The sequence below is a fragment of the Sphingobium sp. genome (assembly GCF_032153725.1).
Lineage (GTDB): Bacteria > Pseudomonadota > Alphaproteobacteria > Sphingomonadales > Sphingomonadaceae > Sphingobium.
Window position 1 is genome coordinate 1 of the sequence record NZ_JALDYQ010000026.1, and the last position, 57,671, is coordinate 57,671.

51 protein-coding genes (1 of these 51 running past the window's edge) are annotated in these 57,671 nt (G+C 61.8%); 11 read left to right on the forward strand and 40 right to left on the reverse strand.

All coding sequences use genetic code 11. The annotated features are described in order from the left end of the window. Positions 1-113: 113 nt before the first annotated feature. Genes RUH75_RS10430 through RUH75_RS10440 form a run of 3 tightly spaced genes read right to left on the reverse strand, consistent with a single transcriptional unit; the run spans position 114 to position 4,563 of the window. Complete coding sequence (locus RUH75_RS10430; protein ID WP_313805528.1) at positions 114-1,835, reverse strand: FAD-binding oxidoreductase; 1,722 nt, start codon at positions 1,833-1,835, stop codon at positions 114-116. A gap of 3 nt (positions 1,836-1,838) precedes the next feature. Next, a complete protein-coding gene (locus RUH75_RS10435) occupies positions 1,839-3,149 on the reverse strand; it encodes a (Fe-S)-binding protein (protein ID WP_313805530.1) in 1,311 nt (436 codons plus the stop codon). Between the two features lie 16 nt (positions 3,150-3,165). After that, on the reverse strand, positions 3,166-4,563 hold the full coding sequence (locus RUH75_RS10440) for an FAD-binding oxidoreductase (protein ID WP_313805532.1): 1,398 nt from the start codon (positions 4,561-4,563) through the stop codon (positions 3,166-3,168). A 393-nt stretch (positions 4,564-4,956) separates the two neighbouring features. Here RUH75_RS10440 and RUH75_RS10445 point away from each other — a divergent pair, with 393 nt between their 5' ends. After that, positions 4,957-5,907, forward strand: coding sequence for a helix-turn-helix domain-containing protein (locus RUH75_RS10445; RefSeq protein WP_313805534.1), 951 nt, complete (start codon positions 4,957-4,959; stop codon positions 5,905-5,907). A gap of 7 nt (positions 5,908-5,914) precedes the next feature. Here RUH75_RS10445 and RUH75_RS10450 read toward each other — a convergent pair whose 3' ends face one another. The 4 genes from RUH75_RS10450 to RUH75_RS10465 all read right to left on the reverse strand — a co-directional run bounded on the left by RUH75_RS10450 (position 5,915) and on the right by RUH75_RS10465 (position 11,208). After that, positions 5,915-6,385, reverse strand: coding sequence for a cupin domain-containing protein (locus tag RUH75_RS10450; RefSeq protein WP_313805536.1), 471 nt, complete (start codon positions 6,383-6,385; stop codon positions 5,915-5,917). A gap of 115 nt (positions 6,386-6,500) precedes the next feature. Further along, positions 6,501-7,625 carry an alcohol dehydrogenase catalytic domain-containing protein gene (locus RUH75_RS10455; RefSeq protein WP_313805538.1) on the reverse strand — a complete coding sequence of 375 codons (1,125 nt, stop codon included), beginning with the start codon at positions 7,623-7,625 and terminating at the stop codon, positions 6,501-6,503. A gap of 179 nt (positions 7,626-7,804) precedes the next feature. Continuing rightward, a complete protein-coding gene (locus RUH75_RS10460; RefSeq protein WP_313805540.1) occupies positions 7,805-10,153 on the reverse strand; it encodes a TonB-dependent receptor in 2,349 nt (782 codons plus the stop codon). A 152-nt stretch (positions 10,154-10,305) separates the two neighbouring features. Continuing rightward, positions 10,306-11,208, reverse strand: a complete 903-nt coding sequence (locus tag RUH75_RS10465; protein WP_313805542.1) for a LysR substrate-binding domain-containing protein — start codon at positions 11,206-11,208, stop codon at positions 10,306-10,308. A gap of 97 nt (positions 11,209-11,305) precedes the next feature. Between RUH75_RS10465 and RUH75_RS10470 the strand changes: the two genes are divergently transcribed. Continuing rightward, positions 11,306-12,490 (forward strand): acyl-CoA dehydrogenase, encoded by a 1,185-nt coding sequence (locus tag RUH75_RS10470; protein ID WP_313805544.1) that lies wholly within the window; start codon positions 11,306-11,308, stop codon positions 12,488-12,490. Next, positions 12,490-13,608 carry a CaiB/BaiF CoA-transferase family protein gene (locus RUH75_RS10475; RefSeq protein WP_313805546.1) on the forward strand — a complete coding sequence of 373 codons (1,119 nt, stop codon included), beginning with the start codon at positions 12,490-12,492 and terminating at the stop codon, positions 13,606-13,608. The genes RUH75_RS10470 and RUH75_RS10475 overlap by 1 nt, the downstream gene beginning before the upstream one ends. On the opposite strand, the gene RUH75_RS10480 is transcribed toward RUH75_RS10475, so the two are convergent. The 10 genes from RUH75_RS10480 to RUH75_RS10525 all read right to left on the reverse strand — a co-directional run bounded on the left by RUH75_RS10480 (position 13,609) and on the right by RUH75_RS10525 (position 23,418). Next, positions 13,609-13,980, reverse strand: a complete 372-nt coding sequence (locus RUH75_RS10480) for a nuclear transport factor 2 family protein (protein WP_313805548.1) — start codon at positions 13,978-13,980, stop codon at positions 13,609-13,611. It lies immediately after the preceding gene. A 47-nt stretch (positions 13,981-14,027) separates the two neighbouring features. Then, entirely contained in the window at positions 14,028-15,464 is a 1,437-nt protein-coding gene (locus tag RUH75_RS10485; RefSeq protein WP_313805550.1) for an aldehyde dehydrogenase family protein, read from the reverse strand. Positions 15,465-15,504: 40 nt separating this feature from the next. After that, entirely contained in the window at positions 15,505-16,047 is a 543-nt protein-coding gene (locus RUH75_RS10490) for a VOC family protein (protein ID WP_313805552.1), read from the reverse strand. 87 nt (positions 16,048-16,134) lie between these two features. Next, a complete protein-coding gene (locus RUH75_RS10495; protein ID WP_313805554.1) occupies positions 16,135-17,172 on the reverse strand; it encodes an Ldh family oxidoreductase in 1,038 nt (345 codons plus the stop codon). A 26-nt stretch (positions 17,173-17,198) separates the two neighbouring features. Next, positions 17,199-18,077 (reverse strand): alpha/beta hydrolase, encoded by an 879-nt coding sequence (locus RUH75_RS10500; protein WP_313805556.1) that lies wholly within the window; start codon positions 18,075-18,077, stop codon positions 17,199-17,201. A gap of 77 nt (positions 18,078-18,154) precedes the next feature. After that, positions 18,155-18,991: a fumarylacetoacetate hydrolase family protein gene (locus RUH75_RS10505; RefSeq protein WP_313805558.1), complete on the reverse strand. Its 837-nt coding sequence runs from the start codon at positions 18,989-18,991 to the stop codon at positions 18,155-18,157. Between the two features lie 270 nt (positions 18,992-19,261). Continuing rightward, positions 19,262-20,902 carry a bifunctional 3-(3-hydroxy-phenyl)propionate/3-hydroxycinnamic acid hydroxylase gene (locus tag RUH75_RS10510; RefSeq protein WP_313805560.1) on the reverse strand — a complete coding sequence of 547 codons (1,641 nt, stop codon included), beginning with the start codon at positions 20,900-20,902 and terminating at the stop codon, positions 19,262-19,264. 411 nt (positions 20,903-21,313) lie between these two features. After that, positions 21,314-22,066: a GntR family transcriptional regulator gene (locus RUH75_RS10515; protein WP_313805562.1), complete on the reverse strand. Its 753-nt coding sequence runs from the start codon at positions 22,064-22,066 to the stop codon at positions 21,314-21,316. Position 22,067: 1 nt separating this feature from the next. Then, on the reverse strand, positions 22,068-22,217 hold the full coding sequence (locus RUH75_RS10520; protein ID WP_313805564.1) for a hypothetical protein: 150 nt from the start codon (positions 22,215-22,217) through the stop codon (positions 22,068-22,070). A 142-nt stretch (positions 22,218-22,359) separates the two neighbouring features. Beyond that, positions 22,360-23,418, reverse strand: coding sequence for an aromatic ring-hydroxylating dioxygenase subunit alpha (locus RUH75_RS10525; RefSeq protein WP_313805566.1), 1,059 nt, complete (start codon positions 23,416-23,418; stop codon positions 22,360-22,362). A gap of 388 nt (positions 23,419-23,806) precedes the next feature. Here RUH75_RS10525 and RUH75_RS10530 point away from each other — a divergent pair, with 388 nt between their 5' ends. After that, positions 23,807-25,000, forward strand: a complete 1,194-nt coding sequence (locus RUH75_RS10530) for a cytochrome P450 (RefSeq protein WP_313805568.1) — start codon at positions 23,807-23,809, stop codon at positions 24,998-25,000. A 253-nt stretch (positions 25,001-25,253) separates the two neighbouring features. Here RUH75_RS10530 and ligK read toward each other — a convergent pair whose 3' ends face one another. From ligK to RUH75_RS10610, 16 genes are all read right to left on the reverse strand, one after another. Further along, on the reverse strand, positions 25,254-25,928 hold the full coding sequence (gene ligK, locus RUH75_RS10535; protein ID WP_313805570.1) for a 4-carboxy-4-hydroxy-2-oxoadipate aldolase/oxaloacetate decarboxylase: 675 nt from the start codon (positions 25,926-25,928) through the stop codon (positions 25,254-25,256). 49 nt (positions 25,929-25,977) lie between these two features. Continuing rightward, positions 25,978-27,093 carry an alcohol dehydrogenase catalytic domain-containing protein gene (locus tag RUH75_RS10540; protein ID WP_313805572.1) on the reverse strand — a complete coding sequence of 372 codons (1,116 nt, stop codon included), beginning with the start codon at positions 27,091-27,093 and terminating at the stop codon, positions 25,978-25,980. A 129-nt stretch (positions 27,094-27,222) separates the two neighbouring features. Then, positions 27,223-27,993: a glucose 1-dehydrogenase gene (locus RUH75_RS10545; RefSeq protein WP_313805574.1), complete on the reverse strand. Its 771-nt coding sequence runs from the start codon at positions 27,991-27,993 to the stop codon at positions 27,223-27,225. 103 nt (positions 27,994-28,096) lie between these two features. Next, the gene (locus RUH75_RS10550) at positions 28,097-28,546 is read right to left on the reverse strand and encodes a MarR family winged helix-turn-helix transcriptional regulator (RefSeq protein ID WP_313805575.1); all 450 of its coding nucleotides are present in this window, start codon (positions 28,544-28,546) and stop codon (positions 28,097-28,099) included. Between the two features lie 25 nt (positions 28,547-28,571). After that, entirely contained in the window at positions 28,572-29,288 is a 717-nt protein-coding gene (locus RUH75_RS10555) for a dienelactone hydrolase family protein (protein WP_313805577.1), read from the reverse strand. A 37-nt stretch (positions 29,289-29,325) separates the two neighbouring features. After that, entirely contained in the window at positions 29,326-30,495 is a 1,170-nt protein-coding gene (locus tag RUH75_RS10560) for a CaiB/BaiF CoA-transferase family protein (RefSeq protein WP_313805579.1), read from the reverse strand. Next, on the reverse strand, positions 30,492-30,953 hold the full coding sequence (locus tag RUH75_RS10565; RefSeq protein ID WP_313805581.1) for a Zn-ribbon domain-containing OB-fold protein: 462 nt from the start codon (positions 30,951-30,953) through the stop codon (positions 30,492-30,494). Before RUH75_RS10565 ends, RUH75_RS10560 begins: the two co-directional genes overlap by 4 nt. Positions 30,954-30,958: 5 nt before the next feature. Continuing rightward, the gene (locus RUH75_RS10570; protein ID WP_313805583.1) at positions 30,959-32,131 is read right to left on the reverse strand and encodes a thiolase family protein; all 1,173 of its coding nucleotides are present in this window, start codon (positions 32,129-32,131) and stop codon (positions 30,959-30,961) included. Between the two features lie 10 nt (positions 32,132-32,141). After that, positions 32,142-32,954, reverse strand: coding sequence for a crotonase/enoyl-CoA hydratase family protein (locus RUH75_RS10575; RefSeq protein WP_313805585.1), 813 nt, complete (start codon positions 32,952-32,954; stop codon positions 32,142-32,144). A 45-nt stretch (positions 32,955-32,999) separates the two neighbouring features. Next, complete coding sequence (locus RUH75_RS10580) at positions 33,000-34,196, reverse strand: acyl-CoA dehydrogenase family protein (RefSeq protein WP_313805587.1); 1,197 nt, start codon at positions 34,194-34,196, stop codon at positions 33,000-33,002. An 11-nt stretch (positions 34,197-34,207) separates the two neighbouring features. Next, complete coding sequence (locus tag RUH75_RS10585; RefSeq protein ID WP_313805589.1) at positions 34,208-35,272, reverse strand: acyl-CoA dehydrogenase family protein; 1,065 nt, start codon at positions 35,270-35,272, stop codon at positions 34,208-34,210. A gap of 228 nt (positions 35,273-35,500) precedes the next feature. Further along, positions 35,501-36,385: an alpha/beta hydrolase gene (locus tag RUH75_RS10590; RefSeq protein WP_313805591.1), complete on the reverse strand. Its 885-nt coding sequence runs from the start codon at positions 36,383-36,385 to the stop codon at positions 35,501-35,503. Beyond that, a complete protein-coding gene (locus RUH75_RS10595; RefSeq protein WP_313805593.1) occupies positions 36,382-37,197 on the reverse strand; it encodes an SDR family oxidoreductase in 816 nt (271 codons plus the stop codon). The genes RUH75_RS10590 and RUH75_RS10595 overlap by 4 nt, the downstream gene beginning before the upstream one ends. Beyond that, positions 37,178-38,062, reverse strand: a complete 885-nt coding sequence (locus RUH75_RS10600; protein WP_313805595.1) for a TIM barrel protein — start codon at positions 38,060-38,062, stop codon at positions 37,178-37,180. Before RUH75_RS10600 ends, RUH75_RS10595 begins: the two co-directional genes overlap by 20 nt. Positions 38,063-38,098: 36 nt before the next feature. Then, the gene (locus RUH75_RS10605) at positions 38,099-39,595 is read right to left on the reverse strand and encodes an aldehyde dehydrogenase (RefSeq protein WP_313805597.1); all 1,497 of its coding nucleotides are present in this window, start codon (positions 39,593-39,595) and stop codon (positions 38,099-38,101) included. A 90-nt stretch (positions 39,596-39,685) separates the two neighbouring features. Further along, positions 39,686-40,858: an alpha-hydroxy acid oxidase gene (locus RUH75_RS10610; RefSeq protein WP_313805599.1), complete on the reverse strand. Its 1,173-nt coding sequence runs from the start codon at positions 40,856-40,858 to the stop codon at positions 39,686-39,688. A 250-nt stretch (positions 40,859-41,108) separates the two neighbouring features. On the opposite strand from RUH75_RS10610, the gene RUH75_RS10615 reads away from it, so the two are divergent. From RUH75_RS10615 to RUH75_RS10630, 4 genes are all read left to right on the forward strand, one after another. Next, complete coding sequence (locus tag RUH75_RS10615) at positions 41,109-42,353, forward strand: MFS transporter (RefSeq protein ID WP_313805601.1); 1,245 nt, start codon at positions 41,109-41,111, stop codon at positions 42,351-42,353. 106 nt (positions 42,354-42,459) lie between these two features. Further along, positions 42,460-44,649 (forward strand): TonB-dependent receptor, encoded by a 2,190-nt coding sequence (locus tag RUH75_RS10620; RefSeq protein WP_313805603.1) that lies wholly within the window; start codon positions 42,460-42,462, stop codon positions 44,647-44,649. Positions 44,650-44,769: 120 nt separating this feature from the next. After that, positions 44,770-45,069 carry a DUF1330 domain-containing protein gene (locus RUH75_RS10625; RefSeq protein ID WP_313805605.1) on the forward strand — a complete coding sequence of 100 codons (300 nt, stop codon included), beginning with the start codon at positions 44,770-44,772 and terminating at the stop codon, positions 45,067-45,069. 39 nt (positions 45,070-45,108) lie between these two features. Continuing rightward, on the forward strand, positions 45,109-45,855 hold the full coding sequence (locus RUH75_RS10630) for an SDR family oxidoreductase (RefSeq protein ID WP_313805607.1): 747 nt from the start codon (positions 45,109-45,111) through the stop codon (positions 45,853-45,855). An 84-nt stretch (positions 45,856-45,939) separates the two neighbouring features. Here the strand turns inward: RUH75_RS10630 and RUH75_RS10635 are convergent, their stop codons facing one another. The 5 genes from RUH75_RS10635 to gtdA all read right to left on the reverse strand — a co-directional run bounded on the left by RUH75_RS10635 (position 45,940) and on the right by gtdA (position 51,233). After that, positions 45,940-47,214, reverse strand: a complete 1,275-nt coding sequence (locus RUH75_RS10635) for a Rieske 2Fe-2S domain-containing protein (protein WP_313805609.1) — start codon at positions 47,212-47,214, stop codon at positions 45,940-45,942. A 32-nt stretch (positions 47,215-47,246) separates the two neighbouring features. Next, positions 47,247-48,533 (reverse strand): Rieske 2Fe-2S domain-containing protein, encoded by a 1,287-nt coding sequence (locus RUH75_RS10640; RefSeq protein WP_313805611.1) that lies wholly within the window; start codon positions 48,531-48,533, stop codon positions 47,247-47,249. Positions 48,534-48,813: 280 nt separating this feature from the next. Continuing rightward, positions 48,814-49,350 (reverse strand): MarR family winged helix-turn-helix transcriptional regulator, encoded by a 537-nt coding sequence (locus tag RUH75_RS10645; protein WP_313805613.1) that lies wholly within the window; start codon positions 49,348-49,350, stop codon positions 48,814-48,816. A 124-nt stretch (positions 49,351-49,474) separates the two neighbouring features. Beyond that, positions 49,475-50,173 (reverse strand): fumarylacetoacetate hydrolase family protein, encoded by a 699-nt coding sequence (locus RUH75_RS10650; RefSeq protein ID WP_313805615.1) that lies wholly within the window; start codon positions 50,171-50,173, stop codon positions 49,475-49,477. Then, positions 50,166-51,233 carry a gentisate 1,2-dioxygenase gene (gene gtdA / locus RUH75_RS10655; RefSeq protein WP_313805617.1) on the reverse strand — a complete coding sequence of 356 codons (1,068 nt, stop codon included), beginning with the start codon at positions 51,231-51,233 and terminating at the stop codon, positions 50,166-50,168. The genes RUH75_RS10650 and gtdA overlap by 8 nt, the downstream gene beginning before the upstream one ends. 193 nt (positions 51,234-51,426) lie before the next feature. Here gtdA and RUH75_RS10660 point away from each other — a divergent pair, with 193 nt between their 5' ends. Continuing rightward, positions 51,427-52,176: a sulfite exporter TauE/SafE family protein gene (locus RUH75_RS10660; RefSeq protein ID WP_313805619.1), complete on the forward strand. Its 750-nt coding sequence runs from the start codon at positions 51,427-51,429 to the stop codon at positions 52,174-52,176. Positions 52,177-52,194: 18 nt separating this feature from the next. Here the strand turns inward: RUH75_RS10660 and RUH75_RS10665 are convergent, their stop codons facing one another. Continuing rightward, the gene (locus RUH75_RS10665; protein ID WP_313805621.1) at positions 52,195-53,118 is read right to left on the reverse strand and encodes an NAD(P)-dependent oxidoreductase; all 924 of its coding nucleotides are present in this window, start codon (positions 53,116-53,118) and stop codon (positions 52,195-52,197) included. Positions 53,119-53,346: 228 nt separating this feature from the next. On the opposite strand from RUH75_RS10665, the gene RUH75_RS10670 reads away from it, so the two are divergent. Next, the gene (locus tag RUH75_RS10670; RefSeq protein ID WP_313805623.1) at positions 53,347-54,309 is read left to right on the forward strand and encodes a PDR/VanB family oxidoreductase; all 963 of its coding nucleotides are present in this window, start codon (positions 53,347-53,349) and stop codon (positions 54,307-54,309) included. 118 nt (positions 54,310-54,427) lie between these two features. Here the strand turns inward: RUH75_RS10670 and RUH75_RS10675 are convergent, their stop codons facing one another. After that, positions 54,428-55,459 (reverse strand): amidohydrolase family protein, encoded by a 1,032-nt coding sequence (locus RUH75_RS10675; RefSeq protein ID WP_313805625.1) that lies wholly within the window; start codon positions 55,457-55,459, stop codon positions 54,428-54,430. Positions 55,460-55,999: 540 nt separating this feature from the next. On the opposite strand from RUH75_RS10675, the gene RUH75_RS10680 reads away from it, so the two are divergent. Beyond that, on the forward strand, positions 56,000-57,671 hold the 5' portion of the coding sequence (locus tag RUH75_RS10680; protein ID WP_313805627.1) for a TonB-dependent receptor. 554 nt of this gene lie beyond the right edge of the window; the window shows 1,672 of its 2,226 coding nt (coding positions 1-1,672); its start codon is at positions 56,000-56,002; the stop codon falls past the right edge of the window.

Genomic DNA, 57,671 nt, shown 5'->3' on the forward strand with positions numbered 1-57,671 from the left:
CCAGCAAGAAGAGGCGTGAGGAACCAAATTGCCTATCAGACTATGCATCGCTCAGCATGCCTCCGCGCTGATCATCTTACCCTCTCTTCTCTATCTTCCACGCCATCGGCAGTTCAGCTGTGGCCGCGCCATTTTCGGCGCTTCTTCAACATGACCCCCACCCCCACAACAGCGAGGAATTGCGTAACCTGCCGGAACACCGGCCTGAACGGGCGGAAAAACAGGATGCGCCGCAGGAAGGGCCAGTATTTCGCCACCCAGGGCTCATCGCGCGCAATATAGAAAGCGCCTTCATTCACGGTCTTCGGGTCGAAGCGGAACTTGATCCTGCGCATCCAGTCGGACGCACCATTATTTGCGGGGCCATAAAAATCGGCCAGCGGACCAATCGCACCGAAACCGTCAAAGCCAAGATCGCTGCGGGAATCGATCATATTCCCCTGGTCGAGCGCGACGCGGATCGCGGCCCCGCGCGACTTGACGGAGTTGACGTCGTAGGAGAAGGCATTTTCCGCCCACATCTGCCGCCGCTCATTCGGCCAGGTCCAGAATTCCTCCCGCTCGCCCTGCGCCAGCCCGCCGCCCGGACGGATATCGTCCTTCAATATCCGCTCGCCCGCTTCCATCGTCTTGGGCAGCTGGGAAAAGGGCACGAACCCGCCGAAGCTCGACGCCATGGAGGATGACGGCCGCAACACGCGCGGTACGGTCATGGACGTGACCAGCAGATGCGCGATCAGTTCTTCATGCACAGGATCGAGCGCGGCCTCACGGCCGCCCGTCTGTTCCAATATGCTCTTCACCACCCGCGCCTTGTAAGCGGCCTCGGCCTCCGACGTCGCGGCGGTGAGCATCGTCCAGCTATGCCGGTGCGCATCGCTGTCCTTCACGATATCAGGCGCATTGTCGCCCGCGATCAGTTCATGAAATTCATTGTTGGTGGCGGTGAGCAACGCCCCGAACGTGTTGGGAGGAAGCCGCAGGAGGATATAGGCGACACCCGATTTGTTGAAGTCATAGGACGCCTTGGCAACATCTTCCCAATTGTCCCAGACCATGTGATGAAGCCGGAAATGTTCCGGCAGCCTGAGGCCGATCTGCGGATGCGTGCCGGTCCGCTGCAAGGTCTTCGGCCCCGGCCAGGGATAGAGCTTGTAGCCGATTCGGGTGAAAACGCCGAGTTCGCCGATAGTACCCACAAACCCCCGGATCATGCCGCGAAAGCCCGGCCCCGGCCCTTCGTCGCTGAACCAGCCGCAACCCGAAGCCGCCGATCCGATCCGGACGATCTCGCCCTCCGGCGTTACCCATTCCAGGCTCAGCAGGTTGCGGGCATTGTTGCCCGTGGTGGTGCCGGTGATGCCGATGCCGATGAAGGCGGCGGCCGATGCCAGCGGGGAATGGGTCAGCCCCGCGCCGACGATATGGCAGTTGAGCCCCTTCTTCATGGCTTCGGCCTGAAGCTGCCCGGCCGTGACATAGGGCTGGATCACGGCCATCTGATTGCGTTCGTCGATCAGTTCGATCCCGTTCATCCGCCGCAGATCGACCGAGATGGTGTTGGGCGAGGCGACCGATGCGAAGGAACCCCAGCCCGTGCTGTGCGACTTGAACTTGATGCCATGCCTCAGGCACGCGCGGACGATCGCCTGCACTTCTTCCGTGCTGCCGGGCAGGACGATCCCGGCTGGCGGAATGTCGGCCAGCCGGTTGGGCTTGGGTAGCCCGCCCAGGCCGGCATTCCAGCCATAGCTGTAGAGGGTGCTGGCATCGTCGGAGACATTGCCCTTGCCGACAATCTGCTCGAATTCCCTGAAGGCTTCGCGCTTCAGCATGACTTATTCTCCCGCCTCTTGCGCGGCGGCCGGCGTCATGGCCGTTTCCGCCAACAAGCCAAGCAGGCTCTTCACTTCCAGCGCGGAGCCGCAGCGCTGCGCGGCATCGCGTAAATGCCCGACACAGCCGGAACAGCTTGTCACAAGGACCGATGCGCCGGTGGCTTCCGCTTCGGTCAGCCGGTCGCGCGCGGTCTGCTGGGCAAAGTCCGGATAGGCTTCCTTCGCCCCTCCCCCAGCACCGCAACAGTAGGAAATCTCATGGGTCCGCTCCATCTCGGCAAGCGAAACGCCCTCGATCGTCCGGATCAGGCGGCGCGGCGCATCATAATTGCCCTGCGTGCCGAACAGGACATTGCGGGCCGGCTCCGCGACATTGACGACATTGAGAACCTGGGTCCATGTCCCCGACCAGGGCTTATAAGGTTCACTCAGCCGCCCAAGCTTGCAGGGATCATGATAGGTGACGACGGCATCCCCCTTCGCGCGCATCTCGATGCGCCCTTCCCGCAGCAGTTCCGTCAGATATTCGGAAATGTGCAGGATACGCACATCGCCCAGCGAAACGCCGAGACGCGGATAGATGTTGCGGAACGCCGCATAGGAATCCGCGCAGAAGGTGACGAGCGTGTCCACCTTCGTCCGTGCGATCAGTTCGGCATTCGCTCTGGCCAATTGCAACGCCTCGTCCTGAAAGCCGATATCATAGGCCAGACCGCCGCTATTGGGTTCGGCATTGCCGGCAATGCCGAAATCCACGCCCGCCCGCCGCAGCAGTTCGATGCCGAAGCGCAGGTCAGGCCACTGGCTTTCATCATAAGCCGCCGCGCAGCCGATGTGGAGGAACAGGTCGGCCCTTTCGGCGACGATGTCCTTGAGGCCAAGGCCGACGGCAAAGGCATCCCGATCTCCCCTGGGCTTGCCATGGGGATTTCCCTCGCGCCGGAGGTTTTCGATGATATTCTGATGCGCGGGCAACGCATGACCCGCCTCGACAATCTGTCCGCGCAAAGCATAAAGCGTGTCCAGCGGCTCGACATTGTCCCCGAAATTGGTCTTGCAGGCGGTGTCGCACGCACCGCACATCGTGCAGGCATAGACGCTCCTCAACATCTCCTCGCTATATTGGACACGCCCTTCGGCCAGGGCATAGGCGGTCACGCCCTTCCCACCCGCGCTGAAGCTGTGGAAATTCCCATATTGGATGCTGGGGCAGATCGGCGCGAACTGCTGGCTTTTGGGTGCCGGAACCCATTTGCATTGCGAGCATCGGGGACATTTCGCAATATAGGGCTTCCGTTCTTCTAGCGACATTCCAAAACTCCGCAAATTATGGGAAGCAGAGCCTGCCCGGGCTCAATATTCCTTTCGGATCCATCAATTCCTTGACCGCAGCCAGATACGGCCTGATCGTCGGATCCTTCTCAAAGGCAATGTTCGTCCATGGATCATAGGGACGGCTGAAAAAGGCGCCGGCATCGGCAAGGCGACTGGCGACATGGCCGATCAACCGGTCGATCCGTTCGTCTCCGGGCTTCACCCGCGGATCGAAGGGGATGACCACTTCGAAATGGGCGCTGACGCCCTGAATCCGCGGTTGAAGATAGACTCCGAAGGACGGCGCGATGTCCCGATGATCCGCCAATATTGCGTCCAGCACGTCGAGAAAGACTGGCGCCCGGTCCATCTGCGTCAGGAAGAACAGGCTCCGGCACAGGCCGCCCGGCCGATCCTTGTAATGAAGGGCGGGCAAATCGCTCTGCTGGTTTGCGATGTCCGCCGCCGCATAGCCCGCTATCGCCTCGCCGATCGAAAGGCCGAGCGCGGCGGCATCCGCCTCAATATCCGCCACCAGATAGGCCATGCGCTCATCCGGAAAATAGTCCGGACAGGTGAGGTTCGCATAGAGAATCCAGCGCGGCAGCCCGTCCGAAAGCGCCGCGCGGCTCTTGGCGTCGCGTCCGCCGATCATCCCCAATTGAGCGGCATTGACGATGAACAGCTGACCGCCCAATCGCCGCCAGAGGATTTTATAGGCCAGATCGATCAGCGGACCGACATCGTCCGAACCCGCGAAGAATGCCCGTTCCCGCGCCGGAATAGGTTCGCAAAAGACCGATGCCCAGGCAGCGATCGCCAATGTTCCCTGCGATCCCTGCACCACCCGCAGGAAATCCGTCGAGGCAGGGCCAAGCGCCATCATCGGACGGGCGCCCTTGTGCAATTGCTCCTCCAGCGTGCCACGGACGGCGGCAGTGCCGGTCCGGAACGTCTCGCCATTGCCGAACACGAGTTGCGTTCCGCCCAGCGGATCCTCCGAATCCCAATGATCGTGCGGGCTTGTGATCGGCTCCCGATCGAGATAGCTGGCAAGGACCGATTTGCCGCGGCGGGGCAGGAGCGGCTTGAACGATCGCAAGCCATGAGGCGCCAGCGCCGCGTCCAATGCGGGGAACGTCACCCCCGGCTCGATGATCGCGACACTGTCCTGGGCATCGACTTGGATGATCCGCTGCATTCCGCTCATGTCGGCGATGACCGCGCCCTGCGACCAGGCCCCCATGCCGTGCCGCCCGCCGGAAGAACTCACCGGCACGATGGGACATCGGGTGTCGTTCGCCCAGGCGACAAGCGCATGCAGCTGATCGAGCGTCATGGGGCGAACCGCGGAGAACGGCGAACCATCGGCTGAAAGGCCCTTGGGCAAAGTAGCGAGAATGTCCTGCATGTCTGTCCGGATTGCGTTCATGATTGGAGCGACCGATAGGGTCCGGCGTGGAAGCGATGTCTGGCAGGCGATGCGGGATAGGCACATGCAATCAACCAGCGCACCCGCCCGGTTCGGACCGGAAGCGTCGCCAGCCGCATCGAATCGAGCCTTTTTCGGGACGATATTTCTTTCAGTGCATCCTCCCATTCCGCAGGCCCATGCCGTCGCTTGGCTCTTTCGTTTCCGGCCTGGAGGAACTAATATCGGCGCGCTGTTGACTGCCAGTGCGAAGAATGTTGAATGAGAGTGCCCTCTTGCGACAGCCCTCTAGAAAACGAAAAGAAGCGTACGCAATAGAGAGCGCCAAAGGGCCGCGGCGCCGCGAGCCGCCGGGATTAGGAGAGCGTGGGGATGATTACGGACATTTTCTCTACTGACAGCCTTGCCACGCGATCGGGCCTGGCCCGCAAGTGGGAGGACGCCAATCGCCGCCTGGTCGGGCTGGAGCTGACGACCAAGCCCCATGGAAGCCAGTTCCACGCGAGCACCCACATCTATTCTTCACGCCGGCTTCGTTTCTCGTCGCTGCGCGTTTCTTCGCATGTCACCACGCTGGGTGCCATTCGCGATCCGGGGATCGATCCCTACCACATGATCGCCTGCATCAAGGAAGGGGATGTGATCGTCGGCCAGGATGGGCGGGAAGCCCATCTGGAGACGGGCGATTTCGTGATCGTCGATACATCGCGTCCGTTTCAGATCGACACGCCCAGCATGTTCGTGCATTCGGTCAACGTCCTCTCCTCAAGGCTGCGGGAAATCTTCCCCCAGGTCGATGGTTTGACGGCGGTCGCCATTTCGGGGCAGACGGCGCCCGCGGCGGTGCTGCGGGGCGTTCTGGAGAACATGTTCGAACATGCCACGCGGATATCCGACGATGCATCGGACTATATCGCTGACGCCGTTTATTTTTCGGCCGCCAGTACGCTTTGTACGCTGCCCGCCGCCCGGGACATGCTGCCCGACAAGATCGAGAGCATGCACCGGCACCGTATCCGCAGCCATGTGCGCGCCAATCTTCGCAACAGGGATCTCAACCCTGAAATGATAGCGCGCACGCTCGACCTTCCGGTCCGCTATCTTCACAAGCTGTTTGAAGATGAACCCGTGACGCTGATGAAATGGGTCTGGGCCGAACGGATCGCACGGTGCCTCGCGGACCTGTCCAAGCCGGAGTTGCGCAACCGCACGATCGGCGAAATCGCCTATTCCTGGGGCTTTAGCGACCCCGCGCATTTCAGCCGTCTCTTCAAAAGGCAGATCGGAATATCGCCCAGCGCCATCAGAAGAGACTGCAACTGACAGCGTCTTACTTCACGCCGTCTTTCGCTCCAATCAGGACAAATGCGACGGTTGCGGCACGATCTCCCCTGTTTCGCCACGCATGGCGCGCCCCATACTGGACGAAGGTGTCGAACTGCCTGAGGTGGACCGTTTCCTCGTCGTCAAGCTCCAGCCAGATTTCCCCATCCAGCACCACGCCATAATCGATGGTCGGGGTACGGTGCATGCCGGGACACTCCGGCTCCATCCGATCGGCGATGCCCGGAGCCGCGCGCAATTGCTCCTCCATCGCCTTCACCGGATCGAAGCCGGGCGCGGCCATGACCTTGTCGGGGGGAATGGTCAGCACGAGGAACCGGCTTTCACCCGGCCCGGGACAGAGCGAAGCGAGATCGGCGGCGGCGGCGTCCCCGCCGTCATAGCCAAGCTCCACCTCCGCCGAGGTCGCCCACAAAGGGGTCAGGACAAAACCCGGCGTATGGATCATTTTCGTCACGGTCGGCGACGCGCCATCCAACATGACGCCGGATTTGCCAGCTACATCCCTTGCAGTCACAACGCGGCGGATATCCAAGACCAATCCCTTTCCCTTACCCGTTCAAGAAAGCCCGTCAGCCTTCGTGCGGCCTGATCACGAAATTGGAAAAACCGCCTTCGCGGACGGCTATGCCCGAAATCGCTTCATTCACATCCTTTAGCGCATAGGCATGCGTCTTGAAAACCGACATGTCCAGCAGACCGTTGCGGGCAAGCCCCGCCATCATCTCCGCCTCGTCCGTCGTGAACCAGCCGGAACCATAGAGGCTCATGCCGTTGTCCATCATCCAGTGGAGATCGATCGGTACGCCGCCGACGATGGCGCCGATATTCACCGCCGACCCACCCCGCCGCAACGAATGGAAAGCCTGGTTGAAGGTTTCATGCGCCGCGCCGGGTCCCAACGCATCGACAAAGCCATCGACCCCGGCGCCGTTCGTGCGTTCCATCACCCAATCCCTGACCGACCCATCAAGGATCGAGAATGTCTCTATCCTGTCCGGCGCGAGCGCCTTGACCCGTTCGAGCAGCACAGGGTCGCGCCCGGTGCCAAGAATCCTGTCGACGCCCATGGCAAGGCCCAGCAATGCCCCGCCAATGCCCAGGGTGCCGCTGATGCCATTGATCAGGATCGTATCGCCCGGTCCTGCCTTGAGCTTACGCAGAGCCGCAAACATCGTTCCCAGATAGCCAAAGCGGGCAGCCTGATCGAAAGTCACATTGTCCGGTATGCCGACCATGGCGGTGGCAGGCGCGATCATATATTGGCCCAACCCCCCATAGGGATAATCCCGCAGCGTCTGCACCGCCTCTGGACGACAGCCGAGATAGCCCTGCAACGCATAATCCTGGCAGGAGATGGTATCGCCGCGCCGGCAGCGCGCGCAACTGCCGCAGGAGCGGCCGGGATTGGCGTAAACCCGCTGGCCCACGGAAAGATTGTGAACCTGGCTTCCCACCTGCGCGATTTCTCCGACCGGATCGAGGCCGAAAATAGCCGGAAGCGGAGGACGCGGCAGGTTGGGAAGCAATTCCATCACATGCCTGAGCACATTGCCCAGATTGGGTACGATCCCGCACGCCTTGACCTTGACGAGCACATCGAGCGGGCCCGGCACGGGCACCGGGATTTCCTCGATCACCAGATCGTCCCCCGGCGCATGCATCCGCGCAACGGTCATCATGTCAGGAAGATTCATCTATTTCCTCTTGAAGCAACTGGTTCAGCATCAAGGGTCGCCGCATATTGAGCGGCCCTGTTCTGCGATTTCATGTCAACGATCATAAATGGTCAAATTCCCTGGAACGCGCTACCTTAAATTTGATGCGGATCGCGCGCTCCAGTTCTTTGCTATGGCATCATATTCTACGTAATGTTCTAGAACTTCGCACTCAATGTAGCCCCATAAGTCACCGGCATGCCGGCGGTTCTGAGGACATAGTCATTCAACTTGTAGATGCTGGTTTCATAGAATTTGTTGGTTATGTTCCTGCCCCAGAGCTGGAAGCGCCACCGACCGTCCGCAGCGGCGATGCCGGCCCGCAGGCCCAACAGTGCATAGGGCCGGGTGCGGAAAACCCCATTCGTGCTGAAGTCCGCCCGCCCGGCCGACCGATAGAGCACATCGCTGCCCAACGACGCTGTGAGGCCCGAAGACAGGGCGAATTCATATTCGACATTGGCATTGCCCTGCCAGGGCGGCGTGTTGGGGAAGGAATATCCCTTGGCGTCGATGAACGGCATGGGCGAGGTCGGGCCGTAACCGTCAGGAACCATGAACGATCCGGTCACCTGCGTATCGATATAGGTGATGCCTCCGGCAACCGTGAAGCCCCTTAACGGACGGATGGTCAGTTCCAGTTCGCCGCCCTGGACACGCGCCTTGGGCACGTTCACCAGCGTTGGCAGGGGACCGAATGGATCGAAGACCTTCGTGCCCAACAGCTGCTTGTCCCTGTAGTCGCTGTAGAACACTGCAGCCGCGAAATCGACCTTGCGATTGAGGAGCGCGGCCTTGACGCCCGCCTCGTAGGACGTGACCTGTTCCTGCGTCACCGGGGCGAACTGCCCGGCGAAGACGGCTGGTACAGGCGAATAGCCGCCCGCCTTGTAGCCGCGCGTCACACTGGCATAGACCAGCGTGTCCGGCAGCGGTTTCCAGTTGAGGCCAAGGCGCCAGGACACATTGTCCTCGTCAAGCTTGTCGGTCACGGCCGATTGTCGCTGGAGCGTGGCGTCCAGCGTGACGCATCCCCCCGGCGGCGCCGGATCATAGGGCAAGCCGGCCAATGTCGGTATCAGCGCGATCGCATTGGCCAGATTGCCGTCCCCCCCGTCCAACAGGCACCCAGTGAAATTGCGGTTCTGCTTCGTGTAGCGAATCCCGGCCTGAGCGGTGAGGGTCGAGGTCAGCGGCACGTCGGCGTTGGCGAAAACCGCATAGGTCTTCACCTTCTGGTCCGCCGTCTCGCTGAACTGGTTCCAGACAAAGGGGCCGATCTGGTTGTTGCTGGATTCGAAATTGATGCCGAACACGTCATCGGTGTGGTCATCCTGGTAATTGCCGCCGACCACGAACCGCAAGCCATCCAGGTCGATGGCTGCGCGCAATTCCTGATAGACAGAGTCGATCCTGCCCAGCTGATCGCTACGGAACAGCAGATATTGCGTCCCATCGAGATCGGCCGGCGTATCGCTCTTGAGATGGGCGTAGGATGTCAGGGACGTGAGCGTCACCTGATCATTCAGTTCCCAGTCCGCGCGCAGCGAGAACTGGTACTGCCTGGCATTGCGGCGATAATTCTGGTCCGGATTCCAATCGGCAAGGCGGGGATTTTCCCCGGCGGTCGGCCGATTGCCGATCAGCGCGAAGATATTGGGATCGGCAGGAAGATTGCCGGGCGCATAAGTCACGAATTGCCCGGCCTGCGATTCAGACCGGTCGATCCAGCCATTCGCATTCAGCTCGAAGCTGAGCCTTTCGGTGGGCGTCCAGTCGAGCAAGAGCCGCCCGGCAAGGAAATCACGCCGCCCCAGCCGGTCGCCCGGACGGGTTTCGCTGACCTGCCAGGCATCCCGATATTCGTGCTTCACGGCAAGGCGGGCACGTAGGTTATGGGAAAGCGGGCCACTCACATAGGCACTGGCATCGGTCTGATTGAAACGGCCATAACTGACCTCAAATCCCATATGGGGGTCGGCGGTCGGCTTGGCCGCGACGAAGTTGATGGCGCCGCCGGTCGTATTCTGCCCGAACAAAGTCCCTTGTGGCCCCTTCAGCACCTCAACGCGCTCAACGTCCAGCGACGCGGCCGGACTCATGATCAGGAAGGGCAGCGGAACCTGATCCACGGAAACCGACACCGCCGGTGAGGAGCCAACACCGAAATCGTCGAACCCGATGCCGCGGATCGTGTAGATCGGCACGCCGGTGCGGGCAGGCTTGAAGGTGAAGCCGGGAACCACCTTTTGCAGATCGTCGGCCGATGCGACGCCAAGCTTCGCGAGCTGATCGCCCGTGGCGGCCGAAATCGAGATCGGAACGTCCCTCAGCCGGTCGGAACGCTTTTGAGCGGTGACGACGATATCGGGAACTGCCCCTTCCGCGCCTGCGGAACCTGCATCACCCGCAGTCTGCGCCCCCGCAGTCTGCACGACCAATCCCGCTGCCGCGCATCCGAACAACAGCCCCTGTTTGAACGCCCCTCGACACTTCCGCGCCAACATCAATCCATCTCCCCATCTTATCTTCTTCAAGAAAATCCTGAGCCATGGACTACAGCCATATCCTTGACTGCGAGTGTGGAACTTCTTGATCGGGAGCGACCGACATTATTCCCATATGGTTCGTTCCGCGTGTTCCGGCGGGCGCAATTCCCTCAATGCCCCGGCAGTTCGGGTTCGCGGAACTCGGCCAGCAGCGCTTTTGCCAGAAGCGACGGCATCTCGCTCCTATAGGCCATGACCGTTTCCACCTGATCGGAATATCCCGCGATCTCCACCACCTTGACATCGCCAAGATGCAATCGCGTCATCGACCGCGGCGCGAGGACCACGCCATAACCGCCAGCGGCCATGCAGGCCGCGGTGATGAAGTCCTTCACCCGAAGCATGTCGATCGTGTGGAATGCGCCGGCGGCCGCCAGTCTTTCCTGGTTCTCGATCAATCCTGCCCCGTCCTCGAAACTGGGAACAAGAAAGCTTTCCTTCTTCAACGCAGCGGGCGCAACACTTTCCCGACACGCCAGCCGGTGTTTCGCGCCGACGAGCAACACGACATCCTCCGTGTAGACAGGATCGACCGAAATGCCTTCGGGATAGGAGGATCGGCGCCGGCCGAAACCGATGTCGAGACGACCGTCGGCAAGCGCGGTCAGCTGATCGGGCGTGGTCATCGTCTCCGCCCGGATTTCAAGATGGGGAAACCGGGACTGGATGATCCCCAGCGCCCTGGCCAGCAGCCCGCATATGGCCGCGGAGAATATATAGCCCAGGTTGATCGGACCCGCTTCGCCTTTGCCCGCAAGTCTTCCGATCCGCTCCGCGCGCTCCAGCTGGGCGATGGCCGCACGGCCTTCCTTGAGAAAGGTTTCGCCCGCCTGCGTGAGGCGCACCGCCGCCCGCTTCCCGCGCGTCAGCAATGGAGTGCCGAGCCGGTCCTCCAGGCGCTTGATCTGCATGCTCAGCGCCGATTGGGCGATCCCCAGGCGATCCGCCGTGCGGGCGAAATGCAGCTCCTCCGCCAGCGCGATGAAGCTGCGCAATGAGCGATCATCAATCATTATAATCGTCCAGAGTGAATAAAGATGCCTGATTATTCGATTGAACATATCACGGCAAGTCCGGCATGCTGGCGGCAAATCAAAGGACAAGGATAGCATGAGCAAGACAGCCGCACTCGACTGGGCAGACCCCTTCCTGCTTGAAGACCTTCTCAGCGACGAGGAGCGCCTGATCCGCGATTCCGCCCGATCGTTCGCGCAACAGCATCTCCAGCCGCGCGTGATCGCAGCCTATGACGAGGAAGTCACCGATCCGGCCATTTTTCGCGAAATGGGCGAAGCGGGCCTGCTCGGCGCGACCCTGCCCGCCGAATATGGCGGTTCCGACGCATCCTATGTGGCCTATGGCCTGATCGCCCGTGAAGTCGAGCGGGTCGATTCGGGCTACCGATCGATGATGTCTGTCCAGTCCAGCCTCGTCATGTATCCGATCTTCGCCTATGGGTCGGAGGAGCAGAAACGGCGTTATCTGCCCGGCCTGGCCGCCGGATCGCTGATCGGCTGCTTCGGCCTGACCGAACCGGACGCGGGTTCCGATCCCGGCGGCATGCGGACAAGGGCGGTCAAGACCGCCAGCGGTTATCGCCTGAACGGCAACAAGACCTGGATATCCAACGCGCCGATCGCGGACGTGTTCGTCATTTGGGCGAAATCCGACGCGCATGACGGCGCGATCCGGGGGTTCGTGGTCGATCGCGGCACGCCCGGCCTTTCCGCACCCAAGATCGAAGGCAAGCTCAGCCTTCGCGCATCGATCACCGGGATGATCGACCTGGATGACGTGGAAGTGGGCGAAGATGCGCTCCTGCCAAATGTCGAAGGACTGAAGGGACCGTTCGGTTGCCTCAATCGCGCGCGCTATGGCATCAGTTGGGGCGCCCTGGGCGCTGCGGAATTCTGCTATCACGCCGCGCGCCAATATGGTCTTGACCGGAAGCAGTTCGGCCGCCCGCTGGCGGCGACGCAGCTCTATCAGAAGAAGCTCGCGGACATGATGACCGATATCACGCTGGGACTTCACGCATCGCTGCGCGTCGGTCGCCTGATGGATGAAGGACGTTTCGCGCCCGAGATGGTTTCGCTGGTCAAGCGCAATAATGTCGGCAAAGCGCTCGACATCGCCCGGACTGCTCGGGACATGCATGGCGGCAACGGCATCTCGGGCGAATATCAGGTCATGCGCCACATGGTGAACCTGGAGACGGTGAACACTTACGAAGGCGCGCATGACGTCCATGCCCTGATCCTGGGGCGCGCCATCACCGGAATCGCGGCCTTCTGATGACCATGCCGCCACTGACCGGATTGAAGGTCGTTGAATTCGCCAGGATTCTCGCCGGGCCGTGGGCTGGGCAGGTCCTGGCCGATCTGGGCGCGGACGTGATCAAGGTCGAGAGTCCTGACGGCGATGACACGCGCGGCTGGGGGCCGCCCTTCATCGATCGGCCGGACGGCAGCCGGGACGCGGCCTATTTCCATGCCGCCAATCGCGGCAAGCGCGGCATCACCCTCGACTTCTCCACGGTGGAGGGACAAAGGCGCGCACGTGAACTGGTCGCCGATGCCGATGTGGTGATCGAGAATTTCAAGGTCGGCGGCCTCGCGAAATATGGCCTGGACTTCGGGAGCCTGTCGGCGCTCAATCCGCGGCTGGTCTATTGCTCGATCACGGGGTTCGGGCAGGATGGTCCTTATGCCACCCGCCCGGGTTATGATTTCATCATACAGGGCATGGGCGGCATCATGGACCTGACGGGTGAGCCGGGCGGCGCCCCGCAGAAGATCGGCGTCGCCTATGCCGACATACTGACCGGGCTCTATGCCGTCATCGGCATCCAGGCGGCGCTCGCCGAGCGGGAACGCAGCGGCCTGGGCCAACATGTGGACATGGCGCTTCTCGACGTGATGGTGGGAACCCTGGCGAACCAGGCGATGAACTATCTGGCGTCCAGCGTCCCGCCAAGGCGGCTGGGCAATTCGCACCCCAATATCGCGCCCTATGAAGCGTTTCCGACGCAGGACAGCTGGTTCATCCTGGCTGTCGGCAACGACCGCCAGTTCGAACGGTTTTGCGAAGTCGTCGGCATCGATCCCGATCCGGACTTTGCCACCAACGCCGGTCGACTTGCGCGGCGGACAGAACTGAGCGCGACCGTCGCCGGCGCGACGCGGAAGTGGCTGCGATCCGACCTGCTCGATGCGCTGGAACGGGCCGGCGTGCCCGCCGGTCCGATCAATGATCTTGCACAGGCCTTTGCCGACCCGCAGATCGTGCATCGCGGCATGCGTCTCCGCATGAAAGGCGAAGAAGGCGAGGAGATTCCGGGCGTGCGCATCCCGATCCGCTTCTCGCGGTCGGATATCGCCGAAGCCCAGCCCTCTCCCCGCCTTCCCCGCTAATCAGCCGAGCGCCTTGACCGCCGACCAGGCGAAGAGGCGAGGATCGCCATCGCGATAAATGGCCGTATAGTCGAGCCTGTTCACCAACAGGCCCGCCTTGCGCATCACTTCGACGTCGACCTGTCCGAAAACCGCTGTGAAGCCGGGCTGCGACGACACCGTTCGCTCGAGAAGCGTTACGGCCTGATAGACGCGTTCCCCGCTGCTGATCTTGCGGATGAACTCCTGCTTGTCCTCCACCATTCCGTTCGCATGGGTGTAGTGCAGTTCGTCCGCGAGAACGCTATCAAGCTCGGCAAGGTCGCTCGCCGCCATTGCCCTGAAGCGGCGATCCTCCAAGGCCAGCGCCTGTGCCGCATGATCCTGTGACATCGATCAGTTCCTCCAAAAAAGATGGGACGGCCTGGCCATTCCGAAGCTCACGCGTTGGTGTAGACCGTCTTGGTTCGCGTGTAGAATTCATGCGCGGCGAAACCCTGCTCGCGCGGCCCCATGCTGCTGGCCTTGGTGCCGCCGAACGGCACATGATAATCGACCCCCGCCGTGGGCGCGTTGATCATCACCATGCCAGCCTGCACCCGCGACCTGAAGGCGCTGGCGTGCGCCAGGGATGTCGTCACGATCCCGGCCGACAGGCCGAATTCGCCGTCATTGGCAAGGGCGAGCGCTTCGTCGAAATCCTTCACGCGCACGACGCTCGCGACGGGTCCAAAAATCTCCTCCCGATTGACGCGCATGTCCGCCGTGGTTTCGGTGATCAGCGCGGGAGCGAGGAAATAGCCCTCGGTCGGGCGCGACAGCCGCTCTCCCCCACGCGCGATCCGTCCCCCCTGTTCAGACGCAATAGCGAGATAGGCTTCGATTGTATCGCGCTGCTCCTCGCTCGCCACCGGCCCAATCTGCGTTTCCGGATCGAGCGCGTGACCGACGCGCAGCCTGCCCATCGCATCCGACAAGGCCGCGATGAAGCGATCATGGATGCCATCGGTCACGATCAGACGGCTCGACGCGGTGCAACGCTGGCCGCTGCTGAAGAAGGAACCATCGAGCGCGACGGCCACCGCGCGGTCGAGATCGGCGTCATCAAGCACGACCAGCGGATTCTTGCCACCCATCTCCAACTGGATGCGCTTGCCGTTGCGGGCCGCGCTGACGGCAAGGTTCCGGCCGACGCCGGTGGAACCGGTGAAGGAAAGGGCCGCCACCCGCGGGTCCTCGCAAAGTCCGCCTGCCTCGCGGCCTGGGACAAAGATCAGGTTGAACACGCCTGCCGGCAGGCCCGCTTCCTCCAGGATATCGGCCATGGCCGACGCGACGGCGGGCGTGATGCCGGCCGGTTTCAGCACGACGCTGTTGCCGAACGCCAATGCAGGCGCGGCTTTCCAGGCTGGGATGGCGATCGGAAAATTCCACGGCGTGATCAGGCCGACCACGCCCAGCGCCTCCTGCCGCGTCGTCACCTCCAGACCGGGACGCACGGAATCGAGCGCCCGGCCATGGAGACGCAGCGCCTCGCCACCGAAATAGCGGAAGATGCGCGCCGCGCGCATCGTTTCGCCCCTGCCTTCGGCCAGGGTCTTGCCCTCCTCCCGCGCGAGCAGCGCGCCGATCCGGTCAGCCTGCGCCATCAGCAGCGCGCCCGCCCGGTCGAGAATATCGCCCCGGAATTCAGGCGATGCCGCCGCCCATTCCGGCTGTGCCAAAGCCGCCGCGGAGATCGCCTGTTCCACCAGAGCAGCATCGCCCCCCGGCGTGGTGGCCACGACGTCCGACAGGTCCGACGGGTTGCGGCTTTCCACCGCCGCCGGGCCGCCAATGCGTTCGCCGCCAATGCGATGAGGAAGCAGGTTGCTCATGTCGCCCTTTCCAGATGGCTTGATCGTGAAACCGACATGCTCAGCCTTGGCCGAACAGCTGCTTCATCTTTTCGACATAGTCCCGCCGATCCATGCTGCCGGGAAGGCGCCCGATCAGCGCGCGCGTTTCCTCCAATATCTCATCGTCGCTCTTCGTGACGTCGAGGGGATCGGCGCAGGGCTGGGGCGTATGGAAATCGGTATCGAGATACACCTCGATACGATTGAGTTCCGGATCGTAGAAATAGATCGACCAGGCATTGCCATGATTGAGTCCGACCATGTCGGTCGCCCCATGCGCCAACGCCGCGCCGTGTACGTCGCGTAGTTCATCAAGCGTTTCCACCTTGAAGGAAAGCTGCATGATGGTGCTGGGCGTGTCCGCTTTACGGCCGCTGGAAAGCACCACCTGATGATGCTGGTCCGGAGAACCGCTCATGAAGACAAGCTCATTCTTGAACACTGCGCCGACCCCGCGATCGGTCACGACAAGACCGAACACGTCCGTATAGAATCGTTCCATCTTCGCCAGATCGCACACGAACACACCCAGATGTGCGAGAGAGGGTCTTTTCCCCGCCATTGCTCTATCTCCCTGATTTCCCGCGCGCCGGTCCAGTCCAGCCGCACTTGCCACGACTGCCTGCGCTCACCGCGTCAGGCATCTTCATCACCGCAGGACGGCGGGGATTGCGACGCACAGTTCAGCGGCGGCCTCTTTCAGCCGCTTCACCGTTCCGGCGGCAAGGGGTATCCCCTCCCGCGCCCTGAGTTGCTCTGTCTCATGCCCGCGCTCGCCCGGCAACATGACCTTCCCGGCGCCCGGAGAAGGCGTAAGCCCGTGGATGGCGCCCGCCAAGGCAGCCACATGGTCCAGGAACCCGTCCCGGTCCCCCAGCGCGCCCGGATCGACCGCCAATATCATGCCATTGAAGCCACCCGACTTGCCGCCCGCCAGAACCGGCGCGATATTCGGATTATCGACCAGCAGGCTGCACAATATCTCGATCATCAAGGACAGGCCGCTCCCCTTCGCGCCCGCCATCGGAAGCAGCGCCGCGACCTTGTGCGGATCGGTCGTGTCCGCGCCTTCGGCATCAATCGCCCATCCGACCGGAATCTCCCGGTTGCCATCTTTGGCGGCCATGATCTTGCCGAGCGCCACCGCAGCGGTCGACATGTCGAGAATCAACGGCGGATGACCCTCCGGCTGTGGAATGCCAATGGCCAGAGGATTGGTCGAAAGGGCTTCTCCCTTCGCGCCGAAATAGGCCATGAGCGGCTTCGACGCCGTCATGGCAATGCCTATCATGCCCCGCTCGGTCAGTTTCCGGACGAAATAGCCGATGGCGCCCGCATGCGATGTCTTGCGCACGCCGCACCAGCCCAGACCGAAGGTGCGGGCGAGATCGCATGCCTCCTCAACCGCGCGGTTCATCGCGACCGCGCCCGGCGCCTTGCCGGCATCCAGCACGCATACCGCCCCGAAGCGGCGCACTTCGGCGATGTCCGCCTCCGCGGATACAAGGCCCAGGCGCAGCATCTCGATATAGCGCGGTATCCGCAGCACACCGTGGGAATCGATGCCGCGCAGATTGGCCCAGACCAGCAATTCCGCCATGTCCCGGGCCTGATCCGCGCCAAAGCCCGCCTTCGACAGCAGTTCGGCCGCAAACCCCTGCAATTCTTCAACCTTGATGGTCGCCATCGCTACCTCACTCGCATGCAATCTGTTCAGGCGCTCAACGGAGACGGGAAGAATTTGTCGAGCCAGCCCTTCATCATCGCCTTGGTCCGGGGCGCGTCACCGGGCGCCAGCGGAAAATGCGCGGTGGTGTCGACGAGCATCAGTTCGGTCGGCTGTCCGGCCTTTTCGAACATGCGCACCGATTCAATCGTCGGCGTGATGGTGTCATTGGCCGTGTGGAACAGCAGCAATGGACGCGGCGCGATATTGGCGACGACATCGTCGGCCCTGAAGTTCATCATCGACCAGGCGGTTTCCGTCGGGATTTCCATGATCGCCTTGGGGGACAGGTTCTTGCGCAGCGCTTCGGGGATCGGCACGGCGTCGAACCGCGACATCCACAGGCTCTCGCCCGTCGCCTGCTTGTGCGCGCGACCATTTTCCAGGATGCCGATGAACTTGTCCCACGACTCCTGAGTGGGATGCTGGCCACGGAACTTGCGCTCACCATCGCCCCAGCCGCACGAGGACAGGCAACAGGCGATCCGGTCGTCCACGCCCGCCGTATAGACCGAAACGGCGGCGCCGAAACTGTGCCCCGTAATGCCGATGCGCGCGCCATCGACCTCCGGCCGCTTGGCCAGCCATGTCAGGGCATTCTTGGCGTCCGCAACCTGATCGAAACAACGGACCTGCCCGCGCTCGCCTTCGCTCTCGCCACAACAGCGAAAATCGAAACGCAGCGCCACATAGCCGAATTGCTCCATCATCTCGGCCTGAATCTGCGCGTGGCTTTCATCCTTGGAACCGACAAAGCCATGGCACACAATGAACGCGGGCAGGGGTTCGCCCTTATATGCATCCGGTATGTGGATGACGCCGGACAGTTTGAGGCCATCGGACTCGAAAGTAACGTTCTCCTGCAAAGCGCTTCTCCATTATGCGGGTTGTCTAAAAATCATGCTGCCCTGATGCGCAGCTCGTGCCCGTGCCGATACGGTCCTCAGTCGGCCCGCACGACATTGCGCAATGTGCCAATGTGCGAGATGTCCACCTCGATCTCGTCACCTGCCGACAGGAATTCCGGCGGCGTGCGCGACGAACCAAAGCCCGACGGCGTGCCCGTGGCGATCACATCGCCGGGCGCGAGAGGCGTGAAAGTGGAAAAATAGGAGATCAGCCATGCAATGCTGAATATCATGCGATCCATGCCGATCTCCTGCTTGACCACGCCGTTCACGCGCGTCTGAAGCCGCAGGGTCGTCGGGTCAGGAATCTCGTCCGCCGTCACCAGCCATGGACCCAGGCTGCCGCTCCTGTGAAAATTCTTTCCCGGCGTGAATTGCGTCGAATGCTTCTGCCAATCACGGGCGCTTCCATCATTGAGGCAGGTATAGCCCGCGACATGGTCCATCGCCCGATCGCCGGGAATCTTGTGCCCATGCCTGCCGATCACCACGGCAAGTTCGCCCTCGAAGTCGAACTTGTCGGAAACGCCGGGCTTGAGAAGCGGCTGCTCATGTCCCGTGAAGGATTCCGCGAAACGCGTGAAGACGATCGGGAATTCAGGATCGGGCTTGCCCTCGCGCGCGGGCTCATGGAAATTGGTGGCGACGCAAAGGACCTTGCCGGGATTGGGAACGGGCGGACGCAACCGCACGGCATCCAGCGGCAAACGATCCGCCTCGGGCAAATCCGGCCAGTTTTCACCGGCATGGCGCTCCAGGAAAGACTTGAGGTCGCAAGGCCCGCCAGATTGACGGTCGAGCCTCACAATGCGGCCATCGACAACAGCTCCGAAACCCTCTTCCCCATCCAGTTCGAAGCTTATCAATCGCATAATCCGTCTCTCGAATAAATGTCACATGAACTGGCAATGATGGTCGGCTCTGCAGCCTCCCTTCTCCATCGCCTGCTTTGCCGTAAGGTTTCAATCCGACGGTTACCATCGCGTCCCGCAGTCGTACAGGATTAATTTCGAAAATTCAAACCGATTTTTCGCTTCCGCCTCCAATGACCGGTTCGTTTCCAGCGATGATATGTTGTATATGGCAGGATTCTGGGCGATTGAGGCAGAAAGAGCCCGACGGATAATAATTTCGAAATATCGTCAACCGATCCCGCTCGCCAATGGCTCATCGGCGACCGCAGCCATTATTTCGCCACGCTTGCTATCCAGACCCAATTGCCGCTCAAGTTCCTTCAGCAGTTCGCGTTCGCCGCCCCGCTTGTCCGAACTTCCGAAGACCACATGGTCCGGTCGGACCAGAACCGCGCTGGCCCCGCAGGCCTTCATCCATTGCGCGATGAGGTCGCCCTGCTCCGCTATCTCCGCAACCGGCCCCTTCGCCATCCCCCGCTCCAGCCTTGCGATCGTCACACCCAGCGATGCCGCCAAATCCATGTCGTCGGCCGAAGGATGACAATCCGGCGAGATCACAAGAAGATATCGATATGCAAGCACATCGTCCATCCGCCGCAGCCCTAGCGGCGTCTCGATCCATGGCTGGGGGAAGATCGTTCCGGCCGCAGGCGAAGGCCTTCCGGCCCCGTCTTTCATGAGGAGGCCGGCGAATAGGGGTGGAAGAAGGTCCTGACGGACGATCTCGCCACGGCCGGCGCGCATCTCCTCCAGCAGCTTGCGATCGCGCTCCGCCGCAGCCGCAGGATCGCGCTCGCATATCAGGCGGCCAAAGCTCTTGGTCAGTTCGATGACCGCACGCGCATTCGGCCGCCGTTCCTCATCATAGGTGTCAAGCAGCCTGATGCCGGCCCGCCCCGAAAGCACGTCAGCCAGCTTCCAGCAGAGATTTCCCACATCCCTCAGTCCCTGATTAAGACCCTGGGCCATGAACGGCGGGGTTTGATGGGCAGCGTCGCCGGCTACGAAAACCCGCCCCTTTCGCCACGCCGATCCAACCAGGGCGTGAAAACGATAGGCGGCCGCCCGCCAGATCTCACCCTGATCGGGCGTGAGCCAGCGGGACAGAAGCGACCATATCCGCTCGTCCTTGAGCATGTCCGCAGGCTCCTCGCCGGGCAGCAACATGATCTCCCATCGCCGCAAGTCTCCCGGACCATGGACGAACGTGCACGGGCGCGCCGGATCGCAATATTGGATCGTGGCGTCGGGAAGCACCGCCGCCTCGTTGACGCGCACGTCCACCACCAGCCAGGGTTCGTCGAACTCCAGATCCTCCAGCTTCAGCCCCATGGCTTCCCGCACCGGGCTCCAGGCGCCGTCACATCCGATCAGATATCGGCCGCCTATGCGCCGCTCCTCCCCTGACTCCGGTGCCTGAATGACGACACTGACCCCAGCCTCCTCCTGCTCGAGCGCCGTCATCCGCCATCCCAGCAAGACCTCAAGGCTTTGCCATTTGCTGAAGCCGTCGCGCAAAAGCCGTTCCAGCTCGGGCTGGACGAATGTGCAGTAAGGCGGCCAGGACAAAGGATAGGGTTCCGGCTGGGGGATGATGCGGCGCAACAGTTCTCCCCTGCCCGATCGATATTCGGAAGGGCGGTAAGGCCCCATATGAGGGCCCAGGGCATCCGTGATGCCCAACTTCTGCAATAGCCGCAGCGCCTCATGATCCATGCCGATCGCGCGCGGCTTGTCATAAGGAAGAAGCGCGGGCTCGACCGCAAGCACGGCCAGTCCTTCGCGGGCCAAAAGCTGCGCCGCAGCCGCTCCCACCGGGCCAAGCCCAACCACTATAACGTCATAAACCTGTTCGTCGCGATCAATCATGGTGAAGCGTCCGTCGCGCTGAGATGTTCAGATGAATCGAAATGGAATCACACCCTTCGCGGCATGACCCAACCTGCCTGGATTGCCGTCATCAGTGGCCAGCCCAGATCCTCTGAGCCGGTTCAATTCTGGTACTGACATATTTTCGAAATTCAAGTGATATTCGAAAATATGTCAGAGTGCATTATATATCTTATATAAAACATCCAATTTTAAGAGATATGCGATGATCAATATGAATAATTTCGAAACCACGCGCCCGCTCAACAGCAGACGCCGACCGGTGTTCGCTCCCTTGGAGCGTCAGCGATAAGCAGCAGTGGGAGACGACTCCATCGATACCGCCTGCTTCCCAGCGGCGGCTGCCGGCCATTAGCAGGGAACAGTCCCGTGGCCCGCAACGAAAAGCCGTCAGGTGCCGGCCGTTTCCTCCAATGGCGGGAACATGGCCTGAAGCACATTGTCCGCCGTCCGGCGAATATGGGTAGCGATCAGATTTTGCGCCGTCTCGATATCGCCAGCCAGCGCCGCCTCCATCATCGCTCGATGTTCGGCGCTCTTCTTGCGCGGCAATCGGCGCACCATTGTTGAAATGCGCCGATAGCGCCTCGCGCGCTCGAACAGGCCGGCGCGTATCTCCATCAGGATCGCGGACCCGGAGCAGGCAACCAACGCTTCGTGAAACGCCGAATGCAAAGCCTCCCATTCGCCTGAATCGACAAGTTGACCAACCTCGTCCGCTTCGATCCTGTCCAGCCGATGGAAGGCCGACAACAGAGCCGAACGCCATTTCTTGTCGCCATGCCTTATCGAGCGGGCAATGCACTCGCGCTCAATGATCACTCGCGCATCGGTGAGGTCCAGCAAATCCGCCCGCGAGATCGGGGCCACGGAAAAACCGCGCTGACCCTCGGCGGCTACCAGATTTTCGGAGGAAAGCCGGGACAAAGCCTCTCTCAATGTGGAGAAGCTTGCGCCATAAATCTCCCTCAGCGTCTCGAAACGAAGGCGCTCGCCAGGCCGGAGGGTGCAACTGACTATATCTTCCCGAAGCCTGTGCAATACATCATTTGCCAACGTCCCGCCGACAAAAGCGCGTGACCGCGTATCGACAAGCCTGAGGTCCGGCACCGCGCGCCATCCTTTCGAAATTTCCCAATGCATATCAGAGAAGCTGCCATTGCGCCACCCGCGACAGGCCGTGCAAAATGCCCATGAATGTCGAGCGGAAACTTGCCCGGCATCGCTGCATGCTATCGGAGAATATTACGAAATAGCGTGCCATGCCCGACATGGGGCCGCCGATATCGGGCATCAGCCATTACCCGCGCTGTAATCCGAACCTCCATCCGATCAAAATCTCGACCAAGCTCAAGATCGTCAGGAAAGCGCAGCCGCCGGAAGCGCGATTCTTCCCGACATTCTTCCGGCCCGGGCGGCGGCTGCATCCTTTATTTTCATTCGGCGGCCATTTTCATTTCGCTGGCAATCAATTTCTCCAGCTTGCGGCGCGCCATGAGCTGTTGCGTGTCGCTACGCGCGCTGTATTCCGGGGGCATCTCATCGTTGCAGGCGCGCAGCATCCGTTCGACATGCGACAGGCCCCAGACATCTTCCCGGATGACCGCAGAGGTCGCCGCTCTCATTTCTTCCTGAGCTTCCTGGCCGAAATCACGGGCGGTCGCGAAGAAATAATGGGCGCTGTTGCGACGCGCGGGCGTAATGCCATGATAGACCAATAATTGGCCAAAGATTTTACCGGCTTCGGCATGGCCGGCGGGATAGGCATATTTGTCCCACCCGAAATGCAGCGCAGGCAGATAATATCGCTGTCCGATGATGCGATCGCAAAGCCCGTCATAGCCCAGATAGCCGGCAAAATGCGGCGTAGTGGGAATGTTCTGGATGATGCGTTCGCCCTCCATCCAGTTCTCCCCTTCGGTTTCGGTGACCTTCGCCGACGCGGATGCCTCACTTCCCCCGCCCAGCGTGTTCTGGTGCAGGAAGGCGACATGCGTGAGATCCATCAGATTATCGTGGATCAACTGATAGCGGGCATCCAGTTCCTCATGGAGCACCTCGTCGGTCACGAGCTTCGGATCGTCCAGCCCTATATCGCCATGGTCCGGGATCAATGCGGGGTCGGCAAGGGCGGGATCACCCATCCAGATCCAGATCCAGCGCCATTTTTCGACGACGGGATAGGATTTGATCCTGCATTTTGCGGAGGGGCGATCCTGGGAGGGAATGCGCACATTCTGGCCATCCGGCGCATAAGTGAAACCATGATAGGGACATTGCAGATTATCGCCGACCAGCTTGCCTTCGCCCAGGGGGAAATGCCGATGCGCGCAACGCCCCTCCAATGCGATCGGCTCACCATTTTCCTTGCGATACAGCACCACCGGCTCATCCAGCAGCCAGCGCTCCATCGGTGTCCGCGTGACGTCGCGCGAAAAGGACGCGACATACCAGCAGTTCCTGGCCGCGAATACATCGATCGAAAATGGATACACAAACCCCTCCAGACTTTTCGCAAATTTCATTCGCCACGCGGTGAACTGTCCGGGCGATGACAGAGCAGCCGAAACATCACCCGAAGCAGGCGGCGCATTCTATGTGCCCCGCCCATGGCGTCCGCAAACGATAAAAATTGGCGACTGCATGAAAAGAGATAATGACACCTCGACCGGCGTGGTCGCTGCTCCGCCATCTCCCTTCTCACCAGCATCGCCGCGCCATGAATCCTATTCATGAAGGCAGAGAATTTTCTCGTTTGCCGGATACCGGGACGTCGATCATCATCTGCGCGCAACCGGATGCACGGCATTTTGCCGAACGTGAACCGCATCCTCCAGGTCGAGAAAACCGATCCGAATCTGGAACAAGAGAGGTCCCTGAACAATGAATGCACAACATATCAATGTGGGTCCCGGAACCAACCCCGTGATCTATCGCGCGGCGTTGCGCGCGGCGGTGAAGCAAGGACGGGTCGCCATTGATGATGATACGGGCGTCACCTACGCCCTTCGTTACAATGACATCAAATCGCTGCTGATCGACAAGCGCATGATCGGCGGAGGCCGCGCCCTGTTCGACAGTCAGAATGTACCGCCGGGCCCGCTTCCCGACTGGTTCCATTCGATCATGTTCAGCAATGAAGGCCCGGCGCACCACCGCATGCGCATTCTGGTCCAGAAGGCGTTCACGCCCCGCGCGATAGAGGGCCTGCGCGACAAGGCGGCCGATCTGGTGGAGGAACGGCTGAAGCCCATTCGCGAAGCAGGCTCCGGCGACCTGATGGCGGCCCTCTCCGATCTGCCGATGCAGGTCATGTGCGCCCTGATCGGCGCGCCCACATCGGACGCCCGCATGCTGGTCGATTGGGTGAACGATCTTGGCCCGATCTTCGGCCAGATGACGCCGCAACAGGTCGCTGCGGCATCGAGCGCCATTAGCCATATGCTCGACTACAGCATCGCGCTGCGCAAGGAACGCCAGCACACGCCGGCCAACGACGTGATGACGGAACTGATCAATGCGGAAGAAGATGGCGACCGTCTGACGGCGGAGGAAACCGCGGCGCTGGTCGCCAATCTGATCATCGGCGGTCACGACACGACCGTGAGCCAGATCGGTTGCACGGTATTGACCATGCTGACCCATCCGGAAGCCATGGAAGAGGTCAATGCGGACCCCGAAATCCTCGATTCCGTCGTCAGCGAATGCTTCCGCTTCGAAACCGGCGTGCCGCTGACCTGGCGCGAAGTCGTCGAACCGTTCGAACTTGACGGCGTGACCTGTCCAAAGGGTTCGGTCGTTTTCATCAACATGATGACGGCCAATCAGGACCCGACGATCTGGAAGGATGTGGAAAGCTTCCAGCCCCGGCGTTTCCTTGAACCGGGTACGCCCCGCCTCATCGCTTTCGGGGGCGGCATGCATCATTGCCTGGGCAGCTGGCTGGCGCGCATGACGATCGGCGAAGTGATAAGAGGCGTCTCGGCGCTGCGGCCGAAGCTGACGGTCGATCCGTCGGAACTGGAATGGGAACAGGTTCTGGGACAGAATCCGAAAACGTTGCCCATCGCAATCTGATATCCCGGCGCCCGACGGCCTGACTCTCAGTTCCTGCTGGGGTCAGGTCTACGGAATTCCGCCTATTCTTGCGCATGATCGGCAATTGCGGGAAATGTCTCTCCCGCGACAAGTTCTCACAGCTTTCAGGATTCCTGACGTCTCGTGCAGGAAAACCGACAAGAGCGTTTCCACCTTAGGTGAAAACGCTCTTGTCTTGAAGACTGCATTTCAGACCATTGCCCGTCAACGTTTCAGAGCGGATCCCGAAGGATCACTCATATCGCAGCCCCAGCTCTGCAAGCCGTGGGCGCATATCATAGATATCCAGGCCAAGTTCCCCGGCCGCCAGACGCTTGCGCTTGGTTTCCTCGGCAGCCTCGCGGGCCCTGGCTTTCTCCAGCACGGCCGCCGCATCAGCCCGAGGCACGATGCACACGCCGTCATCGTCGGCTATCACCACATCGCCGGGATTGACCAGCGCGCCGGCGCAGACCACCGGCACATTGACGCTGCCCAGCGTGTTCTTGACGGTGCCCTGGGCATGGACAGCCCTGGACCAGACCGGGAAACCCATGGCGGTGAGGTCGCGGACATCGCGCACGCCCGCATCGATGATGAGTCCACGGCAGCCCCGCGCCATGGCCGAAGTCGCGAGCAGATCGCCGAAATAGCCGTCGGTGCACGGGCTGGTCGGCGCGAGCAGCAGCACGTCGCCTTCCTTCAACTGCTCTATGGCGACATGCACCATCCAGTTGTCGCCCGGCGGCGCTGAGATGGTGATCGCCGATCCCGCTATGCGTGCCCCGGGGTAGATCGGACGCATATAGGCCGCGAGCAGGCCGGTCCGGCCCTGCGCCTCATGCACGGTGGAAACGCCGGCCGAGGCGAGGCCGTCGATCACCTTCGCGTCCGCGCGTTCCACATGCGTCACCACCCGTCCCGTCATAGCCTTGTCCTTATCCTTTCGTGCCGATCGACCCGTGCCACCCCCGCCCTCAGGGATAGATCACGAAATTGGTGAAACCGCCCTTGCGCGCCGACAGGCCGGAGATCGCTTCATTGATGTCCTCGAGCGGAAAGCCCTGATGTTCGAAGACGGACATGTCGAGCGCGCCCGTTTCCGCCAGCACTGCGAGTTCGCGCCCTTCCTCCGTCGAAAACCAGTTCGAGCCCAGCAGGGCGCGATTGGCCGTGGTGAGGTAATGCAGCTTGATCGGCAGTTCGCCCTGGACGGCACCGACATCGACCAGAATGCCGCTCCGCGCGAGGCTGTAAAGTCCTTCGAGGAAGATTTCAGGCGGCGACCCCGGCCCAAGGCAGTCGAGCACCACATCCGCGCCATCGCCATGGGTCGTGGCTTCAACCCAATCGGTGATCGACCCATCCAGGGTGGAGAAGATGTCGATGCGGTCCGGCGCGAGCGCCTTCACGGCAGCGAGCAGTTCCCTGTCGCGTCCGGTCCCGAGTATCCGCCGCACGCCCATCGCTAGCGCGCAAAGAACGCCGCTCAATCCCAGCGTGCCGCTCGCGCCGTTGATCAGCACGGTGGAAGAGACTTTGGTCTTCCCCTTTTTGAGGCCGGCATAGGCCGTTCCGATATAGCCGAGGCGCGCGGCCCCTTCATAGCTCATCGAGTCCGGAATCTTCACCAACGCACTGACGGGCGCCGTCATATATTCGCCGAAACCGGCATAGGGATAGCGCTCGAAAATCTTCCACGAGAGGCTGGTGTGACCGAAATAGCCGTTGAAAGTATAATATTTGCAGGAAACCTGATCGTTCGTGATGCAGGCGTCGCATGTACCGCAACCGCGACCCGGATTGACATAGACCCGCTGGCCGACCTCATAACCGAACACATGTTCGCCGACCGCGACGATTTCACCGGCGGGATCGAGGCCGAAAATGGCCGGCAATTTGGGCAGCGGATATTGAGGATACCAGGTCGACCATTTGGCCAGGATATTCGCCAGGTTCGGAACGATTCCGCACGCTTTCACCCGGACCAGCACATCATAGGGGCCCGGCTTCGGGGTTTCCAACTCTTCAAGGATGAGGGGGCCGCCCACTTCGTGCATCCGTGCGGCTCTCATCGTTGCTGGAATATTCATTGCTCTCTCCTCTCCGGGACCGGCCCGGGGCATTTTTCTGAAGGCATCGACGCGCCGGGCCTGGCCGGATCGCGGAATTGCCGATCTATATAATCTTCCATGGAAGATATCAACTGGCTATCGGCGTCTTCAGTGGAATACGGACCCTCCATCCGCCGTGATGGTCTGCCCCGTCACGAAGCCCGAATCCGCGCTGGCGAAGAAGAAGATGGCGTTGGCGACATCCTGCGCCGTGGCCGCCCGCCTCAATATTCTGGTGGACATGGCGAAATCCTGGAAGTGCCCGGTTATATGGTCGGCAGCGGCAACGCTTTCGGTCATCGTCAGTCCGGGCGAAACGCAATTCACCAGGACATTGTCATTGCCGAACTCGGTCGCCAATGATCGCGTCATCGACAGGATCGCGCCTTTGCTGGCGATATAATGCAGCATTCCCGGCGCGCCCTTGAACGCCGTGCCCGACGCCAGATTGATGATGCGCCCCCATTTGGCCCGACGCATGTGCGGCGAAACCGCCCGGCACATGCGGAACACGCCCAGCACATTGACCTCATAGACCCTGCGCCAATCGTCGATCGCCTGCTCTTCGAACGGCGTGGGGCGCAATTCCGCCGAGATCGCGGCATTGTTGACGAGAATATCGACGGACCCGAAGCGCTCCAGCGTCCGGGCGACACCAGCCGCGACGCTGTCATCATCCCTGACATCGATCCGCAGCGCCATGACATTGGGCGACGTCATGAGCAGCCGCTCGACCACCTCTTCATGTCCCTTGATATCGGCGATGACCACATTGGCGCCTTCAGCGGCAAAACGTTCCGCCGCCGCATATCCGATGCCAAAGGCGGCGCCGGTCACGATGGCTGTACGTCCCTCAAGCCGCCTTGCGTTCAATTCCATCGTTTCTCTCCTTTTTCGTCGCCCCACAGCCCATCGGACAGAGCAAAGCTTCTAGAGCGGTTTCCGAGCCTGCGGATGATTTTCTATCCGCTTGGAAAACGCTCTAGGCGAGCGCGGCCCTGTAGGCGCGGTCCAACAACTGCAACAACCGCTGATATTCCTTGTCGGAAAGGGCATTCGCATAGCTGCGGTCCAGCTCGTCGCTCTGGTTGCCGTGCTCGACCTCCTCTTCCCCTTTGTCGGTGATCCAAAGCCCGATCCGTTTCCCCTCCTCTTCGCGGCGTTCAATCAATCCCTGCGCGATCAGATCCTTGACCAGATTGGCCATGTTGGATTCCTGGATCAGCAATATCCGCGCGGCATGGACCTGACGAATGCCCGGATTGGCCTGAATGAGCCGTAATGTGGAGAAGACCGCCGGACTGACGTGCAATCCACCGGCCGCACGCACGCGCTCGTTGATCTGGACCTGGACGACGCGCGTCAGGAAACCCAGGGATTTGGTCAGGGGTTCAAGCGCATATTCCACGTCGCCAACCAATGTCTTTGCCATCGCGTTCCCAGCCCGCCTCTTCCGCTTATTCCTTGCCCAACACTTCCGCGAGCAGAGCCTGCATGGCCGCCCAGGATCGCCGGTCCGCCCCCGCGTCATAGCGCGCGAAATCGGGATGCCCCCAGCTGTCCGCGCGCCAGTTGGTGAATGTATGATAGACGCCGCCATAAAGATGCAGCTGCCAATCGACGCCCGCCGCCTGCATTTCAGCCTCGAACGCCGTTCTTTCCTCCACCGGCACGCCCGGATCTTCGCTGCCGATGCAGGCCAGGATCTTGCCGCGGATCAATCCCCCGCCCTGCGGATAGGATGACACGAGGCTGCTGTGGAAACCGACCACCGCGGCCAGCGGCGCGCCCCGCCGCGCCATTTCAAGCGCCAGTCGTCCGCCATAGCAAAAGCCGATCGCAGCGATGCGCGCGCCATCCACGCCGGGATGCCCGGCCAGCGCCGCCAACGCCGCACCCCCCCTTGCGCCTGGCCGGTCCGGCTCCTCATAGAAACGTTGCAGCTCGGCCATTGCCGGCTCCACCGCAAGCGCCCGCCGCTCCCCATGCAAATCGGCCGCCAATGCGGCATAGCCCAGACCGGCCAGCCGCTCGGCCCGTTCCAGCGCATGATCGCCATAGCCGAAAATGTCGGGAAAGACGAGAACCCCGGGAGCCGGCCCGACCCCATCAGGCAGGAAAAGCGTGCCCGACAGAGGAACATCGGCCTGATAATCAATCGTCTCGCTTCTCATGGTCCTCGTCTTTTTCCCTTCGATATGATCAGGCGATTCAGGCCGCGACGAAACCGATCTCGGCCAGCACCTGTTCGGTATGCTCGCCCAGCAGAGCGGGCGGCTGCTGCTGCGGCCCGCGCTCGCCATCGAACCGGGCTGCCCGACGCATCATCGTGACAGGTCCCGCGACGGGATGATCGACCGTCTCGAACATCTGCGCATGGCGCACGCCCTCATTTTCAAGCACTTCGGGAATCCGCAGCACTTCGGCGGCGGGAACGTCGGCGGCGACCAGCCGCTCCACCCATTCGGCGCGGCTATGCGCGGCAAAGATCGGGCGAAGCTCTTCAATCAACTCGTCCCAATGATCGATGCGCACGGCGCGCGGCTTGAAACGGAGATCGTCGACGAAGTCCGGACGCCCGATCGCCTCGGCAAAGCGGACCCACATATGCTCAGGTCCCGCCATATGGACCGCGATCAGCTCGTCATTGGCACAGCTCAGCACCAGGGAATGAGACATGGCGGCGCGGAATTCCGAATCCCATTCCAGATTGCTTTCGGTATAGCAGGCAAAGGCATCGGGAATGAACGACATGGTCGCATCCAGCATCGATACGTCGACACGCCTGCCGACGCCAGTGCGGAAACGCCCGATCAGCGCACTCTGGATCGCATTGGCGGCATAAAGACCCGTCACCTGATCGGAAAGCGTCGGTCCCCGCAGGCTGGGCTTGTCGGGATCGGTGAACAGATAGAGCAGGCCGGAAAGCGCCTGACCGATCGTGTCGAACGCCGGCCGCCGGGCATAAGGACCATCGCTCGCAAAGCCCGCGATCGAACAATAGACCAGCCCCGGATTGGTCTTGCGCAGCGCTTCAAAGCCGATGCCGAGCCGGTCCATGACATCGGGCCGGAAATTCTCCAGCACCACGTCGGCGCGATCGGCCAGCGCCTTGAACGCCGCGATCCCGTCGGGACTTTGCAGATCAAGGGTGACGCTGCGCTTGTTGCGGTTGATAGCCGTGAAATTGGGGCCATAGAGCGGAGCCTTTCCGCTCGCATAATTCCGCATCGGATCGCCGGCATCGGGCCGTTCGACCTTGATGACTTCCGCGCCCATGTCGGCCAGCTGCTGACCGGCGAAAGGCCCCGATATATATTGGGTGACTTCCAGAACCCTGATGCCCGCCAGCGGCCCTGCGACCGCATCATTTTCACTCATATCGTCTCTCCATTCACGGACGCGCCCTCGCCGTCATCCGGTTCGAACAGCAGCAGGTTGGTGCCGTCGGGCAAGGGCGCCCAGACCGGACGCACGCGCAGTCCGACGGCCACCCGGTCCAGCGGGCAATTGATCAGATTGGCAATCACATTCACGCCCTCGTCCAGCGTGACCGTCACGACCAGATAGGGCGTGTGACCGGCAAAGGGCGGCCGGGCGATCGTGGCGACTGTCCAGGAAAAGACCTGTCCACGGCCCGACACCTCGCGCCATTCCAGATCCCGGCCGCCGGTGAAGATGTTGACGGGCCGGGGATAGAATTGAAATTGCCCGCTCTGGCGGCAATATTGCAGCACCAGCTTCTTTTCGCGGGTTGCGTCCCAATAGGGTTGGGAAAAACTGTAGTGGCGGGGAACGGTGCGCTCGACGCCGAGCGTGTCGTTCAGAACTTCGCTCATGTCGCTCATCCTTCCATGCCCAGAATGAGGGCGGTGCTGGTGGTCCAGTTACGCCCATAAGGGATGCCGCCGATACCCGTCACCAGCGCATGGCGACGATCCTTGATCTGGCGGGCGCCACCCTTGCCCATCAGCTGCCGGACACCTTCGATCAGATTGACGCCGCCGCCGGCAAGCCCGGGCTGGCCCGCCGAAATCTGACCGCCACCAGTGTTGATCGGAAGGTCCCCGTCAAAGCCGAGATCATGTTCCCTGATGAAAGCGCCGCCCTGGCCCCGTTCGGCAAAACCAAGCATTTCCAGCTTGATCATCACCGCGATCAGGAAATCGTCATAGGGCTGATAGGACCCGATGTCGGCCGGTTTGAGCTGCGCCTGCGCAAAGGCCTTCTGCCCGGCGACGAAATGCCCGGTTTCGGTGATCTCAGCCAGATTCTCCGCGCTGCGGTAATTGGTCCGCTCACCATAGCCCAGAGGGACGACGAAACTGTCGAACCCCTTCTCCTTCGCCCGCTTGCGCGTGGTCATGAGCAGACCGTTGCCGCCGTCGCACACCATCACGCAATCGAGCAGCCGGACCGGATGCGCGATCATCCGTGACTGGAGATAGTCTTCGACCGTGATCGGCTTGCGCAGCTTCTCGCAGGCATTGTCGTTGAGCAGCGCATGGTTGCGCTGCGTGACGGCCAGCTTGCCGAGCGCTTCGAGATCAAGGCCGTAAAGATGGTCGTAACGGCTGCTGATGAGTCCGAAATCGGTCGGCGGACCGATCATGCCATAGGGATGGATCCATTCGTCATGGAAGGACCGCATCTTCAGATTCTGCTCGGAAGATTCCGTGTCGATGTTGAGCAGCAGGATGGTGCTGCACAGCCCCGCGTCCAGTGCCGCCGCCGCGCGGGCGACGGCCCCGACGGCCGATGATCCGCCGATATCGACCGTCTGACAGAAATCCAGTTCCAGCCCCAGAAATTCGGCCGTGGTCTGCGACCAGAAGCAGTTTCCGGCGCCGGTCATGGAACCGTTGATCAACATGCCGTCGATCTCGTCCTTCCCGATGCCCGTGGTCGCGATCAGCGATTCCAGCACCTCCGCGCCGAAATCCCAGATGTCGCGGCCGGATCGGGTTTCGATCTTGGTTTCCGCAAAACCAACGATCGCAACATCACGCAGCGCCATATGCCTCTCCTCAATCCGCCAGTTCGTCACCCGACTTGCCCGGCTGCACCAACCGCTTGGCCCGTCCCTCGACAAATTCATTCAGCCTTTCGGTCGACTCATGCGTGGCCGCCACATGGCTGAACATCCCCTCGATGAAGAGGCCGTCGTCATAGGAATAGTCCTGGATGCGCGGCAGGCCGTTGACGATCGCCCAATTGGTCCGCGGCGCATTCTCCGCGATCCGATGCGCGAGCGACATGGCGCGCTTGACCTGCTCGCCCTTGGGAACGAGATATTGCAACAGGTCGAAACGCTCGCCCTCCTCCGCCGTCAGAACACGGCCGGTGAGCATGAGGTCGCTCATCCGCGACACGCCCAGCAGCCGCGCGATGCGCACCGAACCGCCGCCGCCGATGTAGATGCCGCGCTGCCCCTCAGGCAGCGCGAAGAAGGTCGTCTCGTCCCCGACGCGGATATGGCAGCAGGTGGCGATCTCCAGCCCGCCGCCGATGCAGGCGCCGCTCAGCGCCGCGACGAAGGGGATGCGCCCGCGCGCGATCCAGTCGAACGGCCGCCCCTTCGCGGCCGATCCCACCCGCATCTCAAGATGCATGTCATGATCGTTCATCCAGCCCGCGGCCTCGGCCAGATCGAGGCCGGCGCAGAAATGCTCGCCATGGCTGAAAAGTACGCCGACCCGGGCTTCATTCTGCGCGCGCATCACGGCCGCTTCCAGCTGTTCCTGAAGCGCGGTATTGAGCGCGTTGCGCTTGTTCAGGCGGTTGAGGCCGATCTTCGCGACCTTCCCGTCCAGTTCATAAGTGACGAATTCTTCCGACATTTGGCACTTTCCATATCTATCGGCCGGATCAGACCGGCGGCAGGTTCAAGAGGACATGCGCGGCAGGCCAAGCCCGCGCAGCGCGATGATGTTGCGTTGAATCTCGCTGGTGCCTCCGCCCAGAACGCCCATCAGCGAATGGCGCAGCTCCTGCTCCATCTCACCGAGTGGGGCGGAGGGTGCTTCATCCGACAGCAGGCCGCCCGAACCCAATATGTCGAGCGCAGCCTCCCCCAGCCGTTCCTGCAACTCACCGACGAAGACCTTGCTCATCGCGGCCTCGTAAATGGGGACATGGCCAGACTGGACCAGATTGGCATTGCGCAGGGTGAACTGGCGCGCGGCCTCCAGATCGGCGCCCAACGCCCCGATCCGGTCGCGGATCAGCGGATCGTGGCGCAGCGCGGCCGGGCCATCGCCCAAATCCCGCACATGGCTGACGATCTTGCTGAAAATATGCTGCAAATGGGCCACGGTATTGCCGATCATCACCCGTTCGGCGGCAAGCGCGCTGGTGATCACTTTCCACCCGCCATTTTCCGGACCCAGCAGCGCGCTGCCCGGCACGCGCACATCGTCGTAGAAAGTGGCCGAAAAAGTGCGTCCATACATCGCCATGCTCGGCCGGATCGTGATGCCCGGCGTATCGAGCGGCATCAGGAACACGCTGATCCCCGCATGTTTCGGACGAGCAGCGGGATCGGTCCGCGCCGCCAATATGGCATAGGCGGCGCGATCGCCATAGGTCGACCACAGCTTCTGGCCCGATATAATCCAGTCGTCGCCATCACGCCGCGCGGCGGTGCGCAGCGACGCCAGATCGGACCCCGCCTCCGGCTCGCTATAGTGCAGCGCGAACGGGCGCTGTCCCTTCAGCAGAGCAGGCAGGAAAGTCGATTTCTGCTCGTCGGACCCGAAATTGATGATCGCGGGGCCGATGATCGTCTCGGCCGTCATATGGGCGTCGGTGGGCGCTTCGGCGAACTCCAGCTCCTCGATGAAGGCAAGCTGTTCGCCGGGGCTTCGCGCCTGACCGCCATATTGCTTCGGCCAGTCAAGGCCCAGCCACCCCGCCTCGCCCATCTTGCGGGAGAATTCCGGATTCCAGCGGCGGTCGCGCAAGGGGCGACGCCGATTGGCCTCCCGGTCGGCATCGGTCCAATGCTCGGCAAGCCAGGCGCGAATAGCCTGACGGAAGGCGATGACGGTTTCATCGAGATCATGCGAAGGAAGCTTGGACATCGATCTTTCTCTCAGACGGCCGGACGCAACAGATAATCAGCAAGGCCCGCGCGCGCCCGGGCGGTGCCGCCGAACCGAAGCAGATCGGCATGAATCCGGCGGAAATGGCGGGGTGCCTCATGCTCCTCGGCATATCCGATAGCACCCAGCGTATGATGCACTTCAAGCGCCACCTGCCGCAAAGCGGGGCCGGAGAAGGCCAGCGCGGCGTCGGTCAGCACCCGCCACGCCTCGTCGCCCCGGTCATGCGCCGCGCCCGCGCTGGAAAGCAGCAGCTTCGCACCGTCAAGTTGCGAGAAACAATTCACCAGCTTGTGCTGGATCGCCTGAAATTCGCCGATTACATGTCCGAACTGCCGCCGGACCTTGGCATGGTCGAGCGCCAGGTCGAAGCCGCGCTGCGCGGCGCCGACCGCGCGGGCAAGAGCAAGCAAGCGGACCGCCTGCGCGGCATCGGCCAGTTTCGCTTCGCTCAAGGACTGCCACAGGAGCGGCGGGGCCGCGATATCGACGGCGCTGAGCGCCGGCACCGCCAGACCGGGGTCCGCGACAATGGCGACCCCCTGCGCATCCACAGGCATGATGGCCAGACCGGACGGTTCAGACACGAAGACGAGAATATGGGTGGCCGCCGCGACATCCTCGACGAATTTGAGCGATGCGGTCAGCCGGTCCGGCGCATAGGCGGCGGACCCTGCAAACCGGTCGCCGTCAAAAGCCCCCAGCGCAAGCGCGGGCACGGCCTGACCGGCCTGAACCTCTTCGACAAAGGCGCGAACCTTCGGGTCATCCGACCCGTCGAGCAGCAGATTGGCGATCAGCGCCCCGGCAAGCGGCGCGGGAGCCGCCGCGCGCCCCAATTCCTCGAATATGAGGAGCGCTTCGGCCAGACCCGGCCCTTCCGCCGCGCCCAGATATGCCAGTCCCAGTTCATGGAGCGCGGACGACAGCTGCCCGATCGCCGTCACGTCCTCCGCCCGTTCCAGCCCGCCCTCCACGGGCCAGCCGTCTTCCAACAGACGCCGAAGCGAATCGATCAGCAGCGTGGTTTCTTCTGCGGAGAGCTGGACGGTCATAATCCTCTCACACCCCATTCAAGGGCCTGTTTCTTCACCGGCTTTGCAGACGCGCCATTCAGGCATGCCATTAACCTGCCAAGGAAGATTTACGATTGGAACGAAATTGTCAATCGACTTATTTTATATAAGTCTCTTTGCGCAACGGTGAAAATTATATGACTGATTTTAGGCGATAATTTTTTGTGCTGAAAAGCAATCTTCCTGCCAGCAATAATCGACTATCCGTCAAGACACATGCCCAGCAGCGAATTCACGCAATTTCCTGCCCACGGAATCACGCCCAAGACCCAGCCCGTGCACCGTGGACACATGATTATGCCCCGCAAACCAACACAGTTCCGGCGGGCGGCCGTCAGCGGCATTGAGCGCCGTCGCCAGATCGAATGTCTGGTCCGCAATCTGGGCGGGATCAAGTTCGGCGATGCTCAACAACAAGGGCGGATGATCCGGCCCGACATGGGTGGCCGGAGATCGATCGGCCCAGTTGGCGGCATCATCCCCCAGATAGAGCCGCGGCCCCTCATAGATCGGCTCCTTCGCGCGGTAAAAACCGCTGAGCAACGCCGCCGCGCGGATCGAGGGATTGGCATATCCCTTCCAGCGCGGGTCGAAGAGATAACCGGCGACATGCGCGGCCCCGGCGGACTGGCCGATGATGACGATCCGCCGGGCATCGCCGCCATGCTCAGCAGCGTTGCGATCGATCCAGGACAGGATGGCGGCGACGTCCTCATTGCCGGACGGCCATGTGGAATCGGGCGCCAGCCGGTAATTGGCCAATATCGTCAGATAACCATGCGCGGCGAAATAACGACCGACATTGCCGTAGAACAAGGGATCGCCCCGCTTGTCCCCGCCGACAAAGCCGCCGCCATGCAGGAACAGCATGACAGGGGCGTTTGCCGCGTCCGCAGGATAGACATCGATCCGGTTCCGCGTTGCCGGTCCATAGGCCAGGTCTTCCACGACCGGCCGCCCCGCCCAGGGCAAGGCCGCCGCTGCCGAACGATAGAGTTGGCGCGTTTCGGCCAGAACCTGCGGATCGAAACGGGCGCCGATGCGCCTCAGCTCAGCCTCGATCGTCGCTTCGTCAAAGGTGGCGCCGGTCATCGCTGCGCGTCCCGAAGGGCGTCGGTGCCGCCCAGCGACAGCGTCTGACTGACCCCGCCGTCCAGCGTCAGGATATTGCCGTTCACATATTGGGCAAGGTCGGACACCAGAAAGAGAATGGCCTTGGCGATATCGTCCGGCGTCGCCACGCGGCGCAGCGGATTGGTGGCCGCCAGCCTCTCCCACATTTCAGCGGGCAGCAGCGACACCAAACGGGGCGTGGAAATGAAGCCCGGCGCGACGCCGTTGACCCGGACCCCATCGGGACCCAATTCCTGCGCGGCATAGCGGACAAGATGGTGCAACGCCGCTTTCGCGATGCCGTAAAAGGTCTGATTGGGAATGGCCGCCATGCCCGACAGGGACCCCACGAATGTCAATGTCCCGCCCCCGGAGCTGGCGAGCATCGGTCCCGCGATCTGCACGGTCAGCAGGGCGTGACGCAGCACGATCGCGAACTGTTGTTCTATGGCATCATCGTCCATTTCGTCGATCCGGGCATTTTTCGCCATGCCGACCACGTCGATCACGCCAGAGAAACGGTCGCCCATTACGGCGCGGGCGTGGTCGAACACGGCCTGCACGTCGGCCCGGCGGGTGATATCGGCGACAAAGGGTTCGCCGCCCACATGCGCGGCGATGGCGCGGGCCTGCTCCTCGGAACGATCGACGCAGAGCAGCTGCGCGCCCGCGCCGGCCAGAGCCTCGCAGCTTGCATCCCCCAGCCCGCCGCCGCCAGCGCCGAGCACCACATAAGCCCGGCCGTCCAGCCGGGCGAGTTGAAGATGATCCTTAAGCGGCGGCATCGCCATCTGTTTTCCTTTCATCGCCCAGCGCCCAGCGCATGAGCCATTGCAAATATTTTTCCTGATTTTCCGGGCACGCCGAAGCCCAGCCATGTTCCAGTTCGACCGGCCCCGCAAAGCCGCGCCGTTCGATCTCGTCGATGATCCGCTCGAAATTGAGTTCCCCCGCCCCCGGCTCCATCCGCCCGGGATGATCGGCAAGCTGGACGATCTCGATCAGGTCCCATGTCCGGTCCAGATTGCCCAGAATATCGCCGTCCATCGCCTGAACATGAGCGGTGTCGAAAATCAGGCGAACGGCGGGATGGCCGACGCCGCGGACGATATCCGCCGCGTCCCCCAGATGATGCAACAGCATGTGCGGCAGCCGCTGCGCGTTGACAGCCTCGATGCACAGCATCATGCCCGCCTGCGCGACGCGATCCGCCAGCCGGGCCAGATTGGCGGTCATCGCATGACGCTGTTCCGCCCGCGTCCGGGCGGGATCGGTCCCGGTCAGCACCGCGATATGGCGCGATCCGATGCGCCGGCCGATGGCGATGGCCGCATCGACATCAGCATCGAGCGCTGCGCGACTGACCCCATCGGTGGCAGACCATGCCGGCTGCGCGGCGCGCTCCATCGGCGCATAGACAAAGCAACCCATAGCCAGCCCGGCCGCCTTGGCCAACGCGCCGATCCGGGCCTGTTCATCCTCATCGCGACGGGCCGTGAAGGGGTCCTGCACCCGGCGGAACCCCCGCGCACTGGCAAAGGCGATCTGCGCCGCGGGCGTGTCATTCCCGGCGAGCGCCCCGAACAGGGGCGTTTCCGGCGTCGGAAACCCCAGATGCGGCGCAAAATCGAGGCGGAAGCCCTTTACCGCGCCCATCTCTCCCTCCCTTTTCCTCTTTCGCGCAAGGCCCGATCAGGCCGGCAGGAACATGGATTTGGTTTCCAGGAAACCAGCCAGCCCTTCCGGACCGCTTTCGCGGCCAATCCCCGATTTCTTGAACCCGCCAAAGGGCGCGACCGCATCAAGGTTGAACCCGTTGATGCTGATGTGACCGGTGCGGACACGCCGCGCCACCGCCTCGGCGCGAGCGACATCCGCCGAATAGACCGAGCCGCTCAGCCCGAAATCGCTATCGTTCGCAATGGCGATCGCTTCCTCGTCGCTGCCATAGCTGATCACCGAAACGACCGGACCGAAAATCTCCTCGCGCGCGATCCGCATGCTGTTGTCGACCCGATCGAAAATCGTCGGCGCGATGAAATAGCCCCTGTTGAAACCGGACGCGCGACCGCCACCAGTGACGACACGCGCGCCCTCCCCGCGGCCGATTTCGATATAATCGAGCACCCGATCGCGCTGGCGGGCCATCGACACCGGTCCGACCTGCGTCTCCGCATCCCAGGGATCGCCCAGCTTGAGGCTCTCCACGGCCGCCACATAGGCGTCGAGGAATTCATCATGCCGGCTGCGCGGCACGAGCACGCGCGTCTGGGAAAAGCAGATCTGTCCGCTGAACGGCATGGTGAAGGGCGCCAGCGACTGAAGCCAGGAACCGATATCGGCATCGTCGCAAAGGATCGACGCAGATTTCCCGCCCAGTTCCAGGCCGACCCGCGCCAGCCTGTCCGCGCAGACGGTAGCGATATGGCGCCCGGCATCGGTGGAACCGGTGAAGCTGACCTTGTCGATCCGGGCATCGCTGATCAGCATATTGCCCACTTCCCGCCCGGCCGGCACGACATTCACCACGCCCGGCGGCAGGCCGGCGGCCTCCACGCATTCAGCGAGGATCAGGGCGTCCAGCGGCGTTTCCGGACTCGGCTTGGCAACGACCGTGCACCCGGCCGCCAGAGCTGCCGCCACCTTCTGCGTCAACAGCACGAGCGGTGCGTTCCAGGGGATGATCAACGCGGCGACACCCACCGGCTCGCGCAGCACCTTCAGCCGACCCATGGTCGGCGTGCGTTCCTCCTCGAACGGATAGGTGGCGGCCAGATCGGCATAATAACGGAAATGATGGGCAGCGGCGCCGGAAATGGCGCCGACGAACCATTGCGGCGCCCCGACCTGACCGATCCAGGCACGCTGGAACAGTTCCAGACGCCGGTCTATCTCATCGGCGATCCGGCGCAGATGTTCCGCGCGCTCCAAAGGCGTGAGTCGCGGCCACGGCCCCGTGTCGAAGGCCCGGCGGGCAGCGGCCACGGCCGCCTCCATATCCTGCGGCGCGCCTGCCGGAACGCTCATCGTCTCGTCCTCGGTGACCGGCGAGATCAGCGTGAAACGATCATTCCCGGCAGGAGGCAGCCATTGCCCGTCTATGAAGAAACGGGTCCGAACATTGTCGGACAGTTCATTTTGCGGATCAAAGGGCCGCGAACCCACGGCCACGGGTGCTGTTATCGCCATGTCTCTCTCCAGTTGCCGATTCACCGGCATCCTCAACCACGATCATCGGAAGCCAATATATCTTCCATGAAAGATTTTTCTATTTCCCTGTCAAGCCATCGCTGAACGGCCGGTCGGGCGGACACGCGACCGATCGATCTGCGCTACTTCCGTAACGCCCAGCAAAGCCATGTCCCGGTCGAATTCCGCCCGCAAGGCGCCCAGCACGGCAGCCGCTCCCGCAGCCCCGCCGGCTCCCAGCCCATAAAGACCGATACGCCCGGCCATGCAAGCCTTCGCGCCCAATGCGATCGCCTTGAGCATATCCGTACCGCGACGGACGCCACCATCCACGATGATCTCGGCGCGCGCGCCAAGCCGTTCGACCACGGACGGCAGCATATCCATGGGACTGACCGCCGCATCGAGCTGACGCCCGCCATGGTTGGAAAGAATGACCGCGCTCGCCCCATGTTCGACCGCCCGTTCCGCGTCATCCGCGGCCAGGACCCCCTTGATCGCCAGCGGACCGCCCCATTGCTGGGCGACCCATTCCAGGTCGGCCCAACCGATCGACGGATCGAACTGCTGATTGATGAAGCTGAGCAGCGGAACGCCGGGGTCGGCGCGCTCGCCGGTGAAATTGGCGAGGGTCACCGGCCTCCGCACAAGCACGTTCCAGCACCAACGGGGACAAAGCGCAAAGTCGAAGACAGTCTTCAGCCCGAATTTTGGCGGGATCAGCATCCCGCTGCGCCGGTCGCGTTCCCTGTTCGCGGGCACCTGCACATCCACCGTCAGGATGAGCGCGCCATAACCGGCCGCCTTGGCCCGCTGCAACAGTTCGAGCGTGATTCCCCTGTCGCGGAACAGATAGAGCTGAAACGCCTTGGGTCCCGACGTGGCTGCGGCGACCTCTTCGATCGAACGGCTCGCCATTGTGGACAGGGAATAAAGGGCGCCCACCTTTTCGGCGGCGCGCGCGATGCCGATTTCGCCATCGGGATGCAGCAGTCCCGGCATGCCGGTCGGCGCCACGATGAAAGGCCAGGCGATATCCTGCCCCAGCACGCGGCTGTTCGCGCTGACCCGGCTCACATCCTGCATGGCCCGGGGCAGCAGGCTCCAGTCGGCAAAGGCCGCGCGGTTGCGCGCCATCGTTTGCTCGTCCTCAGCCGCCCCGTCGAAAAAGTCCACGATCGGCCGTGGCAACCGCTTGCGCGCGACTCGAGCGAAATCCTCGACATTGAGGCATGCGCCCATCGCCTTCGCCATTGGGGCCATCCGCCTTGTCCTCGCGCCTGTCATTCCCGCGCACACCCTCTCCAGTCCATTTATCTTCTATGGAAGATTATATTGAAGCGTCCCTGCGGTCAATCGCTTAAACCGACCCCGACCCTGCCCGATACCCGATTATTGCAGGGGCCTCCCGCAAATTCTGCCTTATAAATGATAAGTCCTCTTGACTTTTGCGGCGGAATGTCTTCCATAGAAAACATATAAGAATGGCGCACGTCGCCGAAACGGAGAGGTGATGTTCAACGCACCCATCAATCGCTGGTGGACTGTTGTCGCGGGCGCGCTTGGCAATGCCGTGGGCACCGGTGTCGTCGCCAGCTATGTCCTCGGCGTTTTCGTCAAGAATATCTCCCACGATTTCGGTTGGGAAAGAAGCTACGCGACCGCCGGGATCAGCTGCCTTTTCATCGTATCGGGTTTCGGAAGTCTCGTTCTGGGTTCACTCATGAGCCGATGGTCGATCCGGAAGATTACGATAATGTTCGTATCACTCTTTTCATTGTCGATCATGGCAGTCGGCATGATGCCGAATTCCATTCTTCTGTTCTGCCTGATCTTTTCGTCCATAGGATTTTTCGGCTCTGCCGCAACGGCTATGCCTTATGCGGTCGCCATCTCGCGTCAGTTCGACAGCAATAGAGGGGTCGCGCTGGCCCTGATGGTCAGCGGCGCCGGTTTGGGTGCGTTGTTGATGCCCAGCCTTGCCAACTGGCTCATGGAACATCATGGCTGGCGCACCGGCTATTTCGGCATCGGACTGCTCGTGGGCATCGTCGCGCTCGCCGGACTTGTCTTCTGCTTCAGAACGCCGCCACTGAAAGACATGGCCCGCCCCGACGCGCCCGTCTTCGGCCTGAAGGAAATCCTGACGTCGAAAGGCACCTTCTGGCTGATCGCCCTGTCGATCCTGGGCATTTCCATCGCCCTCGTGGGCCTGATCACCAATTTCGTGCCGATCCTGACGGATCGCGGCATGAGCCCCGCCAAGGCGGCCTCGATGGTCGGGTTGCTGGGCGCCGCGTCATGGGTCAGCCGTCTGGCAGTCGGCCTGCTGCTCGACCGCGTTCATGCCAAATATGTCGCCGCCGTCATATTCCTGCTCGCTGCCGCCGGCATCATCGCCACCGCCGTTAGCGGAAACAGCGCTGGCATCTATCTGGCCGCCATATTCCTCGGCCTGGGAATCGGCGCCGAGGCGGACCTCATCACCTTTACGATGAGCCGATATTTTCCCCCGCATGCCCTGTCGCGCGCCCTAGGCGCCGTCTGGATATTCTGGGCATGGGGAAACGGCCTCGGCGTATTCATGGCCAGCCTGTCCTATGATCTGACCGGCAGCTACAATCTGGCCTTCCTGATATTCACCACCCTGGCCGTGTCGAGTTGCGCCGTCATCCTTCGCCTGGGTGCCTATGAATTCCCTGCCCATGCAAACCCAATCGCAGCGGCAGGAAACAAGAAAACCGAAATAACAGCATGATGATAGTCGAGAAGGTCACCGACCAATGCGTATATTCCAGGATGTTCTCCGGGAACACACCCGACGGACGATAATAATCAAATCCAATAATTGGAGGGAAGAGACAATGAAGAAAGGATATTTCCGAGGGACGCCTTCGACGCTGGCGCTTCTGCTTGGATCGGTTGCGCTCGCAACCCCTGCCTTTGCGCAGGAAACCCCTGCCGTCCAAGCGGAAACCCAGGATTCGAGCGGAGGACTGGCGGATATCATCGTCACGGCGCAGCGCCGCAACGAGTCCGCGCAGAACGTGCCGATCGCCGTCGCGGCGTTCAGCGGCGACCAGCTTGCCAAAGTCGGCCTGGCCTCTTCCGCGGATCTGGTGACGGTCATACCCGGCCTGACGATCAACCCCACGGGCGCGCGTTCCCCCATATTCCTTCGCGGTGTCGGGAACAACGGCACCAGCACGTCCCCGTCCGTCCTGACGTTCATCGACGGCGTCTATCAGCCGTTTGACAGCACCGGCGCCGACTATAGCAATATCCAGAGCATCGAAGTCGCCAAGGGTCCGCAAGGAACTTTGTTCGGCCGCAATGCAACCGGCGGCGTGATCCAGATCACCACGAAGAATCCGTTCGACTGGCAGGGGCTGGATACGCAGGTCGGCTATGCGAACTATAATGAATTCTCGGCCCGGGCCTATGGCGCGGTGAAACTCTCCGACAAGGTCGCGGCCGATCTTGCAGGCTTTTTCCTGAACCAGAATGACGGCTGGGGGACCAACCTCACCACCGGTAATGACAGCTACACGGCCAGGCGCTGGGGCGTGCGCGGCAAACTGGTCTTTGAAGCGGACGATACGTTCAAGGCCACGCTGACCGGTGACTATACCTATCGGCGCGGCCAGCAGGGGCTGGGCATTTCACCCAACACGTTGAACGGGTTCACCTTCAATGCGATTACCGGCCAGACCGTTTCCCTGCCCAGCACATATGACATCAATTCCGAATTCGATCCCTTCTATCGCTCTCGCGAAAGCGGCGCGGCGCTGAAGCTCGAAAAGGACGCCGGTGACGTGAAGCTTCTCAGCATCACCTCCTACCGCCACCTGATCGAAGACATCGACATCGATTTCGACGGAACCGAATTCGAAGCGATCCGCCTGACCCGTCAGGATCACCGCAACGCCTTCACCCAGGAATTGCAGGCAAGCGGCGGCAATGAAACCATCAAATGGGTGGCCGGCCTTTATTATTATTACATGCTGAGCAACATCAACGGACCGCGGTTCCAGGGCCTGTTCTTCCCCGGCGGTTTCGCCATCTCGTCGCGTGACGAGACGAACGCCTATGCCGCCTATGCCCAGGGCACGGCGGAAATCCTGCCCAACACCAATCTGACGCTCGGCGCTCGCTACACGATCGAAAAGCGCCAGATCACGGGCCACACCGCTGCCGGCGGCGCCGTGATCCCCGGGTCGGAGGGCACGGAGGAAGCCACGTTCAAAAAGCCCAACTTCCGCGTGGCGCTCGATCATAAGCTGACGCCAAATGTCCTGGCTTACGCGTCCTGGAGCCGCGGCTTCAACGCCGGCTTCTTCAACCAGATCAGCTTTGGCGGTTTCACCGAAGCGGCCAATCCGGTGGTGAAGCCCGAAGGCATCGACGCCTATGAAATCGGCCTGAAGAGCGATCTGCTCGACCGCAAGTTGCGCGTGAATATCGCAGCGTTCCTCTACGACTATTCGAACCTGCAACAGCAGATCTACAGCCCCGGCGGCATCGTGTCCCTGAACGCGGCGTCCGCCCGCATCAAGGGTATCGACCTCGATATCGTGGCGCGGCCCGTTCGCGAGCTGACGCTGTCCTTGAGCGCCAATTATCTCGACACCCATTATCGGTCCTACCCGCAGGCGCCGAATTACGATTATTTGTCGAACGGCAATTTCGTCGCGATCGGCGCGCTCGATGCGGCGGGCAAACAGCTCGTATCCGCACCGAAATTCGGTTTGCAGGCTTCGGCGACCTATACGCTCGACACGTCGATCGGCACGTTCGATACCACCGCCAACGTCAATTATCAGACGAAGCAATATAGTGACCCGCAGAATGAATTCCCCATTCCGGGCCGCACGCTGATCGGCCTGACCGAACAGTGGAAATCGTCCGATGAACTGACGACCGTCAGCTTGTGGGTCAAGAATCTGACGAACCGGAAATATGACCTGTCCTTCAGCCTGCTGGAAAATGTCGGCCTGATCGGCAATCCGGGCGCGCCCCGGACCTATGGCATCACTCTGGGTCGCAAGTTCTGAGTCCATCCCCTCCCGCCGGCTTCGGTCGGGAGGGAAACCGACGGAAGAGCGCGGCGCACCGCGCGCTTCCGTCGGCACAATGTCCACGATCCTGCCCGACCGGCTTCAAGGAGACACAGCTTGGCCATTAGCGAAATCCTGGTTGTCGTCGAGGTTCAGGAAATATTCGATGCCGCGCAGTTCGAATCCTATCGCGCGCAGGCCCGACAACAATTGATGGCGCGCGGCGGCCTCCTTCTCGCCCGGGGCGGCGAATTGTTCGAAGGCTCCCCTCCTCTTGCACAGTCGGTGCTTGTCCAGTGCTGGCCCTCCGAAGACGCGTTTCGGGCATGGCAGGAGAGCGAAGATTACGCGCCTTTGCTCAAGCTCCGAACCGAGGCGGCACGGCTCCGCATCACCATTGTGCCGGCGGCGAGCTAATGGTCCCGCCATTCCTCCTTTCTGACGGAAAGCAATATCATGGGCATGGTTGATGGGAAGGTCGCGCTGATCCTTGGCGCGGGGACCGCCGCAAATATGGGCCAGTCGATCGCCGCGCGCTTCGCGGCCGAAGGCGCCTCCGTCATGGTAGGTGGCCGCGACGGCGACGAACTGGCGCGCTTTGCCCAGGCCATCAATGGCGCTTCGGCGGTGTGTGACATCGCCTGTCAGGACGATCTGGATGCACTGGTCGCGGCAACGATCGACCGGTTCGGAAGGCTCGACATCGCCGTCAATGCGACGGGACTCAACCAGGTTAAACCCTTCCTGAACGTTTCGCTGGAAGAACTCCGGCGGATAACGGACGTGCAGTTCATCGGCACGTTCCTGTTCATGCAGGCGGTGCTACGACGCATGGCCGACAACGGCTCCATCATCCAGATTTCATCGGTCAGCGCCTCGGCCCTGCTGCCGAACCATGCCGCTTATATGGCCACCAAGGCGGCAGGAGATGTTCTGGTCCGCGCCCTCGCCGCTGAATTCGGGGTACGGGGCATTCGCGTGAACAGCATTGCGCCGGGTCCCACGGAGGACACCCCCATGGCCGCAAACGCGCTTGCCGATGAAGCCGTCCGGCAACGGATTCGCAATGCCACGCCTCTTCGCCGTTTGGGAACCGCCGCGGATATCGCGGAGGCGGCCCTGTGGCTCGCCAGCGACAAAAGCTTCATCACGGGCGAGGTGCTACAGGTGAACGGCGGACGGGCGATCCCACGCCTCGGCTGAACCCCCGTCTTTCCGGACAGCATATGGAAAAGAGCGGTTCCCGAACGATCGGGAACCGCTCTTTTCATGGATTGGGTGAGCGGATCAGGCCACGGATTTGGTTTGGGGCAGATTGCCTGGCACCAATGTACGCCAGTCCGTGCCGACCGGAACGCTAAAGCGTCCGCCCCGAAGACTGGCGACCGACATCTGATGGGCGATCGGTTTTCCGCCCGCCGCGACCTGCTTGGCCGATTTCAGCAGAACGCGGTACATCTGGGCGATCGCCATGTCCGCCGGTGCGAGATGTTCATATTCCCGGTCCCGCAGGCCACCGGCGGACACGCAGATCAGCGCATCTTCCTGCACGAAGCTGCCCATGCCGGTATGATGCCCGGCCCTCACCTGCGCCCGATCCTGCCGGAACCCGTTCGCCCGCGACCCGGCCGCCTGCGTATAGAAGGACTTGCGCGTCATGCCATATTCTTCCAGCCGGTCCAGACCAACCGTGTGGAGTTGATCCGTCCGCAGCGGATCGAGGCCATAGTCGCGCTCGCCATCGTACCAGACCGAATAGAAGGCGCATTTTTCATCCGTCATCGGCACGATCGCCATATAGATGTCGTTCGGATTGAGGATGAAGAAGGGCGAGATGAACGCCGTAACGTTGGTTTCCGATGTGTCGCCGAAGATGCGTTGCGCACCGTAATGCAGCCCGAACTCCGTCTCCTGCGCTTCGATCAGCGGCGCGGTATTATGCTGCATATGGCCAGTATTCTGGACGAATTTGATATCGGCCAGATTGTCCTGCTTGAACTGGCTGATATGCAGCAGGCTCAAATGCGAACTGTCGAGCAGTCCCTCCAGGACCTGAATATAATTGCAGCCGACGATCTGGACCGTCGACAGCAGCTTTTCCGCAGGAGCCCCGATGAAGGGGAAGTCGTAAAATGGCGGCAGATTCTCCGCCTCACCCAGATAGGTCCAGACGATGCCGCCCGCTTCCTTGACCGGGAAGGACTTCGCCTTGAACCGCGTCTTGAAGCGTTCGTCGGCGACATTGGGCGTTTCCAGTACGGTGCCGTCGGCCGCGAACAGCCAGCCATGATAAATGCAGCGCAACCCACATTTCTCGGCACGCCCCGTGGTCAGCGACGCGCCGCGATGGCAGCACATCTCGTCAAGGATGCCGACCTCGCCCTCACTATTGCGGAAGGCCACGAAATTTCCGCCGAGCAGTTCGACATGAACGGGATCGCAATCCGGCTCGGGCAGTTCCGAACTCAACAGCGCCGGAATCCAGAAATGGCGCATGGCCTGCCCCATGGCCGTGTCTGCATTGGTCCGGCACATCAATTCATTATCTTTGGCTGAAAGCATTTCTCACTCCTCTCCTACGAGAATGCGCTTCTTCATTCCGCGGCCTGGGCTACGGTGAATTCATAGTGGAAGGGCGCGACCGAACGCCAGTCGGTGCCCTGCGGAACGTCGACATCGGGCGCGGCAACCGCCGTCAGATCGGCGATCTGCGAACCAAGGGCAGCCTCTCCATCCTTGACCAACTGCGCCGCTTGCAGAAGGCGCCGGCGAACGCGGACCACGGCGAGGTCCGCCGTCACCAGATTCTCCTTGCTGCGGTCGAAGATCGGACCATAGGACAGGCCGATCGCGGCATCCTCCTGCTCGATGCCTTTGAAGCCGGACCAGTTCTGATCCATGATCGACCGGTCCTGGAAGAAATTATTTTCCCAGCTGGCCTTATATTCCGGATCGTCCTCACGCCAGAATCGGGTGTCGTTCAATCCCAGCGTCTTCAGTGTCCAGTCCTTATCGACCGGATTATTGCTATAGACGGTGATATAGGTGCTGGTCGAATAGTCGTCGGACGGGGTTTCCCACACCAGGAAATCCGACACAGGCCCCCGGATAATGCGTCCGGTCGGGAAGATCGCCGGCGTGATGCGGACATTGCGCTGGCTATCGTCCGCACGGCTGGGGGGAAGCGTGCGCGTCGCGGCATAATGATAGCCGAACGGCGTGTCCTCCACCTGAAATTCGGGCGAGGGATCGTCCATCGGCGTCCATTTGCTGGAATCGTTCGGCAGCCCCCGCTCAATGCCCCAGGAAGTGCGCGCCTGATTGGTATGCAGGACGCTCACATGCGAACTGTCGAGCCCACCTTCCCAGAGCTGGAGATAATTGGCCTTGATATCGATACGCAGGACATAGCGGTTCTCGGGCGGAACCGTATCCGCGGCAAATGTCCGGAAGGGTGGCTTGTGCTCCTTGGGGCCGATATAGGCCCAGATCAGGCCATTGCGTTCCACCACGTCATAGGCGGGCGCTTTCCGCCGTTCCCGATATTTGCAATCCGCATGATTGGGGGTTTCGAGAATGGTGCCGTCAACCGCGAATTTCCAGCCATGATAGAGGCAGGTGATGCCCCCCTCCTCCACCCGGCCAAGCGCGAGCGAGGCGCCTCTGTGCATGCACAGTTCGTCCAGCATGCCCACCTTGCCCGCGCTGTCCCGGAACACGACGAAGCGCTCGCCCAGCAGCTTGGTGCGCAAGGGCCGGCAATCCGGCCCGGGCAGTTGCGCCGACGTCGCCACGGGATGCCAGTAGCGACGCATATATTCGCCCATGTCGGTTCCCGGACCGACGCGAACGAGAGTTTCGTTTTCCGCTTTTGTGACCATCGGGCCTCTCCATAAATCTTCCATGGAAGGGAATATAGAAAGCCGGACGGGGAGTCAACGGCGCAGGCGGCACCGTTTGCATCTTCACGACGCGGTTCACAGCCGATCGGGGGCGCAAAAGGGCGCATACAGCCCGGCCGCTTGTTTCAACGGCATGGCCTGCATCGGGAAAAGGGTCCGAACGCTTGGGAGGCGGTCTGTCACGCTGGCCGAACAGCCGGTCCGCCCCAATTCTTCGTCATGGAAAAGGAGTTTTCATCCTCCTTTTCCATCGGCAAGATCAGATTTCGTCCGCTTCCATGCGGTCTTCCAGATCGAGCAGGATCTTTTCGGTCAGCGTCAGGACCACCTGCCGTTCCTTCGCGGTCAGGGCGGAATGCGAGACGACGGAAGAATCGGCCAGCGCCGTCAGCGCCGCATCGGCGACTTCCCTGCCCTTTTGCGTCAGATGGATCAGGAAACCACCGCTTTTCTGGGGACCGGGCTGACGGTCGACATAGCCCGTGGCGATCAGGCGATCGACCTGCTTGGTAATCGCCCCGGATGTGACCAGCAGCGCCCGGAACAATTCCGTCGGCCGCAGGGCATAGGACGGCCCCGAACGGCGAAGCGCGAAGAGGACGCGCATTTCCGCGCTGCTGATGCCGAATACCGTGCGGCAATGCTTTTCATGCACGGCGTCGATGATGCGCCCCGCCCGCTGGAGGTACAGCAGATACAGATAGTCCGCCTGATCGAGATCGGGCCGCTCGCGCTTCAGCGACGCGGCGATGTCCCGGGCATGAAATCGGGAATAGGCCACTTTAGGCCGGGGCATTTGCAAATCCTCCTGACAGGTTCGATTGCCCTGCTTGGCGGAAGATGAGCCGCGGCGTCAAGGCGCATGGCGCCCCGATCGCATCGAACAGCGAAAGGAGCGCCATGCGCTGAATGTCAATCAGTCAGCGGCCCGCAACCGTCATGCTGAGGGGCGTCAGGTCGGCGACATGGCCCTTGACGACATCGCCCGCCTCGATCGGCCCCACCCCCGCCGGCGTCCCGGTATAGATGAGGTCGCCCGGTTCCAGATGATATTGCCGGGAAAGCTGGCTGATGATTTCCGCGCTGTTCCATATCATCTGGGCAAGGTCGCCCGATTGCCGCACCTCGTCATTGACGGTCAGGCTGATATTGCCGGCATCCAGCAGAGCGCCGCCATGGGTCGGATGCAGCAGGCCGATCGGCGCCGACTGGTCAAAGCCCTTGCCGATTTCCCATGGGCGGCCGGTCTTGCGCGCTTCCACCTGTACGTCACGCCGGGTGAGATCGATTCCCACCGCCTGGCCGAACACATGGTCCGCCGCCCGCTCCGGCGCAATATCGCTGCCCCCGCGGCCGATCGCCAGAACCAGTTCGATCTCATGCTGGAAGTCGCTCGTGATGGTGGGATAGGGGACCGCGGCGCCATCGAGCACGATCGCATCGGTCGGCTTCTGGAAGAAAAAAGGCGGCTGCCGTTCGTCCCCGCCCATTTCGCGAATATGCTCCGCATAGTTGCGGCCAACGCAATAGACGCGCCGCACGGGGAAGAGGGCATCCGACCCAAGGACGGGTATGGCGACGCGAGGCGCCGGGGAAAAAACATAGCGTATTTCAGTCATGGTCGCGGGACTCCCGGAAAAGATCGAGCTTTTCCTGCACGATACGATCCGAATAGGAAAAAAGGACAAGGTCGGTTTCGGCTTCCAGCCTGTAATCATGCCAGCTGGGCACGACGAACAGGTCCTTGGGTCCAAGGACGAAGCGCTGGTCGCCGATGGTGACCGCGCCCTGCCCCTCCACGACCGAGAAAATGGTGCCGGCAGTGGATTTATAGGATGCTGACGCAAACCCCTTGGGCAGCAACTGCATCGCCGTCGTGATCGTCGGCATCGCCGGCTGGCCGTTGACGGGATTGATATAATGCATCTTATACCCGTGGCAGGCATCCGGATCGCGCACGCGGCTCACCCTGTCCAGCGCCTCACGGGTCCGACGATAGGGATAGTTGAAGATCGGCGACGTCTGCGAAACCGGCTCATAATCGACCGGCAGCAGATTATAGCCCGCCTCCGCCATCGCGCTTCCTTCGGGACGCACCAGAGGATGGGTCCGGCCCGGATAGCCTTCCCGGAAACTGGCGCTGAGCAGGTTGACGATGTGCATGTCCAGCCCGTCGATCCAGACCATCGGCGCGTCGGATTCATTGCCATGATCGTGCCATGTCCAGGACGGCGTGATCACGAAATCGCCCGGTTCCATCATGGTGCGCTCGCCCGCGACCGCGGTATAGGCGTCATGCCCCTCTATGATGAAGCGCAGCGCCGATGCGACATGCCGGTGCGCGGGGGCGACCTCCCCCGGCAGGATGATCTGATAGCCGCAAAAGAGGCTGGGCGTGATCCGCGACTGTCCCGGCAATCCCGGATTCTCGAACACCAGAACGCGGCGTTCGGCCTCCTCGGTGGAGATAAGGTCGCACGCCTCGATCAGATAGGGCCGCACGTCGCCATAGGCCCAGTGCGCCGGAACGGCGGGAGAACGCGGCTCCTCCGTCACCAGGCCGCCCAGTACCCGCCACAACGGGGCCAGGCTCTTTTCCCGCGCCCGGTCGTAGAAGGGCGTCCGTCCCTCCTCGGCCGTGCGGTTCACCGTTTCAACAAAGCCATCGTCGGTCGCCATGGCGCGCCTCTCTTCCTTTCTTGTCTTCTCCGTCGCGAGCGAAGCCGCATCGCCGGATCAAGCCGGATTATCATCGGATCATGAATTTCTTCCATGTAAGGTTTACAGCAAAATGTCCAGTGCCTAAAGAATAATCAAAGCGTCGGGGGCCATGCTGCGCCTGCCGGAGCCTCCTGTTCGAAGAGCCTGTTCCATGACATTGCCGGACCCGCTTTATCTTATATGCGCCATCCTTGCAGTCACGATCTCCGGGCTGGGAAAAGGCGGCTTTGCCGGGCTTGGCATGCTGTCCATGCCGATCATGGCGCAGGGCGTGAATCCCATCAGGGGCGCGGCAATCCTGCTGCCCATTCTGGTCGTGCAGGACATTGTCGGCGTCTGGGCCTTCCGCCGGACATGGGACAGGGCGATATTGGCGGCCATGATGCCGGGCATGGCGATGGGCGTGCTGCTGGGATATGCCTTGGCCGCCATGGTCGATGAAAGGATCGTCACGGGCATCATCGGCCTGCTGTCGCTGCTGTTCGGCCTCTATCGCCTCTGGCTCGAACGCGGCGGGAAAGTGCCGCTCCGGTCCAACTCGCCTTATTGGGTGGGCACGCTCTTCGGCATGGGATCGGGCTTTGCCAGCCAGATCGCGCATGCCGGCGCGCCCCCTTTCCAGATGTGGGTGATCCCCCGTCAGCTGCCGCGCGACGTTCTGGTGGGAACGACCGCGATCGCCTTTGCCGCGATGAACTGGATGAAGATCCCGACCTATGCCGCGCTGGGACAGTTCACGCAGGCGAACCTTCAGGCCAGCGCCCTGCTCCTGCCCGTGGCGCTGGCGGCGACTGCGGCGGGCGTCGTCCTCGTGCGCAAGGTCGATGCCCAGCGCTTCTACACGCTCATCTACATATTGATGGTCGTGCTGGGGTTCCGGCTGGTCGTCCAGATGGCCTGACCGGGACGAACCGGCGGTTCAGGCGATCCGGTTTGCCGGCATGCCGCCCGCGACGTGGGTTTCGATCGCCCCGATCAGCGCATCGGCCATGGCCAGACGCGCTTCCCAGGTCGAACTGCCGATATGCGGCAACAGGAAAGCATTGGGCAGATCGAGATAGCCCGGATGAATGGCGGGCTCCCCGTCGAACACGTCAAGACCCGCCGCCAATATCCGTCCTTCCTTCAAAGCGCCGATCAGATCGTCGTCATTCACCAAATCGCCCCGGCCGATATTCACCAGGATCATGGAGGGCCGGGCAAGGGCCAGCGTCTCCGCCGCGATGAAGCGCCGCGTTCCCTCCGTCGAGGGCCAGGCGAGCAGGACGACGTCGCTTTCGGCCATCAGCGCCTGCGGGTCGGGCTGGAACCGCGCCTCCTCTCCCGCGATCTCCCGGCGGTTATGGTAGACGATGTCCATGCCGAATGCGCGGGCGCGGCGGGCGACCCGGCGTCCGATTTCGCCCATGCCCAATATGCCCATCGTCTTTCCGCCCAGCTCTACCCCGATCAGTTGGCCGGGCGTCCACCCCGTCCACCTGCCTTCACGCAGCAGGGCGATGCTCTCGGTCGCCCGTCGCGCCGCGCCGAGCAACAGCAACATCGCGGCGTCCGCCACGGCATCCGACAACACCCCCGGCGTGTTGAAAACGGCAATGCCCCGTTCCGCCGCCGCTACCAGATCGACATGATCATGCCCCACCGAATAGGTGGCGATCATCCTGACCGAATCGGGCAACTTCCCGATCGCCGCCCGGTCGAGTCGATAGGGTCGAATCGAACAGAGCAGGATATCGGGCTGCACATCCGCCGCATCCTCCAATGATCCCTGGATCGTGGTGAAGCGGGACCGGAATCGGTCCGCGACCCGATCGGGCAATTCAAGCACAGACAGAAGTTTCACGTCAGTTCCCCGCTCAAGAATCGACAGGCAGATGCAGGCATTCCCCGGTCGCAATATCTTCCTCATCGGCACCCCTTATGCCATGGATGGCGGGACATGGCCAATTTTTCTTCCATGGAAGATTTATATTGCCACGCCGCCCTCTTCGGCTTATCAAAGGGGTGTTCCGATGGAGGGCGGGTTCGCCTCAGGGGCTTTGCACCTCCACACCAGATTTGTAGGCCGAGGATGACTGAACCACTTTTTCCCGCCAGAATCGTCGCGATCGAGCTTGCGGCGGAGGATATTCTCTCCTTCACGCTGCGCCCGGAGGATGGCGCCCTGCCCGACCGGATCGACCCGGGCAGCCATGTCGATGTCCATCTGCCCAACGGGATGATGCGCAGCTATTCCCTGTCCAATGGCGCGGAACACAGGCGCGGATATCGCCTGACGGTGGCGCGCGACGCCAATAGCCGTGGCGGTTCCACCTACATGCACGACATGCTGCGTGTCGGCCAGATCCTGGAAATCAGCAAGCCGCGCAATAATTTCGAACTCGCCGAGCAGGCGGCGATGTCGGTATTTTTCGCCGGCGGCATCGGGGTGACGCCGTTCATCCCGATGATCACCCGCCTCAATGAGATCGGCCGGCCCTGGCGCCTCCATTACTGCACGCGCAACCGGGAAAGGGCCGCCCTGGTCGATGAAATAGACCAGTTGGCGCGGGACGGATCAGGCAAGTTCGTCGCACATCATGACGACACGGACGGACTGTTCGATCTGAAGGGCACTCTGGCATCCCTGCCGGCGGATTCCCATGTCTATTGCTGTGGTCCAACGGGCATGCTGGACGCATTCCGGTCCGGGAGCGAGCAGGCGGGGATCGCATCCGATCATGTTCATTTCGAATATTTCAGTTCCGACGTGGAGAGCGCGACCGAAGGGGGCTTTGCCCTCGTCCTCCAGCAGTCGGGGACCGAAATCATCGTCAATCCGGGTCAGACGATCTTGCAGGCGCTCGTCGAACATGGGGTGGACATCCCTTATTCCTGTGAAGAGGGCATTTGCGGTGCCTGCGAAACGCGCGTGATCGACGGGACCCCGGACCATCGCGACATGGTCTTGACCGACGAGGAAAAGCGGGCGGGCAGAACGATGATGGTCTGCTGTTCGGGCGCCAAATCACCAAGGCTGGTGCTCGATCTGTAAGCGGCGCCGGAGCGGACTGAAGGTCGCCAGGATCGACCAGAGCGAAATAGCGGAACCTGAAAGCCTGTGCAGGATCGCGTCAACGACAGCTACGGTCGTGACGCGACCCTGAAATGCGTCATGGCGCTGTCCGGGCAGCCATCTTGCTGAGGATTTCCGATCCGGGCCAGCTTTCGAACAGACGGCTTGCGTTTCTGTTCTTGACCATTTCCAGTTCCGGGCCAGTGAAGACCTGGGCGCTGTCCAGCCCCCGAACCGTCTCCACGCTGGTCCGGTACCAGTAGTCGCTGCCGAACAGGATCTGAGAAGGCAGAACGGTGTCTCGAAGGGCGCGAAGCGCGATGGGGTTCGAGCATTGCGCGGTATCGTAGTACATCCGCCGCAGTTCGTGCAGGATACCCTTGGACGGTTGCGGCGGCACGAATGGCGGACTCTTGCCCTTGGTCGTAATGCCGGGGACGACCTCCACCGCCGTCCCGGCGAGAAACCGCTCGATCAGAAACGGCATCGTGCCCCCGCCATGGGAGAAGATGAATTTGATGTCCGGGAAGCGCTCGGTGGTCCCGCTCCAGATGAGGCTGCCGATCGTCCTCGTCGTGTCAGTGGCGTATTCGATGATATATTCCGGAATCTCAGGGACGAGGCCGCAACAACAGGCTGGCGTGTAGGGATGAGTGTAGACGACCGCCTTCCGTCGGTTGAGCTCTTCCCAAAGGGGCGTGAAATAGGGATCGCCCAGCCATTTCCCGTCGATGCTGGTGGATATGGCTACGCCATCAGCGCCAAGCACGTCGAAGCCGTATTCGATCTCTTCCAGGCAGTCGTCGATCGATGGTAGCGGGAGCGAAGTGAACAGGCCGAACCTTCCGGGATGGTCCGTCGCGTGGCGGGCGGCCGCCTCATTGAGGTCGCGCGCCAACGCTTTCCTCCGGGCTGCGGTTGCCAGGTGGTAAGGCGGAAACTGTGACAAGATGGCCGTCCGGACGCCACTCTCGTCCATGTCCGCCAAAGCCTCTTCGACGCGCCATGTATTGGGCGGAAAGATGCGATCGGAAGGTGTGTCCGCCATGAACTGCGCGAATTCGGGCGTGCCGTGATGATGGTGGACATCGATGCAGCCACATGGTCGCGATGAAGGCTCTCCAATCATTATTTTCTCCTGTTAGGCGGCGGGTCCCTGGACCAGGACCAGCAGGTTGGTCGCATGGATTGTTAGTCTATAATTTCGAAATTTATCAGCTGCGCAAGCTGCCTTCCCCAGACATGCCGTCTTTTCCAGCTTCATCCTGTGATTCGAAAGGTGGTGGACATGCTATGGTAAAAGGACGCAACTCTCCGTCGAATCCGGCACTCAGGCTTGTCCTTCATTCATCCTTTCCCTCCTGTCCGGCTCCCGTAGCGCCGGCGCACGCTCCCTCCCTTGCGCCCAGTTTGGCGTCCTTTCCCGACAACAGCGACGCGCCTGCAATACAATCTGTCCTCCCCGGGAGGCAGACGGTAGGCAAACAGCATCAGAGGGCCGAAGACCATGCCGGCTGCTCGCTTGCGAAGACAGCCGATAATTTGATTCGAGTCAACGTACTTGACACGTTAGGAGGGCAGGCATATGACAGGATCATAATTTCGAAAATAAATGAGGAGGGGTAGAATGACCATTCGTGCACCTAAAGGACTTTCGCATTCAGCGCTCATGCTTGCGGCCGTGAGCCTCGGTTGCCTCGCAGCCGGCGAGGCCGCGGCGCAGGATGCGCCAAGGCCGCCCGAGGTCGGAATTGCCGACATCGTCGTCACCGCGAACAAGCGCTCGGAAAGCATGCAGAAGGTGCCGATCGCCATCACGGCGGTCACGAGCGACCGCCTTGCCCAGGTGGGCATCACATCCACGAAGGACCTCGCGCAAGTGGTTCCGGGCCTTGTGATCCAGACGAGTCTGAGCGGAACCCAGGCCCATCTGCGCGGCGTCGGAACGACCGCGCTGAGCGCCGGCACCGAGAACTCGGTCGCCACTTATGTCGATGGCGTCTACATCTTGAGCCTGAATGGCGCGCTCGCCCAGCTCAACAGCATCGACCAGATCGAAGTCCTGAAGGGACCGCAGGGCACCCTGTTCGGGCGCAATGCGACCGGAGGCGTCATCAGCATCAGAACGAAGGACCCCAGCCATGACTTCGGCGGGGACTTCAATTTTCGATACGCCAACTATGATACCGTCTCCGGCCAAGCCTACCTCACGGCCGGCGTGACAGACAACATCGCGGCGGACATCGCTGCCTTCGCATCGATCCAGGGCAATGGCTGGGGCAAGAACCTGTTCAACGGCCGAGATGTGAACAAGCTCGACCAATATGCGGTGCGTTCGAAATGGTTGATCGAGCCTACCGACAAGGACACGCTTCGGATCGTCGGCGACTATTCGGAAACCAGGGGCAATTACCTCAACAGCTTCGCCCCGTTCACTGCCGTCAATTACGGTCCGGGCGCGACTACGGCGGCGCAACGACCTGATCTTGCGCCCTATGTCGCGTCGGGCGCCCTCGCGCCCACGGCCGTCGTCGGTGATCCCTACACCTTCAACGGCGGCTTCTATGACATCAATATGGCACAACAGCCACGCTATCTCTTCCGGACCGGAGGCGGCAGCCTGCAATGGGATCATGATTTCGATGCTGTTCGGTTCACCAGCATCACCGCCTACCGCAAGGCGTTCAACTCTGTCGCATGGAGCAATATTCCAGTGCCCGCCGATAGAGCCAGCGCCTCCTGGCGGGAAAAGGAGTCGCAATTCTCGCAGGAGCTGCAACTGACGTCCGGTACGGGCTCCACGGTGAAATGGGTCCTGGGACTCTTCTATCTCAACGGCAATGCCGAATATACCGACTTCTCGATCACGGGAACGACGCTGGCGCCGCTCCAGTCGCTCGGTTTCCGTTCCAAGGTCACGACGGAATCCGGCGCCGCTTTCGGCCAGGTCACGGTTCCTCTCTGGACCGGGGCCAACATCACAGGCGGCCTGCGCTACACGATCGAACGGCGCGGCGTGGATGGCTTCACACTGCTCGATTTCGGTGGAGGGGCGTTCCCGGTCGGGGTGACAGACGCGCACACGACTTTCAAGAAGCTGACCTGGCGCATCGCCCTGGACCAGCAGCTAGCGCCGGGGATTCTGGCCTACGCATCCTACAACCGGGGCTTCAAGAGCGGCCTATACAATTCGATTCCCCCCAGCTCGGACATCATCCAGCCGGAGGTCCTCGATGCCTACGAGGCCGGCCTGAAGACGGACCTGCTCGATCGCCGGGTCAGGCTCAATGTCGCCGGCTTCTACTATGACTACAAGAACCTGCAGGTCACCGTATTCACCC

Coding starts and splice junctions, on each gene's coding strand:
- RUH75_RS10580 (WP_313805587.1), bottom strand. CDS start 34,196: ATGTCCAAGCTTCCTTCGCATGATCTCGATGAAACCGTCATCGCCTTC.
- RUH75_RS10465 (WP_313805542.1), bottom strand. CDS start 11,208: ATGATTGATGATCGCTCATTGCGCAGCTTCATCGCGCTGGCGGAGGAG.
- RUH75_RS10565 (WP_313805581.1), bottom strand. CDS start 30,953: ATGAGCGAAGTTCTGAACGACACGCTCGGCGTCGAGCGCACCGTTCCC.
- RUH75_RS10470 (WP_313805544.1), top strand. CDS start 11,306: ATGAGCAAGACAGCCGCACTCGACTGGGCAGACCCCTTCCTGCTTGAA.
- RUH75_RS10590 (WP_313805591.1), bottom strand. CDS start 36,385: ATGACCGGCGCCACCTTTGACGAAGCGACGATCGAGGCTGAGCTGAGG.
- RUH75_RS10435 (WP_313805530.1), bottom strand. CDS start 3,149: ATGTCGCTAGAAGAACGGAAGCCCTATATTGCGAAATGTCCCCGATGC.
- RUH75_RS10530 (WP_313805568.1), top strand. CDS start 23,807: ATGAATGCACAACATATCAATGTGGGTCCCGGAACCAACCCCGTGATC.
- RUH75_RS10620 (WP_313805603.1), top strand. CDS start 42,460: ATGAAGAAAGGATATTTCCGAGGGACGCCTTCGACGCTGGCGCTTCTG.
- RUH75_RS10650 (WP_313805615.1), bottom strand. CDS start 50,173: ATGACTGAAATACGCTATGTTTTTTCCCCGGCGCCTCGCGTCGCCATA.
- RUH75_RS10615 (WP_313805601.1), top strand. CDS start 41,109: ATGTTCAACGCACCCATCAATCGCTGGTGGACTGTTGTCGCGGGCGCG.
- RUH75_RS10515 (WP_313805562.1), bottom strand. CDS start 22,066: ATGCATTGGGAAATTTCGAAAGGATGGCGCGCGGTGCCGGACCTCAGG.
- RUH75_RS10670 (WP_313805623.1), top strand. CDS start 53,347: ATGACTGAACCACTTTTTCCCGCCAGAATCGTCGCGATCGAGCTTGCG.
- RUH75_RS10600 (WP_313805595.1), bottom strand. CDS start 38,062: ATGGGCGCGGTAAAGGGCTTCCGCCTCGATTTTGCGCCGCATCTGGGG.
- RUH75_RS10445 (WP_313805534.1), top strand. CDS start 4,957: ATGATTACGGACATTTTCTCTACTGACAGCCTTGCCACGCGATCGGGC.
- RUH75_RS10560 (WP_313805579.1), bottom strand. CDS start 30,495: ATGAGTGAAAATGATGCGGTCGCAGGGCCGCTGGCGGGCATCAGGGTT.
- RUH75_RS10490 (WP_313805552.1), bottom strand. CDS start 16,047: ATGGCGGGGAAAAGACCCTCTCTCGCACATCTGGGTGTGTTCGTGTGC.
- RUH75_RS10605 (WP_313805597.1), bottom strand. CDS start 39,595: ATGGCGATAACAGCACCCGTGGCCGTGGGTTCGCGGCCCTTTGATCCG.
- RUH75_RS10505 (WP_313805558.1), bottom strand. CDS start 18,991: ATGCGATTGATAAGCTTCGAACTGGATGGGGAAGAGGGTTTCGGAGCT.
- gtdA (WP_313805617.1), bottom strand. CDS start 51,233: ATGGCGACCGACGATGGCTTTGTTGAAACGGTGAACCGCACGGCCGAG.
- RUH75_RS10495 (WP_313805554.1), bottom strand. CDS start 17,172: ATGGCGACCATCAAGGTTGAAGAATTGCAGGGGTTTGCGGCCGAACTG.
- RUH75_RS10635 (WP_313805609.1), bottom strand. CDS start 47,214: ATGCTTTCAGCCAAAGATAATGAATTGATGTGCCGGACCAATGCAGAC.
- ligK (WP_313805570.1), bottom strand. CDS start 25,928: ATGACGGGACGGGTGGTGACGCATGTGGAACGCGCGGACGCGAAGGTG.
- RUH75_RS10610 (WP_313805599.1), bottom strand. CDS start 40,858: ATGGCCCCAATGGCGAAGGCGATGGGCGCATGCCTCAATGTCGAGGAT.
- RUH75_RS10475 (WP_313805546.1), top strand. CDS start 12,490: ATGACCATGCCGCCACTGACCGGATTGAAGGTCGTTGAATTCGCCAGG.
- RUH75_RS10460 (WP_313805540.1), bottom strand. CDS start 10,153: ATGTTGGCGCGGAAGTGTCGAGGGGCGTTCAAACAGGGGCTGTTGTTC.
- RUH75_RS10575 (WP_313805585.1), bottom strand. CDS start 32,954: ATGTCGGAAGAATTCGTCACTTATGAACTGGACGGGAAGGTCGCGAAG.
- RUH75_RS10675 (WP_313805625.1), bottom strand. CDS start 55,459: ATGATTGGAGAGCCTTCATCGCGACCATGTGGCTGCATCGATGTCCAC.
- RUH75_RS10480 (WP_313805548.1), bottom strand. CDS start 13,980: ATGTCACAGGATCATGCGGCACAGGCGCTGGCCTTGGAGGATCGCCGC.
- RUH75_RS10630 (WP_313805607.1), top strand. CDS start 45,109: ATGGGCATGGTTGATGGGAAGGTCGCGCTGATCCTTGGCGCGGGGACC.
- RUH75_RS10440 (WP_313805532.1), bottom strand. CDS start 4,563: ATGCAGGACATTCTCGCTACTTTGCCCAAGGGCCTTTCAGCCGATGGT.
- RUH75_RS10645 (WP_313805613.1), bottom strand. CDS start 49,350: ATGCCCCGGCCTAAAGTGGCCTATTCCCGATTTCATGCCCGGGACATC.
- RUH75_RS10640 (WP_313805611.1), bottom strand. CDS start 48,533: ATGGTCACAAAAGCGGAAAACGAAACTCTCGTTCGCGTCGGTCCGGGA.
- RUH75_RS10455 (WP_313805538.1), bottom strand. CDS start 7,625: ATGAATCTTCCTGACATGATGACCGTTGCGCGGATGCATGCGCCGGGG.
- RUH75_RS10520 (WP_313805564.1), bottom strand. CDS start 22,217: ATGCCCGATATCGGCGGCCCCATGTCGGGCATGGCACGCTATTTCGTA.
- RUH75_RS10510 (WP_313805560.1), bottom strand. CDS start 20,902: ATGATTGATCGCGACGAACAGGTTTATGACGTTATAGTGGTTGGGCTT.
- RUH75_RS10545 (WP_313805574.1), bottom strand. CDS start 27,993: ATGGAATTGAACGCAAGGCGGCTTGAGGGACGTACAGCCATCGTGACC.
- RUH75_RS10595 (WP_313805593.1), bottom strand. CDS start 37,197: ATGGCGATGCCGCCGCTTAAGGATCATCTTCAACTCGCCCGGCTGGAC.
- RUH75_RS10550 (WP_313805575.1), bottom strand. CDS start 28,546: ATGGCAAAGACATTGGTTGGCGACGTGGAATATGCGCTTGAACCCCTG.
- RUH75_RS10430 (WP_313805528.1), bottom strand. CDS start 1,835: ATGCTGAAGCGCGAAGCCTTCAGGGAATTCGAGCAGATTGTCGGCAAG.
- RUH75_RS10485 (WP_313805550.1), bottom strand. CDS start 15,464: ATGAGCAACCTGCTTCCTCATCGCATTGGCGGCGAACGCATTGGCGGC.
- RUH75_RS10570 (WP_313805583.1), bottom strand. CDS start 32,131: ATGGCGCTGCGTGATGTTGCGATCGTTGGTTTTGCGGAAACCAAGATC.
- RUH75_RS10585 (WP_313805589.1), bottom strand. CDS start 35,272: ATGACCGTCCAGCTCTCCGCAGAAGAAACCACGCTGCTGATCGATTCG.
- RUH75_RS10555 (WP_313805577.1), bottom strand. CDS start 29,288: ATGAGAAGCGAGACGATTGATTATCAGGCCGATGTTCCTCTGTCGGGC.
- RUH75_RS10540 (WP_313805572.1), bottom strand. CDS start 27,093: ATGAATATTCCAGCAACGATGAGAGCCGCACGGATGCACGAAGTGGGC.
- RUH75_RS10660 (WP_313805619.1), top strand. CDS start 51,427: ATGACATTGCCGGACCCGCTTTATCTTATATGCGCCATCCTTGCAGTC.